The organism is Herbaspirillum chlorophenolicum, assembly GCF_001189955.1.
Classification (GTDB): domain Bacteria; phylum Pseudomonadota; class Gammaproteobacteria; order Burkholderiales; family Burkholderiaceae_D; genus Herbaspirillum; species Herbaspirillum chlorophenolicum.
In genome coordinates this window covers 1-42,429 of the sequence record NZ_LFLT01000037.1, presented here as the reverse complement: position 1 = coordinate 42,429, position 42,429 = coordinate 1, and the positions used below count along the sequence as shown (strand labels likewise).

Below are 42,429 nucleotides of genomic sequence, written 5' to 3'. Positions count from 1 at the left end.
GATCTTTACTCAACATCCACAACTACCGGCCAAACTCGCCGGCACAACGGCCTCTCTCCTCGCCAGGGATACACGTAGCTCCCGCTACTCCTCCTCGGCAGCACTTCTTCTCCATCTCAACATCTCAACAGCCTATTTATCTAGGTGCTACCTCCAGCCACCCGCAATAAAAAAGCCGGCTGATGCCGGCTTTTTATCTCAGCGAAGTATTAATACTTCGCACAAATTCTTTGCTAGAGACGACTCAGCAAGAAAACAGCACCTTCAGCTATCCATTGTTGACGCTCTGATGTTCTTCTTCACATCCTTGAGCCAGCGCTTCAACACCTTAAGGTCGGAAAACTTTCCCAGGTTACCTTCCATTGCATCGACACTCACTCTCACCTCTTCCATTTCGGCATGCAGCGAAGCGATAAGGTTATCCGGCGTCAGTCTCCGGGAAGATGCCAGGCCATAGCTGTGAACAAATTGCGCTTCAGTCTGCCGGATCTCACCTTCAAGCACCGTCAGCTGATCCCGCAACAAGCTGTTGTATTGTCTGAGCCGATCATCGCCAATGTCATGCAATGCATCCCGATCGATCTGTTGAAGTTCGATTTGCAGTTCCAACAGGCGCAGAAGATCTTGCGCGGCATAGGCCTGGTTCAATGACTGCATGAGTTCGGTCTTGCGTACCCGCAGTTCGGCATCAGGTTCACGATCCGGATGCAAGGCGCTGGCCAGTTTGCGATAGATCTCTCGCAGCGGTTGGGTCAACTCAGCCTGCAATTTTTCTTTCCGTAACGGGGATTCCGTTGATGTTCCGGCCTTCTTGCGGCCAGCTTTCGAAGCCTTTTCATCTTTCCTTCGCGCTCGCGCTTCTTCTTTAGCCGCCTCCCTGGCTTCATGCTGCGCCAGCTTGGCGCGCGCTCGTCGCATCAGTTCTTCCCGCGAATTCAGATCAAGATCTTCACCAAGCGACTCGCCGAACATCTGTTCAAGCTCAGCTTTCATCTCTGCCACTTCAAGCGCCACTTCCTGGTCATAGTCGGAAGAACCATGCCGGTTGTAGATTACCTTGAGTTCAGCATCCAATGCGTCGCTATCAAACTCCTGCAGCAGCTTGAGAACCAATGCCGATATCGTCTGCCGCTCCGAAGAGCTGAGCTCCTCATGGTTTTCATGCGCATCCAGCTTCAGTATCAGCTCACGCGTGAGACGGCCGGCCGTCAGGCGCAGTGGAAGCAACTCCGCGATATAGGTCTTCTGAAACAAGCCGCTTACCTGCTCCCAGGCGGCAAGCTGCTCACGCTGCCTTCCGATCTGCCGGACCAGCGTATTGAATACTTCCTGCTCCGCCGACAAGATGGAACGTGACGATGCGCTAAGCGTGACAGCTTTAATAGATGAGGCAGTCATGTGGAACTAAACAAAACGATTTCCGGTGATGTGCATCCCCATTCCTGAGCGATTAACAAAGGGACGGAGTGACTGGCTGGCCGCACAAGGCGGCCGCCGTTCAAGACAAGCCGGGCCTCAAGCCGCCAGCAGATAAGCACCTACAGCGGCAATACCTGCACCGCCGATGCGCACAACGCGGTCGGCCATCTTCCGACCTGCCACTACGCCCACGATCAATCCGGCCGCATGCAGCAGTGCGGTGGCCAGGATGAAGCCGGCGCCATACATCGCGGCCATTGATCCGTGCGGCAGTTCAGTGCCGTGCGCATAGCCATGGAACAGCGCGAACAGCGACACCACCAGTGTGCTGCCCCACAGCGGCATGCGCACCGCGAAAGCGATCAGCAAGCCCAGTACTGCCACCGACGCGGCAATGCCGGTTTCCACTGCCGGCACGTTCAGGCCTGCGATCGCCAACAGTGCGCCTACCACCATCATCAGCGGGAAGGCCAGCGGCAGCACCCATAGCGCACGCCGCTTGTTCTGCGCGGCCCACAGGCCGACGGCCAGCATGGCCAGCAGATGGTCGATGCCTGAAAACGGATGCTCGAAGCCGCTCATGAAGCTGGCCGAGGCATTCATCACCGAATCAGGATGGCCGGGGTGCGCCGCAGCCGAACTGGCGGCCAGTGCCGCCACGGCCAGTACGCCCAGGCGAGTGCGGTTCTTGGTCGAAAGTGCAAACATGTTTTTCTCCTTGTGCAGATCTGAAATCGTTGGATGGGACGGCGCAGTGCGGCACGTCAGTTCTTCGGTTTGTTGTCCAGCAGGCCTTGCTTGCGGATGTAGTCGATCACCTTTTCCACGCCGTCGCCGCTGCGCAGGTTGGTAAACACGAACGGCCGGTCGCCGCGCATGCGCTTGGCATCGGCCGCCATGACATCCAGGTTTGCGCCCACGTAAGGCGCCAGGTCGGTCTTGTTGATGATCAGCAGATCCGAACGCGTAATGCCGGGGCCGCCCTTGCGCGGGATCTTCTCGCCGCCGGCCACATCGATCACGTAGATGGTCAGGTCCGACAGTTCCGGGCTGAAGGTGGCAGCCAGGTTGTCGCCGCCGGATTCCACCAGGATCAGGTCGAGGTCGGGGAAGTCGGCGCTCATGCGCGCGATCGCTTCCAGGTTGATGGAGGCATCTTCGCGGATCGCCGTGTGCGGGCAGCCGCCGGTCTCCACACCCATCAGGCGCTCGGCCGGCAGTGCATCGGCGCGCAGCAGGATCTCCATGTCTTCCTTGGTGTAAATGTCATTGGTGATGACGGCCATGTCGTAGTGGTCGCGCATGCGCTTGCACAGCATTTCGCACAGCGCCGTCTTGCCGGAGCCGACCGGGCCGCCGATGCCCACGCGCAGCGGATTGGAAGTAGGGTTGCTCATAGGTTCTGTCTCTTGGTGGTGTTGAATGTTCGGGTTAGCGTCAGGATCGGTAGATGCGGCTGTACTGCACCTCGTGCTGCATCGACAGCAGCGACAGGCCGGGCGACCAGTTCGACAGTTCGTCGTCCTGCAGCGCTTGCGCCGTGGCCGCCGCCTGTTCCAGTTCCGGGCGCAGCGCCAGCAGCATGCGCTGGCCGGCGACCTGGCCCAGCGGCACGGTCTTCACGCATGCCAGCACCTGGTTCTCGGCCCAGGAAAACAGCATGCCCAGCACCGCTTCGGCCGGCGGTACCTCCAGTGCCACGGCAGCGAACGCCAATGCAGTGGGCAGCGGTATCTCGGGTTGCGCCTGCAGGATCGCCAACAGATCCGCGTCGCCCAGCTTGAGGTCGGCGGCCAGCTTGCCCAGCGAATAGCCCATCTGGATTGTCTCGGCGCGGAATTCCGAGGTATCGCGCGCGGCCGTGAAGCGCTCGGTCCACAGCGCGACCGCTGCGGCGTCGCGTGCCTGGAAGGCTTGCATCAGACGCACGAAGACCGGCGCCTCGAAGCGCGCCACCACGTCATGCAAAGCCTGCGCGATCCAGGCACGGGCGTCGGCCTCGTTCTTCACGCTGCCGTTTTCGATGGCCGCTTCCAGGCCCTGCGAATAGCTGTATGCGCCAATCGGCAGCGACGGGCTGGACAGCTGCAGCAGGTGGAGCAGGGCGGTGGCTTGCATGGCGCTCAGGATTCCTTCGGATCGCTGGGACGATGGATTTTCTGGCGCAGCGGAATTGGCGCCAGCGGATTGTGGTGGTCATCGCCATAATGGTGATGGCCGCCGCCATAGGCGCCCGCTTCCGGTTCGAACGCGGCCTGCTCTTCGGACACGCGTGCTCCCAGGCCTTCCAGCATTTCCTTGAGCACCGGATCCTTGCGAATGCGCAGGAAACCGGCGCCGCCCTCATGGCCGATGTGCGCCTGCGTGTGGCGGTTGCCGAGATGGAAGGCGCAGCGCAGCAGCAGGTGCGCGTCGGCCACGTCGACGCGGTAGGTAGGTTCCAGCGCGGCGGTGATCTTCACCACGCGGCCATCGTCGCCGCGCAGCAAGTCACCGTCGCGCAGCACCGTGCCGCGCAGCGTGAACACCGCCACATCTTCGCCGGAAACCATGGTGGCGCGCAGGCGGCTCTTCTCGCGCTGGTCATAGGGCAGCACCAGCTCGCCGTCGATCTTGTCGGACTGTTCGATTTTTGTATTGAGTGTCAGCATAAGCATTAAAACAGGAAATAGCGTTGTGCCAGCGGCAGCGACTTGGCCGGTTCGCATACCAGCAACTCGCCGTCGGCGCGCACTTCATAGGTTTCGGAATCGACTTCCATCTTCGGCGTGGCGCCGTTGTGGATCATGTCGCTCTTGCGCAGGTTGCGCATGTTCTTGACTGCCACCACAGGCTTGTTCAGTTTCAACTGTTCGCCGATGCCGGCATTGAAAGCCGCTTGCGAGACGAAGGTCATCGAGGTCTTCAAGCCGCCGCCATAGGCGCCGAACATCATGCGGTAGTGCACCGGTTGCGGGGTCGGGATGGAGGCGTTGGGATCGCCCATCTGCGCCGCTGCGATCATGCCGCTCTTCAGGATCATCGATGGCTTGGCGCCGAAGAAGGCCGGTTTCCACAGCACGATGTCGGCGATCTTGCCGATCTCCAGCGAACCCACCACATGCGAGACGCCGTGCGTGATGGCCGGGTTGATGGTGTACTTGGCGATGTAGCGCTTGATGCGGAAGTTGTCGTTGCGCGACGGGTCTTCCTTCAGCGAACCGCGCTGCACCTTCATCTTGTGCGCGGTCTGCCAGGTGCGCATGATCACCTCGCCTACGCGGCCCATGGCCTGCGAGTCGGACGACATCATCGAGATAGCGCCGATGTCGTGCAGGATGTCTTCCGCCGCAATCGTCTCGCGCCGGATGCGCGACTCGGCAAAGGCGATGTCTTCGGCGATCGCTGGGTCGAGGTGGTGGCACACCATCAGCATGTCGAGGTGTTCGTCCAGCGTGTTGACGGTGAACGGACGAGTGGGGTTGGTGGAAGAGGGCAGCACATTGCCCTGGCCCACCGCCGCGATGATGTCGGGCGCGTGTCCGCCGCCCGCACCTTCGGTGTGGAAGGTGTGGATGGTGCGGTCCCTGAAGGCCGCCAGCGTGTGTTCCAGGAAGCCGCCTTCGTTCAGCGTATCGGTGTGGATCGCCACCTGGATATCCATGCGGTCGGCCACCGTCAGGCAGTTGTCGATGGCGGCCGGGGTCGAGCCCCAGTCCTCATGGAGTTTCAGGCCGATGGCGCCGGCGCGGATCTGCTCTTCCAGCGGCAGCGGCAGGCTGACGTTGCCCTTGCCCAAAAAGCCCAGGTTCATCGGGAAGGCATCGGCTGCGGCCAGCATCGAATGGATATGCCACGGCCCCGGCGTGCAGGTGGTGGCCGCAGTGCCGACTGCCGGGCCGGTACCGCCGCCGATCATGGTGGTCACGCCGCTCATCAGCGCTTCCTCGATCTGCTGCGGGCAGATGAAATGGATGTGGCTATCGATGCCGCCGGCGGTCACGATCATGCCTTCGCCGGCGATGATCTCGGTGGCGCCGCCGATGGCCATGGTCACGCCCGGCTGGATGTCCGGATTGCCGGCCTTGCCGATGCCGGCGATCTTGCCCGACTTGATGCCGATGTCGGCCTTGACGATGCCCCAGTGGTCGACGATGAGCGCATTGGTGATGACGGTATCCATCACGTCGGCGTGCGCGCGCTGCGACTGGCCCATGCCGTCGCGGATCACCTTGCCGCCGCCGAACTTCACTTCCTCGCCGTAGATCGTGTAGTCCTTCTCCACTTCCAGGAACAGCTCGGTATCGGCCAGGCGCACGCGGTCGCCCGTGGTGGGGCCGAACATCTCGGCATAGGCCGAACGGGAAATCTTGCTCATCGTCTTACCCTTTCCGTTTCTTGAGGCCGTCCATCACCAGCGCGTTGAAACCATATACGCGGCGGTCGCCCGCCAGCGCCACCAGCTCGACCGTGCGCTGCTGGCCCGGCTCGAAGCGCACCGCGGTGCCGGCGGCGATGTTCAGGCGCATGCCGTAGGCCGTATCGCGCTCGAACAGCAGCGCCGGGTTGGTTTCGTAGAAGTGGAAGTGCGAACCGACCTGGATCGGGCGGTCGCCGCTGTTGGCCACGGTGACGGTCGCGGTGGCGCGGCCGACATTGAGTTCGATGTCGCCGGGTTCGACCAGCATTTCGCCTGGGATCATGGCGTGCTCCTGTTCAGGGAATCGGATGGTGGACGGTCACCAGTTTGCTGCCGTCCGGGAAGGTGGCTTCCACCTGGATATCGGGGATCATTTCCGGCACGCCCTCCATGACGTCGGCGCGCGTGAGGATGGTGGTGCCTTCCGACATCAGTTCGGCCACGGTCTTGCCGTCGCGCGCACCTTCCATGATGGCGGCGGTGATCAGCGCCACCGATTCCGGATAGTTGAGCTTCAGCCCGCGCGCCTTGCGGCGTTCGGCCAGCAGGGCTGCGGTGAAGATCAGCAGCTTGTCTTTTTCCCTTGGTGTCAGTTCCATGTTGGCTCCCGGCCGGCTTGCGGCCTTCAGGTTCTACGAATGTTCAGGATTGGTTTGTCAGGTCAGGTATTCCAGATGCGCGGTATGGCCGCATCACGCTGCATGAGCGGCGGGCGCAGCACATGCCACGCCGCGTGCAGCCATTGCCGCGCCACCTGGCTGGACTGCCCCATGTAGCGCGCCACCAGCACCTGCTTCATCAGCGTGGCGCCGCTGCGGCCTTCCAGCGCCAGCGCGCCGATGGTTTCGCGCAACTTGCCCAGCAAGGCATTGTCCATGCCATCGCCCACGGCGATCAGGGTGGCGCACACGGTCTGCGCATCCAGCGCCAGCGGGCTGTGCATGGCGCCGGCTTCGGCTTGCAGCTTGCCTTGTTCGAACCACACCAGCTTGCCGCCGCGGCGGATGCCGGTGCGCTGGCCGACGCTGCCGCTGTTGAAACTTTCGCCGGAGGCGGTGCGGCCGAAGCACAGGATCTCGGCGCCGAGATAAGCGGCATCTGCGGCCAGGTCGACCTCATGTTCCATGCGCACGTCGGCGGCGTCGAAGAAGATGGTTTCCTGCGGCAACCATTCCAGCGTCGCCCCGGCGCCGGCCCGCAGCGATACCGTCTGGCGCGAGATACCGCCATTGGCGCGATACCACTTGCCGGCGCCCGGTGTGGTCAGCAGCGCATGGGCGCCATCGCCAACCTCGGCCGCGATCGCCAGCTGGTCGCCGCCGACGATGCCGCCGGGCGGGTGCACGATGATGGCATGGCACACCGAAGGCGCTTCGGGATACAGCGGCTTTTGCACCCGCAGCGGGCCGAAATGCTCGCGCCGCGTCAGGCGCGTGGTGCCGGCGTCATCGGTGAATCCGAGCAGTAGGCGGGCGTGGTCCGGCGCGTGCTTTTTTTCAGCGTGCGCACCGGTTCCTCCTGCCGTGGCGACGGGAAGTTGCGGGGGCGTGCTGGCGGCGTCGGCTTGGCCGGGGATGCGTTTCATACAGGGACAACAATTCTGGAGTTCGGAACGGGCGGTAACGCCGCGCGCCGGGAAGTTGAACGCTCCCTGCGCGCACGGCATGAAGATGCGTTGTTATAGCAGACCTGCCGCAAAAACGCATGCCTTGCCAAAGCGGCATGCACAGTGGCAGGGCCGCCGGCTTTACACCGCCAGGTGTTTCTTGACGTTCTCGTCATCCATCTGGTCTTGCGTGCCGGCCGCCACGACTTCGCCGCGCGACATCACCACAAAGGTGTCGGCCAGCTCGCGCGCGAAATCGAAATACTGCTCGCACAGCAAAATGCCGATATCGCCGCGCTGGCGCAGCAGGCTGATGACGCGGCCGATATCCTTGATGATCGAGGGCTGGATGCCTTCGGTCGGTTCATCCAGGATGATCAGCTTGGGTTCGGCCAGCAAGGCGCGGGCGATCGCCAGCTGCTGCTGCTGGCCGCCGGAAAGGTCGCCGCCGCGCCGGTGCAGCATTTCCTTCAACACCGGGAACAGCTCGTAGACCTCGCCCTTGATCACCGAAGCCTTGCGGCCCGACTTGGTGGCCATGCCCATCAGCATGTTTTCTTCCACCGTCAGGCGCGCGAAGATCTCGCGGCCCTGCGGCACGTAGGCGATGCCAAGCTTGGCGCGCTGGTGCGGCTTGAGCCGGGTGATGTCGTGGCCTTCGAACGCGACGTTGCCCGCCGCCACCGGCAGCACGCCCATCAGGCATTTGAGCAGCGTGGTCTTGCCCACGCCGTTGCGCCCCAGCAGCGACAGGCACTTGCCCTTTTCGACATTGAGCGACACGCCGCGCAGCGTGTGCGCGGCGCCGTAGTACTGGTTGAGTTGGTTGACTTGCAGCATAGTGTTAACGCCCCAGATAGACTTCGATCACGCGCTCGTTGGACTGTACCTGCTGCATGTTGCCCTCGGCCAGTACCGAGCCTTCATGCAGCACCGTGACCTTGCCGCCCTGCGCGATCTCCTCGACGAAACCCATGTCGTGTTCCACCACCATGATCGAATGCTTGCCGCGCAGCTCGTTCAGCAGTTCGGCGGTGCGCACCGTCTCGGCGTCCGACATGCCGGCCACCGGCTCGTCCAGCAGCAGCAGTTGCGGTTCCTGCATCAGCAGCATGCCGATCTCCAGCCATTGCTTCTGGCCATGCGAGAGCAGGCCGGCCAGGCGGTTCTCCTGGCCGTTCAGGCGGATCAGTTTCAGGATCTCCTCGATCTTGCCGATCTGTTCCGACGACAGGCGCGCGAACAGCGTGGTCTTGACGCGCTTGTCCATCTTCATCGCCAGTTCCAGGTTCTCGAACACCGTGTGCTGTTCGAACACCGTGGGGCGCTGGAACTTGCGGCCGATGCCGGCGTGCGCGATCTCGTACTCGGTCATCCGGGTCAGGTCGATGGTCTGGCCGAAGAAGGCGGTGCCGGCAGTCGGCCGCGTCTTGCCGGTGATCACGTCCATCATGGTGGTCTTGCCGGCGCCGTTGGGGCCGATGATGCAGCGCAGTTCGCCCACCGAGATGTCGAGGTTGAGGTTGTTGATGGCGCGGAAACCGTCGAACACGACCGAGATGTTTTCCAGATAGAGGATCGCGCCGTGGCTGGTGTCCACGCCCTCGGGTTTGATGCGTTCGTAGGATGCGCCGTGGTCGGCGTGCGGCGTGTCGACGTTGCCGCCCAGGCCGCCGATGCCGGCCGGGGCGCTGGGCGCCTTGCCCGGTTCGATTGCGCTCATGCTGCCTCCTTGGTCGCGGGCTCGCCTTCGGCGGCAGGCGAGGATTGCGCGTCGCGCTTTTTCAGTTTCTGGATCAGGCCGACGATGCCCTGCGGCAGGAACAGCGTGACCAGGATGAAGATCAGGCCCAGCGCATACAGCCACAGGTCGGGGAAGGCCGCAGTGAACCAGCTCTTCAAGCCATTGACGGTGAACGCGCCGATGATCGGCCCCAGCAGCGTGCCGCGGCCGCCCACCGCCGCCCAGATCACCATCTCGATCGAGTTGGCCGGCGACATTTCCGACGGATTGATGATGCCCACCTGCGGCACGTAGAGGGCGCCAGCGATGCCGCAGATCACGGCCGACAGCGTCCACACGAACAGCTTGAACCACAGCGGGTTGTAGCCGATGAACATCAGGCGCGACTCGGAATCGCGTACGCCCTGCAACACTCGGCCCAGCTTGGACGTGACGATCATGCGGCACACGAACAGCGCGCCGAACAACAGCACCAGCGTCACCAGATAGATCGCCGCCTTGGTGCCCGGTGCGGTGATGGTGAAGCCGAGGATGCGCTTGAAGTCGGTGAAGCCATTGTTGCCGCCGAAGCCGGTGTCGTTGCGGAAGAACAGCAGCATGAAGGCGAAGGTCATCGCCTGCGTGATGATGGAGAAGTACACGCCCTTGATGCGCGAACGGAAGGCGAAGTAGCCGAACACGAACGCCAGCAGGCCCGGCACCAGCACCACCAGCAGCATGGCGAACCAGAAGTGCTCGGTCATCCACCAGTACCAGGGATAGGCCTTCCAGTTGAGGAACACCATGAAATCCGGCAGGTTGCTCTGGTACACGCCGTCGCGGCCGATGGCGCGCATCAGGTACATGCCGTGCGCATAGCCGCCCAGCGCGAAGAACACGCCGTGGCCCAGCGACAGGATGCCGGTATAGCCCCACACCAGATCCAGCGCCAGCGCCGCCATGGCATAGCACATGAACTTGCCGACCAGGGCGATGGTGTAGCTCGACACATGCAGCGCGCTGCCGTCGGGGAAGGCCAGGTTGCAGATCGGCAGCAGCGCGAGGATCACGGTGCAGACGACGATGCCGGTCCAGGCGGGCTTCGAAAATAAAGAGGGCCGCATGATCATGGTGTTCATTCCACGCTCCTTCCCTTGAGTGCGAAGAGGCCTTGCGGACGCTTCTGGATGAAGACGATGATGAACACCAGGATGGCGATCTTGGCCAGCACAGCACCCGCCACCGGCTCCAGGAACTTGTTCACTTCACCGAGGCCGAATGCCGCGATCACGGTACCGGCCAACTGGCCGACGCCGCCCAGCACCACCACCATGAAGGAGTCGACGATATAGCCCTGGCCAAGGTCGGGGCCGACGTTGCCCAGCTGCGAGAGCGCCACGCCGCCCAGTCCCGCAATGCCGCAGCCGAGGCCGAATGTCATCATGTCGATCTTGCCGGTGGACACGCCCACGCAGGAGGCCATGCGGCGGTTCTGCGTCACGGCGCGCACGAACAGGCCGAGACGCGTCTTGTTCAGGATCAGCCACACCGCGAACACCACGAACAGCGCGAAGAACACGATCACGATGCGGTTATAGGACAGCACCAGCGAACCCAGCACGGTGACGCCGCCCGACATCCAGCTCGGGTTGGCGACCTCGACGTTCTGCGCGCCGAAGATGGAGCGCACGCCCTGCATCAGCATCAGGCTGATGCCCCAGGTGCACAGCAGGGTTTCCAGCGGGCGGCCGTAGAGCCAACGGATCACCAGACGTTCCAGCGCGATGCCGACCGCGCCGGCGACGATGAAGGCCGCCGGCAGCGCCACCACGAGATAAGCGTCGATGGCACCGGGGAAATATTTGCGGAACACCAGCTGGCACACATAGGTGGTGTAGGCGCCGATCATCAGCAGCTCGCCGTGCGCCATGTTGATGATGCCCATCAGTCCGAAGGTGATGGCCAGGCCCAGCGCCGCCAGCAGCAGCACGCTGCCCAGCGAGATACCGTAGAACAGCTTGCCGGCGAAATCGACGATGGACAGGTGACGGTCCAGCGCCGCCAGCGTGCGCACGGCTTCCACCCGCACGCCTTCGTCAGGCTCGATGTAGCTGCCGTCGGGATTCCTGGCCAGCATCTGTTGCAGCGCGGGTTTGAGCGAAGCGTTAGTGGTGTCGCCCAGGGTTTTCACCGCGGCGCGCCGGGTGGCCGGATCGGGCGCATGCAGATTGGCGGTGGCCTGCACTTGCTGCAGCACGTCCTTGATCTGCGGGTCGGTTTCCTTGGCGAGCGCTTTTTCGATCAGCGACAGTTGCGCCGGATCGGCATTCTTGAGCAAGTCGGCGGCCGCCGCCAGACGGGTGTTGCGATCCTGGGACAGCAGTTTCAGGCCCGACATCGCACCTTCGACCACGCCGCGCAGGCGGTTGTTGACGGTGATGCCTTCGGCGTCATCCGGCGCCGGGCCGGTCTGGTCGGTGGCCGGATTGAAGGCGTTGCCGGCATCGTCGACGATCAGCACGTCGCCGGCCGGCGTGGCGTACAGCGCGTCGCTGTTCAAGGCATTGAGGATCTTCACCGCATCGTCATTGGCGAGCGCGGCGATCTTGTTGACCGCCTCGATGCGCGCATCGGGATCGTCTCCTCCCAGCGGCTTCAACAGCGCCGGGTCGATCGCCGCACTGGCGGAAAACGCATGCGCGCAAAGCCATAGCGCGAGCAAGGCGCGTAAGAACGGAATGGCTGTTTTCATTGTGATTGTGTGCCGTATCCCGAGCGCATGGTCGGACCTTGGGCAAGATGCCGGACGGCTGGCGCAGCGGGTTCTGGCTGTTGTGTCGTGGTGGGTGTTGCAACCCTTCGCGGCGGGCGGCGAGTACACCGCCATGCCGCGAAGGCTGGCCGGCATGCGCCGGCCACCAGGGCATTACATCTTCTGCTTGTCTTCGTTACCCGGGATGTACGGGCTCCAGGGCTGGGCACGAATCGTGGTCTTGGTCTTGTTGACCACGTTGAACTGGCCGTCGGCCTTGATTTCACCGATCATCACGGGCTTGTGCAGGTGATGGTTGGTCTTGTCCATTTCCAGCGTGTAGCCGGACGGCGCCTTGAAGGTCTGGCCGGCCATCGCTGCGATCACCTTGTCGGTATCGGTCGACTTGGCTTTTTCGACGGCCTGCTTCCACATGTAGATGCCGACGTAAGTCGCTTCCATCGGATCGTTGGTCACGACGGTATCGGCGTTGGGCAGACCCTTGGCCTTGGCATAGGCTTTCCACTTCTTGATGAAGGCGGCATTGACTGGGTTCTTCACCGATTCGAAGTAGTTCCAGGCCGCCAGGTGGCCGACCAGCGGCTTGGTGTCCACGCCGCGCAGTTCTTCTTCACCCACCGAGAATGCCACCACCGGCACGTCGGTCGCCTTCAGGCCGGCGTTGCCTAGTTCCTTGTAGAACGGCACGTTGGAGTCGCCGTTGATGGTCGAGATCACCGCGGTCTTGCCGCCGGCCGCAAACTTCTTGATGTTGGCGACGATGGTCTGGTAATCGGAGTGGCCGAACGGGGTGTAGACCTCGTCGATATCGGAATCCTTCACGCCCTTGCTGTGCAGGAAGGCGCGCAGGATCTTGTTGGTGGTGCGCGGGTACACATAGTCGGTGCCCAGCAGCACGAAGCGCTTGGCGCCACCGCCTTCTTTCGACATCAGGTATTCGGTGGCCGGGATCGCTTGCTGGTTCGGTGCGGCGCCGGTGTAGAACACGTTCTTCTCCAGCTCTTCGCCTTCATACTGCACCGGGTAGAACAGCAGGCTGTTCAATTCCTTGAACACCGGCAGTACCGACTTGCGCGAGACCGAGGTCCAGCAGCCGAACACTACCGACACCTTGTCCTGCGAGATCAACTGGCGGGCCTTTTCGGCGAACAGCGGCCAGTTGGACGCCGGGTCGACGATCACCGGTTCCAGCTTCTTGCCGTTGACGCCGCCGGCGGCGTTGATTTCATCGATGGTCATCAGCGCCACGTCCTTGAGCGAGGTTTCCGAGATCGCCATGGTGCCGGAGAGGGAGTGCAGGATGCCGACCTTGATGGTGTCCGCGGCGAAGGCGGACGGAAGCCAGGACGATGCGGCCAGTGCGAATGCGCCAAGTGCAGTTGCTTTCAGTACGGTACGACGTGACATGGTTGCTCCCTCAGAGAATAGAGTTGGAAGAGTTTTTCTGACTGCCTTGTCGCTTTAGCAGAATGCGTGCCAATGATGGGGAGCGGGTGGCCGCATGCATCAAAGCGGGGCGTGGGAGGGCGAGGGAGGGGCAACGATGTTGCCAATGCGCGTAAATTTCCGCACCAAATGCGGGACATTTTGTCGACAAGGCAAGGGCCTGACTGTCGGTTTCACCAAGCTGGCGCTGGCGTGTGCGCGAAGTTGGGGCGCGTGGCGGATCGGGGGCTTGTTGCCATGCAGGCGCCTGCTGCGTTCGGCCTGGGGTATCCGACAGGGGGATAAGCGAACCGGCACGGCGTGCAACAATCTTCACGCCATGCCGGTTTTGCGGGAGGAAGGTAGTTCAGCGCAGCAGCACGTGCTGCATGAACTGGCGGATCGGGAATTCGATCATGTTCTGCACCATGACAGGCAGTTCCAGCGGCCGCATGATCATCTTGATCGTCGTTTCCGGCTTCAGGTTGATGCGTACCGTACGGCTCATCTGGGATGTCAGTTCCTTCAGGCGCGCCGGGTCGGCGGCCAGGTCCGGGCGATGCACTTTCACCACGTGGCGGATGGCGCAATCGGCGTCTTCGTTCTTCAGTTCCAGCGTGCGCCGGCCGAGCGTGCCGAGCACACGCGAACGGCCGATTTTTTCCAGGGTGCGGTAGCGCCGGAAGTATTGGTAGAAGTGCTTGTAATGGTTCACTTCATCGTTGGCGATAAGGCCGGCCAGTTGTTTCAATACCGGTTCGTCGGTAGCGCGCGCCAGCGCCCGGTAGTAAGTCGCGGTGCCGGTCTCGACCACGCAGCGGGCGGCCAGCTCCTGCGCACGGGTGGGCTCCAGCAGTTCCACCTTGCAATATTGCGAATACTCATCAAGAAAGCTCTGGTAGGCGCGTTCCCAGTCGAACTCCGGCCACACGTATGCGACATAGGCGCGCAGCGCGGCGCCGTGTTGCAGTTCCTCGCGCTCCCATTGTTCGCGCAGCCAGCTTTCCACCTCGTCATCGCCGCGGTAATACTCGACCAGATTATGGGTATAGAGGTCGGAGCCGCTTTCGATGAAGGAAGCGCAGGCCACGAGGTAGAACAAATTCTCGTCCTTGCGTACGTGCGCGGTGTCGATGCGTGCGAAGTCGATGTCTTCAACGGCCCAGTGTTTTTTTTCTTCGTGGCGTGCGGTCATCTGCTTTTCCTCGGCGTGGTTGGCATGAAGGTATGATGCTGCAAGGTATCTTTGGTTCAGGGAATGGCCGTTGCCTTGCGTTTCTTTGCATGCCGGCCACGCATTCCGGCCGGTTGTCAGGCCGGTTGTCAGGCCGATGTCAGCGAGCCGCAGGCCGTGGCCGGTCGCCCCTTGCCTGAAGGAAAATGGCTGAGGATTTATAATGGCAGGCTCACTCCACCGGCCATCTGTGCGGCCGTCTTACCGAATTCCTCATGCCCGCCAAAGAAACCTCGCAAGATACATCGCTCTCGACGGGCAAATTTCCCCCATGGCTGGCGGTGCTTGCGGGCCTGACTGCGATGGGCGCGCTGGCCATCGATATGTACTTGCCCAGTTTCACCGCCATTGCCAGAGATCTCAACGTCGACACCAATCTGGTCCAGCTCACGCTGGCCACGTTCCTGGTCGGCCTGGCGCTGGGCCAGATGTTCTACGGTCCGCTGTCCGACCGCTTCGGCCGCAAGCCGCCGCTGTTCTTCGGCATCACGCTGTACTTCATCTGTTCGCTGCTGTGCGTCTTCGCGCAAAACATTGAGACGTTGATCCTGCTGCGCTTCTTCCAGGGCCTGGGCGGCAGCGCCGGCATGGTGATCCCGCGCGCGATGGTGCGCGACCGCATGGGCGCAGAAGGTTCGGCCAAGGCCTTCTCGATGCTGATGCTGGTGTTCGGCCTGGCGCCCATCCTGGCGCCGTTCATCGGCGGCATCATGCTAGTGGTGGCGAGCTGGCGCGGCATCTTCGTGGTGCTGACCATCTTCGGCCTGCTGTGCCTGGTCGGCACCCGCAAATACCTGACCGAGACCGTCGACGTGCATCGGGCCGAACCGTTGCACCTGGGCCGCACGCTGCGCCAGTACTGGGGACTGCTGCGCCACAAGCAATTCATGGCCTATGTGCTGTGCGGCGGCCTGGTGCAGGCCGGCATGTTTGCCTACATCTCCGGCGGCCCGTTCGTCATCATCGAGCTGCACGGCATCAAGCCGCAGTACTTCGGCTTCGTCTTCGCTTCCAATGCCATCGGCCTGATCGCTGCCTCGCAGGTCAATGCGCGCCTGGTGATGAAACGCTCGGCCGAGCGCGTGCTGGGCCGCGTGCTGTGGCTGCCGGCCGGTTTGTCGCTGTTCGTGGCGCTGATGGTGGCAGCCGGCCTGGAGAGCCTGCCGCTGCTGCTGGTCGGCTTCTTCGGCTTCCTTACCTCCTATGGTTTCACCGGCCCTAACGCAACGGCCATCGCCTTGAAGCACCAGGGCCGCCAGGCCGGCACCGCGGCGGCATTGATGGGGACGCTGCAGTTCGGCATGGGCGTGTTGTCGGGTGTGGTGATGAGTTTCTGGCATGACGGCACCGCCTTGCCGCTGGTGTCGGTCATGGCTGTTTGCGGCATATCGGCGTTCCTGCTGTATCACCTGGTCGCCAAGCACGAGACCTCGGTGGCGGCGCCGGCGCATTGAGCATCGTCACGGATAAGACAAAACGACCTAACTATAAGATTCCTGTTCCGCGATGCTCTACGCCATTTCCAGTTTCCTGCTGTGGGGGCTGTTCCCGCTTTACTTCAAGATGCTCAAGGAGATTCCCTCCTTCGATATCGTCATCCATCGCCTGTTCTGGTCCTTCATCTTTCTCACCGGCGTGCTGGTGTGGCGCCGCCAGTGGGCGTGGCTGAAACAGGCGGCGCAACAGCCGCGCGTGCTGCTGGGTTTCCTGTTCTCGGCGCTGCTGCTGTCGGGCAACTGGACCTTGTATGTCTGGGCGGTCAACGCCGGGCGCATCGTCGACACCAGCCTGGGCTATTTCATGAGCCCGCTGGTGAGCGTCTTGCTGGGCTACCTGATCCTGAAGGAACGCATGCGGCCGTTGCAGTGGCTGGCAGTGGTGCTGGCGCTGGGGGCGGTGCTGTGGCTGACCATCGCCAACGGCAGCCTGCCGTGGATCGGCCTGATCATCGCGGCGACCTTCGGGCTCTATGGCTTGCTGCGCAAGACCGCGCAACTGGGCGCGCTGGAAGGCTTGTCGCTGGAGACGCTGATGCTGCTGCCGCTGGTACTGGCCATCCTCGGCATCGATACCTGGCGCGGCAGCAACAGTTTCCTCAACGCCTCGCTGGGGGCGCAGGCCTTGCTGGTGCTGTCGGGGCCGGTGACGGCGGTGCCGCTGCTATTGTTCGCCCGGGCAGCGCGCCGCATTCCACTGTCGCTGTTGGGTTTGTTGCAATACATTTCGCCTACCATCCAGTTGCTGACCGGCGTGCTGATTTACGACGAGCCCTTCGCGGGCGATCGCGCGATCGGTTTTAGCGTGATCTGGCTGGCGCTCGCGGTATACTCCGCGGAAGGCTTGTGGCGCTTCTGGCGCACCCGTGCGCAAACTGCCTAGCACACCCATCATTTCTTTCTTTGGCATCGTAAACATGGCTCAATACGTATTCACTATGAACCGCGTCGGCAAGATCGTGCCGCCGAAGCGGCAGATCCTGAAGGACATCTCGCTGTCCTTCTTCCCCGGTGCCAAGATCGGCGTGCTGGGCCTGAACGGCTCCGGCAAGTCGACCCTGCTCAAGATCATGGCCGGCATCGACAAGGAGATCGAAGGCGAAGCGATCCCGATGCCCAATCTCAACATCGGCTACCTGCCGCAGGAACCGCAGCTGGATGCCGAGAAGACCGTGCGCCAGGAAGTCGAGAGCGCGCTGGGCGAAGTGTTCGAAGCCCAGGCCAAGCTGGATGCCGTCTACGCCGCCTATGCCGAGGAAGACGCCGATTTCGACGCGCTGGCCACCGAGCAGGCGCGCCTGGAGGCGATCATCGCCGCCGCCGACGGCAACAGCCTGAACCAGCAGCTGGAAATGGCCGCCGACGCGTTGCGCCTGCCGCCGTGGGATGCCAAGGTCGGTGTGCTGTCGGGTGGTGAAAAGCGCCGCGTGGCGCTGTGCAAGCTGCTGCTGTCCAAGCCCGACATGCTGTTGCTGGACGAGCCTACCAACCACCTGGACGCCGAATCGGTGGACTGGCTGGAGCAGTTCCTGCAACGCTTCCCCGGCACCGTCGTCGCCATCACCCACGATCGCTACTTCCTCGACAACGCCGCCGAGTGGATCCTGGAACTGGACCGCGGCCACGGCATTCCATGGAAGGGCAATTATTCGTCCTGGCTGGAGCAGAAAGAAGCGCGCCTGAAGCAGGAAGAGTCCAGCGAATCGGCACGCCAGAAAACCATCGCCAAGGAACTGGAATGGGTGCGCCAGAATCCGAAGGGCCGCCAGGCCAAGAGCAAGGCGCGCCTGGCCCGCTTCAACGAACTCTCCGAACACGAATACCAGAAGCGCAACGAGACCCAGGAAATCTTCATTCCAGTGGCCGAGCGCCTGGGCAATGAAGTCATCGAGTTCAAGAATGTCAGCAAGGGCTATGGCGATCGTTTGCTGATCGATAACCTCAACTTCAAGATCCCGGCCGGCGCGATTGTCGGCATCATCGGCCCCAACGGCGCCGGTAAATCGACCTTGTTCCGCATGCTGGCGGGCCGCGAACAGCCGGACAGCGGCGAACTGGTGCTCGGCCCTACCGTCAAGATTTCGCTGGTCGACCAGTCGCGCGAAGATCTGGAAAACAAGAAGACCGTGTTTGAAGACGTCGCCGGCGGCGCCGATATCCTGACCGTGGGCCGTTTCGAAATGCCATCGCGCGCCTATCTGGGCCGCTTCAACTTCAAGGGCGGCGACCAGCAGAAGATCGTCGGCAACCTGTCCGGCGGCGAACGCGGCCGCCTGCACCTGGCCAAGACCCTGCTGCAGGGTGGCAACGTGCTGCTGCTGGATGAACCGTCCAACGACCTCGACGTGGAAACCCTGCGCGCGCTGGAAGACGCGTTGCTGGAATTCGCCGGCACCGTGCTGGTGATCTCCCACGATCGCTGGTTCCTGGACCGTATCGCCACGCACATCATCGCGTTCGAAGGCGATTCGCAAGTCAGCTTCTTCGACGGCAACTATCAGGAGTACGAGGCGGACAAGAAGAAGCGCCTGGGCGAGGAAGCCGCCAAGCCCAAGCGCATCCGCTACAAGCCGGTGACGCGCTGATCCTGCTTTTGTGTTGATGAAACGCCGCTGATGTTCAGCGGCGTTTTTTTACGCCGTCATTTCCGCACGCATGATGCAGTACTGCCGATGTAAAGAGTTGTAGGGACACATGACGCCATCACCGCACGTCGCTAACATCGTCGCAAGATAAGAGCACCATGGGAGCGGCAATGAATCAGCGATATGGGATGGCGTGCATGATGGCAGCGCCACTGCTATTGGCGGCGTGCGCCTCGTCCGGACCCGTGACGCAACTGGACAAGGACACCTACATGCTCACCGCCAGCTCGCGCTGGCACGGCAATGATGGCGTGGCCATCCTGGGGTTGCAGCAGGCCGATACCTATTGCAAGAACCTCGGCGGGCGCATGCGCGTGGTCGGCAGCGAACGCTCCGAGGGTGTGGTCGGTTTCCTGCCGCCCAAGGCGCTGATCACGTTCAAGTGTGACAAGGTTTCCTGAGAATCAACGCCAAACGATTCCGTCCGGCGTGTTGCTGCCTCGGCAAGCAATCCCCGGCGCCGGCAGGATTTTCCGTGCGCGGGTAAAATCACGCCCTTGCGCCCACAAGGCGCCATAACGAGAAGAGGCCGCCACCGCATCGGGTGCGAGCCGAACCCACCTGTCTGTTGTCCGCGCAACCCGCGATCATTCTTATCACTACACGCGCCTCCCATGCCTTTTCACGAAGGACAGGGACAGTACTTACTCATCCGGATTCAATCATGCTTGCAACCATTACCCGCCTGTTCCCAGTGTGGGCGCTGCTGCTTTCTGCCGCAGCCTATTTCACCCCGCCGACCTTTACGCCGATCGGCAAATACGTCACCCAGCTGCTGACCCTGATCATGCTGACCATGGGCGTGACGCTGACGGTCGACGACTTCAAGCGCATCATCAAACGTCCGGCGCCAGTGGCCGCCGGCATCGTCCTGCATTACCTGGTCATGCCGCTGGCAGCGTGGGTCATCGCTAAGGTGCTGCGCATGCCGCCCGACCTCACCGCCGGCATGGTGCTGGTGGGCAGTGTCGCTTCCGGCACCGCTTCCAACGTGATGATCTATCTCTCGCGCGGCGACGTCGCACTGTCGGTCACCATTTCCACGCTGTCGGCGCTGGTATCGGTATTCGCCACGCCGATGCTGACCGAGCTGTATGTGGATGCATCGATCCACTTCGACGCACATGCGATGCTGATGTCCATCGTGCAGATCGTGGTGGTGCCGATTGTGGTCGGCCTGGTGCTCAATATCTTCGCCGGCGGCTTCATCCGCCGTATCGAACCTTACCTGTCGCTGGTGTCGATGGTGGCGATCCTGCTGATCATCGCGGCCGTGGTGGCCGGCAGCCAGGCCAGCATCGCTTCGGTCGGCCTGGTGGTGCTGGTAGGCGTGATCCTGCATAACGGCCTGGGTTTGCTGGGCGGTTATTGGGGCGGCCGTTTGCTGGGCTTCGACGAGGCCGTCTGCCGCACGCTGGCCATCGAGGTCGGCATGCAGAACTCCGGCCTGGCGGCGGCGCTGGGCAAGCTGTATTTCACGCCGGTGGCGGCGTTGCCGGGCGCATTGTTCTCGGTCTGGCACAACCTGTCGGGTTCGCTGCTGGCCGGCTACTGGCGCGGACGTCCTCCGCGCGATTGAGCGGTTGTCTTATTTTGGTCGCCCGTGTCGTGGGCTGACGTTGCAAAAACGGAGCTTCGGCTCCGTTTTTGTTTTCTGATGGCAATGTTTTTTTCGATCCAGTTCGATATTTTCAAAATATTTTTGCAAGGCGTATTCTTGCTGTTACCCAACGGCTACCTTTCTTGCTTTTCAGGTCGGTCCGCCACCCATCCCAAACTGCCAGGTGTGTGCTGTCGACCGGGTTTCGGAGATGTACATGTTCCGCGTTTATTCTTCCGCCAAGCGCATCGCATTCGTTGTGCTCGCCTTCCTGTTACCGTTGCCAGGCCTGGCTGCAGCGGATGCCGATGGCCAGGAGAAGACCGTGCTGATCGGATTTTCCGGAGCCTTGAGCGGCGTATCGGAGACCTTCGGCAAAAGCATGGCCAATGCCGCCGACATGGCGCTGGGCGAGATCAACCGCCAGCAAATCAGGATCGGCAACCAGCGCGTCTTTTTCCGCCTGCTGCGCCAGGATGACCGCAACGATCCCGAGACCGCGGTGGCGGTTGCCAGGCAATTGCTGCAGGCCGGCGTGGTGGCGGTGATCGGCACGTCCAACTCCACCACCACGCAAGCCGTTGCCAAGATCTATTCCGATGCCGGCGTGCCGATGATCACACCGGCGGCGAGTGCGGCTTTGTTGAGTGAGCAGGGCAGCACCGGTTTTTTCCGCATGGTCGGGCGCGACGACCATGCCGCTGCTTACCTGGTCGACTATGTCATGCGGAGCATGAACGTGCGCCGTCTCGGGGTGGTGGATAACGGCTCCATGTTTGGCGTTGGCCTTGCTGCCAGCGTCATCGAGCATGCAGGCCTGGCGGACGGGCTCAAGATCGTCGCGCATGAACGCGTCAGCTATACCAGCGACTTGCGGCAGATGATCCGCAATATGAAGCAGCGCGGCGCCGACGCATTGTTCTTCGGCGGCTATAGTGCACAGGCGGTATTGCTGGCCCAGCTCATCCAGCAGGAAGGCGGCGGCATGCGCCTCTTGCTGGCGTCCAGCGGCGTGGCTGGGGCCACTTACCTGATCGCCGCACGCTCGGCGGCCAACGGCGTGGTGGCGGTTGAATCCGGCATGCCGACCCAGGACATGCAAGGCTGGCAGCGTTTCGAGGAAGAGTACCACCAGCGTTTCGGCCTCAATATCTACGGCACGACGCCGTTCGCCTACGATGCCGCGCAGGTGGTGGTGGCGGCGATGCGCCAGGCCAACAGCACCAACCCGCGCACGCTGATCGGCACGCTGCACAAGATCGTCTTCAAGGGATTGACGGGCGTGGTGGCTTTTGAGCCGGATGGCGATCCGCGCACCCCCATCTTCACGGTCTACGAGGGGCAGGGGCAGCGCTGGATTCCGTTGAAGACGTATGAAGGCTACCCGGCCGTTATCGCCAAAAGGCCGGTGAAAGCAACGGAGGCGCCTGCCGCCAATCCCGGCCACAAAAAGCCCTACAATGCCGGTGCCGCATCAGATACGCTGGTCCCCTCGCCGCGCCATTGAGCGGAAGAACATGAAAAAGAGGGATCTCCCGTGCATTGCCCTCGCATCGCTTCAGACGTCGATGGCGCTGTCGGACTTCATGCGCTTGCGCAGTTCGAATTTCTGGATCTTGCCGGTGGAAGTCTTGGGCAGCGGGCCGAAGTAGATCGCCTTGGGTACCTTGAAGCCGGCCAGGTGGACCTTGCAGAAATCGATCAGGGCTTGCGCGTCGACTTGCGCGTCGTCCTTCAGCTCGACGAAGGCGCATGGCGTCTCGCCCCATTTCTCGTCCGGCTGCGCCACCACCGCCGCAGCCAGCACCGCCGGATGGCGGTACAGCACATCTTCCACCTCGACGCTGGAAATGTTCTCGCCGCCGGAGATGATGATGTCCTTGCTGCGATCCTTGATCTTGATGTAGCCGTCGGGATTGATCACGCCGAGGTCGCCGGTATGGAACCAGCCGCCGGCGAAGGCTTCCTGCGTGGCCTTGTCGTTCTTCAGGTAACCCTTCATGCAGATGTTGCCGCGAAACATGATCTCGCCGATTTCCTCGCCATCGGCCTTCACCGCTTCCATGGTCTCGGGCGACAGCACGGTCACGCCTGACTGCAGGTGGTAGCGCACGCCCTGGCGCGACTTCAGCACCGCACGTTCATCCACCGTCTTGCCGGCCCAGTCGTCCTGCTCGGCGCACACCGCCGCCGGGCCGTAGACTTCGGTCAGGCCATACACGTGCGCCAGGTCGAACTGCATGGCTTCCATCTTCGCCAGCACCGCGGCCGGCGGCGGCGCGCCCGCGACCATGCCGCGCACCGGGCCGCGGATGCCGTCGCGCCAGCTCTCGGGTGCGTTGGCCAGCGCGGCATGCACGATGGGCGCGGCGCAGTAGTGGCTGATGCCATGTTCGCGGATCAGGTCGAACACCAGCTTGGGCTCGAACTTGCGCAGGCACACGTTCACGCCCGCGCGCGCGGCTACCGTCCAGGGGAAGCACCAGCCGTTGCAGTGGAACATGGGCAGCGTCCACAGGTAGACCGGATGCTTGGGCATGTCCCATTCGAGGATATTGGAAATCGCATTGATGGCCGCGCCGCGATGGTGATAGACCACGCCTTTGGGATCGCCCGTGGTGCCCGAGGTGTAGTTCAGCGCGATCGCATCCCATTCGTCGGCCGGCAATTGCCAGGCGAAATTTTCATCGCCGCCGGCCAGCAGGGTCTCGTATTCGTAGTCGCCGAAGCGTTCGCCGGCCACCGGCGGCGGACCCAGTTCGTCATAGACTTCTACGATATTCAGCGCCGGCAATTGTTCCTTGAGCTGGTACGCCATCGCGGCGAATTCGCTGTCGATCAGCAGCACTCTGGCTTCGCCATGGCGCAGCATGAAGGCGATCGATTCGATGTCGAGCCGGATGTTGAGCGCGTTCAACACCGCGCCCGTCATCGGCACGCCGAAGTGGGCTTCCACCATGGCCGGCGTGTTGGGCAGCATCACCGCCACGGTGTCGTTCTTGCCCACGCCGAGCTTGTGCAAGGCGCTGGCCAGGCGACGCGTGCGGCGGTAGGTCTCGTCCCAGTTCTGGCGCAGCTTGCCGTGCGCGATAGCCAGGCGCTGCCCATATACCTCGGCGGTGCGCGCGATGAAATCGAGGGGAGTGAGTGCCGCATGATTGGCGGCGTTACGGCCGAGGCCGGTATCGAAATCTGCCATGGTGCTTGTCTCCTGATGGTGCGTTTTGCATTGTTCGTATGCCTGCCGTTCCATCTCTTTTTATGGATGTGCGGCTGCTGGCGAGCAGGGTAGCATCGACGGCGTTTGCGCTTTGTCATCAAGGCGACAGGGCGCTCGTGCGACAATCATTGCATATCGACAGGCAACGGCATCGGGGATGGAGCAACAATTATCGCAGCATGACTGGTTCTGTGCGCTGTCCGGCGAACACCGCAGGCTGGCGGCGGCGAGCGCCCAGCTGGTGCGCTTTGCGGCCGACTCGTTTATCGCCCGGCGTGGCGAAGCCTCCGGGTATTGGATTGGTGTGCAAGAGGGCCTGATCAAGCTCGCGGTCTACAGCGTGGATGGGCGCAGCAGCACGCTGTCCGGCGTGCCCGAAGGAGGCTGGTGCGGCGAGGGCAGCGTGATCAAGCGCGAGGCGCGCCGCTACGACGTGATTGCGGTACGCGCCTCGCAAATCATGCTGGTGCCTGCCGACACTTTCCACCGCCTGATGGCGGAGAGCCTGCCGTTCAACTCCTTCGTGATCCGCCAACTGAACGAGCGCATGGGCCAGTTCATCGCCACCGTGCAGAACGAGCGCTTGCTTAGCGTCGACGCGCGCGTGGCCCAAGCGATCGCCCAACTGTTCCATCCGATGCTGTATCCGCGCACCTCGCCCGTGCTGGAACTGTCGCAGGAAGAGATCGGCCTGCTGACGGGCTTGTCGCGCCAGCGCGTTAACCAGGCCATGCGGAAGCTGGCCGGGCAGGGGTTGGTGGAGATTTCCTACCAGAGCATCCGCGTGGTCGACCTCGACGGCTTGCGCGCGTTCGGCATGGCTTCGTTATGAGCCGTATCATGGTCGCTGCAATGACAGTCTGTTGCTGCTTGCTCGCTTAATATTCATCACCGATATTCCGCTTCCAACGCTCATGGCCATCGTCACCCACCACGCTTTGCTGCTGCGCGAACTGCGCTTCGCCGCGCCCGCGCGCGTGAAAATGTGGAAGGGTGCGGCCACGCTCAAGAGCGGCGGCGTGGCGATCGAGCTGCGAGAAGGGGAGAGTTTTACCGTGCCGCCTTTCGTGCGTTTCTCCTGCCTCGCACACCCGCGCCTGGCGCCGGGCAAGACGCGCCCCGCGGTATGGTCGCTGGCGCTGGAGGCGCACGCCAGCCCCGAGATGGAGCGTGCCGCCGACGCCAGCAAGCCGTGGGCGCGCAAACTGGCCGCAGCCATCTTCGACAACCCCGCCGCCGACTGGCGTGCTGCGCGCGTGGCCGGCATGTGGCAAGTCACGCCGGCGCGTTTGCGCTCCTTCCTGTTTGCCGAAGGCGAATCCTTGCGTGCACTGGTGCGTGAGCAGCGCGTGGCGAAGGTGCTGGCGCAACTGGCATGCATGGACGATGCCGGCGGCGGCTTCGCCGAAGCCGGGTTTGCTTCGGCGGCAAGCATGGAACAGGCTTGCCAGGATGTCATCGGGCTGCCGCCGGAGATTGCCCAGCGCGCCATCTCGCTGCTGAGTTCGGCGTCGCCCCAGCCGGCGGCCGGGCACCATGGCGATGCCTTGCGCCGCCCGCGCTACCGTCCCTATTTCTGAATCCTGCCGCAGCGGCTGCCGCCGGTAGCGCCAAGTTTGCTACCATCTGCGTTTCCTCTTCCATTTCCTATTGCCCTTCACGGGCCGATTTCCCCATGAGCAAGTTCTGGAGTCCCATCGTCAGCCGCCTGACGCCTTACACGCCGGGCGAGCAGCCCAAGATCGCCAATCTGGTCAAGCTCAATACCAACGAGAATCCCTATGGGCCGTCGCCGCGCGCGGTCGAGGCAATCGCGCGAGAAGTGGGCGACAGCTTGCGGCTTTATCCCAATCCCGATGCCGAGCCGCTCAAGCTGGCCATCGCCCGCCGCCATGCCGCCGATGGCATCACGGCGCGCGAAGTGTTCGTCGGCAACGGTTCCGACGAGGTGCTGGCGCATGCCTTCCACGCGCTGCTCCAGCATGGCAAGCCGATCCTGTTCCCGGATATCACCTACAGCTTCTATCCGACCTACTCCGGCCTGTACCAGGTCGAGTACCGCGCGGTGCCGCTGGCCGACGATTTCACGCTGCGCACCGATGATTATCTCGGCCACGGCGACGCCATCGGCGGCATCATCTTCCCCAATCCGAACGCCCCCACCGGCTGCCTGCTGCCGTTGGCCGAGGTCGAGCGCATCGTGCAGGGCAACCCGCAGCGCGTGGTGGTGGTGGATGAGGCCTACATCGATTTCGGCGGCGACAGCGCGATCCCGCTGGTGCAGCGTTATCCCAACCTGCTGGTGGTGCAGACCCTCTCCAAGTCGCGCTCGCTGGCCGGTATGCGCGTCGGGTTCGCCATCGGCCATGCCGACCTGATCGATGCGCTGGAACGGGTGAAGAACAGCTTCAATTCCTATCCGCTGGACCGCCCGGCGATCGCCGGCGCCACCGCCGCCATCGAGGATGAGGAATATTTCCGGAAGACTTGCGGCATGGTCATCGCCAGCCGCGAGAAGCTGGTCGCCTCGCTGGAACAGCTCGGTTTCGAGGTACTGCCGTCGGCAGCCAATTTTGTGTTCGCGCGCCATCCGCAGCACGACGCGGCGAAGCTGGCTACGTCCCTGCGCGGCGACGGCATCATCGTGCGCCACTTCACCAGCGCGCGCATCAACCAGTTCCTGCGCATCACCATCGGTACCGACGAGGCTTGCGGCACACTGGTGGATGCTTTAAAGCGACATTTAGCGTGAGTTAAGGGAGAGGTGCTTGCATCCCTTTGATATTGGTCAGGCTACCTCTTTTCAACCGTGATCCACGCGGGGATTAATTCGAGCCGGCAGTTGTCTTCCGTGCTTTTTTTGCTTTCTTTGTTGTCGGTGATCGCAGAGGTGCTGCGGCCGCGCCAGATGAAGGCTTCGTGGCGGTCGTGCGCCTCTTTTTTGTCTTTGTCGTGTTCTGTGCAGGAGATATTGCAGGCGTGAATGTGCTCCACGCATAGGGGCGGCAATATACACAAATGGGAACGGCCCCAAGTGTGTTCATACCTGTGTCCGGGAATGCCAGCAAGTCACGCTTGGGCAGGTTTTCCCGGTCGCGATCATACCAAGCGCGATGGATGCCATTTAGCAAATGCTGAAGGTAGGCGTTACGGCTCAGATCCCTGTTCCCGGCCCACGTATAGTTGCATTGCAACGGCGGTAGCTTTTCGCCCTTTGCGTTTTTTGCAGCCAGCTCCTTTTTGCGTGCAGTATCGTCACGATGCGAATGGCCGTTGGTACGCATGAGAAACTTGTCAAAAACGATCACGTAATCAACCAGCTCATTCCAGGAATGCAAGTATTGCTTGCCAGACGCAGCTGTCTTTGGCGAAAACGTGGCCTGGATTGCGGCGAACGTCGCGTCCACGCCTGCCTTGAAGTCATCCTTTTCATAGTCGAATGCGATCAGTGCCAGAAGTGGTTTTGGGTAATTCATCCCTGTCCCGCGAGCACCCACGGACGATAGCGATTCCAACTCGCCGGGTAGCTGGGCATCATACAAAGTCCGTTTGACAGACAAAGCGCCGATCACTGACTCGATCGGCACCACCAGGGCATCGCCGTATTTCAACAACGGCGCAAACCTGATCCTGTCGTACAGGATGATGTCAATTTGCTTCGATGCCCACCCACTATGTGCATCAACGATAAAGCCGCCACCTATACCGATCCCATCGGGCAACTTCTTGCGGAGATATTCCGCAAGCGCCATCTCGATAAACCGACCTTCTTCGCCCGAGTGTACTGATGCATCGTTTTTGTGGTGAGGCAACAATGTCCTGAAAAGATCGACGGCGGTGGTGAGCATATCGTGCTCCCCATTCAAGAAGTCCTGGAGTGTTTTCTTGTTCATCAGAGGTTTCCGTTTACTGGGAAGCTATAGAGGGGGACTTCGATTTTTAGAGGGTTACGAAGAATGCCCATTTCGCATTAGCTGCGATTATTCATTGGTTGGCGATGAGTTGAACATCGCCATATCTTCCTTCAGGAGTCTTTTAAATTGGCTGTCTTCAGATAATGCCGACAGGGTCGCTTGCAATTTATTCCGACGCTCAGGTTTCATATAATCGTCGCGCCACTGCCATTGTGAAAAAATCCGATCGGCCATAGCGACGATGTCCTTCGGAGCACTTGCTGCAGGATCATGAAGCAAGCAAAAAGGCTCCGTCGATGTCAGATCGTGCCAAGGTTCCAGCAAGTGGTCTGTTTGCCCTTTGAAGAATTCCTTCAGTTCGCCTATGAACAAGAAGGGCCCCAATTTGGCATATACGACATGACGCGAGAGTGCAAGTGCACCCCAGATCTGTGTAGATGTGATGCCTTGTGCAATTCCGTAACGCAGGTCTATTCGAGTCAAGTGCGCAGAGGATTGAATCTGGTCTTTAGTGAACTCTCGATCAAGTACCAAATAGCATTTGTGTGTGCCTACGTCTTTGTTCTTTCCTTCCAGATAGCCTCGCCACTGTTCTTCTGCTTGCAATAGATACGGAAACTTGTCGCTATACGAGTCTTGTGTGAGCGTATATGCCAATACCCGCCATAGAACTGACATGGCAAACAACAGTAGTAAAGATTGAGATTCGATAGTGATTTGATCATTGTCGAAGTAGGGATCTAGATATATGCGAGTGAAATCGTCTTCAAATCGGCCAAACTTCTTCTCGCAACAACGGCAGAAAAATGGGCCGACTAGAGTGCGTTCAACGCGTAACTTCATGGACGACATCTCGCGAAATCCGCGATCCTCAAGTTGCTTGCTGATTGCTGTGACAATCAGTTTTGGCAATATGTGACTATTTTCGATAGGGGGATTTCGATGACAAAGAAGGCATGTGGCGCGGCTTTTCATAGTGTTTTTTCACCGAGATGGGACGTGAATGATGAGGCAGGCAAGTCAGCTCGCCAATGCTCGCTGCCGTGTTGCCAGCAGCGCTCCCACCAGCAAGGTTAACGCCGAAAATACCAGCCCCTGGCGTAATCCACCCGCGCCATCGGCAATCCAGCCGACGATGGTCGGGCCGACGATCTGTCCCGCAGCGAAGATGATGGTGAAGGTGCTGATGCCGGCCGGCCAGTCGGCTTGCGGCAGGTTGTGCCGCACCATCGCCGTGGTGGATGCCACTGCCGACAGGAAGCAGGCGCCGAACAGGATGCCCGATGCGAACACCGCCGCCACCTGGCTGGTGAGTGCAGGGATCAGCGTGGCCACGCACAGCAGCGTGTTGAGGATCGCCAGCGACTGGCCGCCGCGGAAACGGTCCAGCATGCGCGCCCAGATGCGCGAGGAAGCGAAGGTGGCCACGCCCAGTAGCGTGAAGAACAGCGTGATGCGCTGCGGCGCCATGCCTTGTTCCTTTAGCAGCGCGATGACGAAGGTCATGTAGCCGATATAGCCGAGCCCGAAAAACAGATAGCCGGCCAGGCCGAAGATCAGGCTGCGCGGTTTGAAGCTGCCGCGTGTCGATGCCTGTGCGGCGGGCGAGGGGATATGGCGCACCGGCAGCGACATGAACACGCTGGCCACCAGCGCCAGCGTACCCAGCAGCAGCCAGGCCCATTGCCAGGGATGCGCCGCGCCGTGTTCGGCTGCGGCTTGCATGACCACCGGCACCGACAGCGAGGCCACGGCGATACCGATGCCGGTGCCGCCGTAATACAGTCCCAGCAGCAGTCCGGCGCGTTGTGCGTGCAACGCCGCCAGGCGGCTGACCAGCAAGCCGCCGGACACGAAGATGAAGGCGCTGGTGACGCCGGTGGCTACACGCAGCGTGAGTTGCACGGCAGTGTCGGTAGCGAAGCCGGGGAGGAAGGTCAGCAATGCGGTGCCGAAGGCGCCGCCGACCAGCACGCGATGCGCCATGTAGCGCCGCATCAGGAATGGCGTGATCAGCGCGCCCAGCAGGTACCCCAGCGCGTTGCCGGTGTTCATGCCGCCGGCGATCAGGTAAGGCCAGCCGAGGTCTGCGCGCATCGGCGCCAGCAGCAGCGCGTAGGAAAAGCGCGCCACGCCCAGGGCGATGGCGGTGCCCAGCGACAAGGCCAGTGCGGTCAGGATGGGATGGCGCAGGATGAAATCGTGCGGGGCGGGGGCAGTTGTGGCGGACATGGACGGGCGTCTCCGAAGCCTGGGGCTTCATTTTATGTGCGCCAAGTTTAGCCCAAATGGCGCCGGCACCGCTTTGCCGGCGCAGGTGCTTATGCGGTCGCGCCGCTGCTCTCGACGCCGCCTTCGGCGACTACGTGAAGGCAGGCCTCCACGACAAGCGGATCGAGGCGCGTTCCGCTCTGGCGGCGGATCTCGTCGAGCGCCACTTCCATGCCCAGCGATTTGCGGTAAGGGCGGTCGGCCGAGATCGATTCGACGATGTCGGACACCGTCAGGATGCGTGACTCCAGTGGAATGGACTCCGCCATGACGCCGCGTGGATAGCCGCTGCCGTCGAGGTACTCATGATGGCACCAGACAATCTCGGCGAGATTGAAGGGGAAGCCGATTTTCTTGAGGATGTCGTAGCCGATCTGCACATGCGTCTTGAGCAGGGTGTATTCCTCGTCGGTGATGCGGCCGGGTTTGTTGAGCAGTGCCAGCGGTATCTTGGCCTTGCCGATGTCGTGCACCTGCGCTGCCATGTGCAGGATGTCGATGCGCTCGCGCGGCAAGCCGAGATGTTCGGCGATCTTCACGCAAAGCGTGGCGGTGCGGTCTTCGTGGCCCGGCGTATAGCCGTCGGTGAGCCGATGCACGGCGATCAGCGCATCGACGATTTCCTGGTAGATCTGGTGTTGGTGTGAGTTTGAATCTGGCATCCCTGTTCCTGCGAAATTGCGGCGCGCGGTACTCAGAAGCGGGCGGATCGGAGGACTGTTCACATGTACGGTTTTTAACCGGCGTGCGAGCACACGGACGCCGGCCCACTTTCTGGGCATGGCGCATCTCGCAAATTGAATGTGAACGACCTTAAATCTGGCGGCAGGCTTGCGCTTGCCGTGGACCTCTGAGAAGAGTTGCTGTTTCAGGGCAACTTTCACCGCTGCTGCTCCGACATTTGGCCTTTTCTCAAGGCCTTCCCGGATGTCGGATAATAGTGGCTGTAATCCCGAAGCAGTTTACCTTCACGATGTATCAATGACAACCAAGCTTTCCACTTCACACACTGGCCTGATGACCGTCCGCAGCCGCCAGATCGCCATTTTGCTGTTCTTCCTGTTGCTGGGCATGGTGTACGCCAGTTGGGCTGCGCGCATCCCGTCCATCCGCGACATCCTGCATCTCGACGCCGCCACGCTGTCGCTGGTATTGCTGTGCGGCGGCATTGGCGCGGTAGGTTCGTTCCCGCTGGCAGCCTGGCTGACCGGCCATTACGGCGCGCGCCACAGTACGCTGTATGCGGGGCTGGCGCTGCTGGTCTCATTGCCGCTGCTGGCGCTGGCGCCCGGCCTGTGGACGCTGATGGCCGCCAGCGCGCTTTATGGCGCCGCTTCCAGTTGCTTCGACGTGGCCATCAATGCGCTGGGCGCGCAGGCCGAGAAGGAGGCAGGGCGTCCCATCATGTCCATGCTGCATGGCTGGTTTTGCGTGGGGACCTTCACCGGCGCGCTGGCCGCCAGCGGCATCGCGGGCATGGGCATCGCGCCCATCTGGCATTTCCTGCTGGTGTCGGCGCTGTTCCTTGCGCCGCTGTGCATGGCCTACAACGCGTTGCCGGACGACCGCCCCGAGCATGATCCGCACCGCAAGATCTTCGCCATCCCGCACGGCCATTTGGTGGTGCTGGGCGTGATCGGTTTTTGCGGCGCCATTGTCGAAGGTTCGATCGCCGACTGGAGCGGTATCTACATGAAGGACCACATCCACGCCAGCGATGGCGGCGCACCGCTGGCCTATGCGGGCTTCGCCGGCATGATGCTGGTCATGCGCATGGTGGGCGATCGTCTGAAGGAGCGCTACAACGCGCGTCGCGTGGTGGCAGTCGGTACATTGGCCGCCGCATTCGGCATGGGCATCGCGGTGATGGCAGAGGGCATGGCGCCTGCCATCCTCGGGTTCGCCATCGCCGGCGCAGGTGTGGCGGCGGTGTTCCCGTTTGTCTTCAGCGCCGCCGGCCGGCATGGTTCGACGGCACTGGCGGCGGTGGCCACGCTGGGCTACAGCGGCAGCCTGATCGGCCCGCCTGCGGTCGGTTTCCTGGCGCATGGCTGGGGCTTGCCGGCGGCCCTGGCGCTGATCGGCGTGCTGTGCCTGTCGATTGCCGTTTGCAGCAGCCGTGCGCAGTGGCTGGAATAAGCGCCTGTTCAAAAAGAAATAAAATGGCGGTTTTGCCGATGCCTGGCATCAACACCGCATCGGTCATGCAATAAGGGGAAACATCATGCGCAACCTGGTTCTGTTGCCGGGCTTCATGCTTAACCAGCACCTGTGGGACGACATGCATGGCGAGCTTGCCACGCTGGGGGCACTCACCTTCGGCGACATCGGGCAGGATATCGGCATCCAGGCCATGGCCGACGCGGTGCTGCGCCAGGCGCCGGAGAGGTTCGTGCTGTTCGGATTTTCGATGGGCGGTTTCGTGGCCCAGGCAATAGCGCTGAAAGCGCCGGAGCGCGTGCTTGGCCTGGCGCTGCTCAATACCTCGTCGCGTCCGCAGACCGAGCAGGAGTCGGCGTCCACCAAGGCGCAACTGGATATCGCCCAGCGTACGCCGTTCAAGGGCCTGACGTCGCGGGCGCTGGCTTCGTCGCTGCATCCTGCGCGCAGCACCGAGCGCGCGCTGCTCGATCGTCTGCAGGCGATGGCGCTGTCCAACGGCAAAGAGGTGTTCCTGCGCCAGTTGCAGACGCTGCGCGACAGCAATGCCGAACAGCTGCAGCAATTGCGCTGTCCGGTGCTGGTCGTTGCCAGCGACCAGGACAAGTTGCGCACGGTGGAAGAATCGGAAGAGATGGTGCGGCAGATCGCCCAGGCGCGTTTTGAGATCGTGGCCGATTGCGGCCATATGACGCCGATGGAAAAGCCGCATGAATTGTTCGCCCTCATCGAGGACTGGATCAAGCAATCGGGGTTGTGAGGCGGGGTTGATGGCGAGGTCCCGCGTCGGGGATGCCGCAGCAGCAGGGATGGAAAAAAGAAAGGCAGCCGGACCATGTGGTCGGCTGCCTTTCTTTTTTGCACAGGAGAGTGAGAACGAAACCGGTTTTGCAATCCTCAGGCGGTTCCGGTTCCGCCTTACCTCTTGCGCGGGACGCCGGCTGCACCGCGGCTAGGGGCCTTGTTCATCTCGTCCAGGCCACCGCTGCCGCGCAGGTCGGTATCGACCTTGCCTTCGCGGATGTCGTTGTAGGCATGGCGGATTTCCTGCCGTTCGACCTTGTGGCCACTGTCTGCCGGGTCCTGGCGGTCGAAGTTCTGGTCATGCTCGTTCGGCAGACGCGGTTTGTCGTGTTTTGGATGACGATCTTTTCGGGTTCTGAGAAAACTGGTCATGTTGTCCTCGCGTCAAAGGTTGGGCTGTCTTCCATTGTTGCGGGTTACCGTGGCGGAGCTTGCGGCAATGGCGCCGCGCGCAAAATGAGGAAGCGAGCAGATACGACCGGCTGCTCAGGAAGAAGTGCCGGACGTTACAAATTGTGCGAAAAGTAAAGGCATTGTCCGACGGACAATTCGGACAACGGGCGTAGGAATCGGGAAGGGATGTTGCGGAGCGAGGGTGGCCGTTATGCTGACTTGGAGCCCACGCCCGTCGATGCGTTCAATCGCGGAGGAGCCGGTTCGACATGGTGCCTGCGCTTTCGGGGCGGCGCCGTGACGAACCGGGCGATGCTGCGTTACAGCGCCAGGCGTACACGGGCAGCCAGGTATTCGGCTTCAAGGCGGTCGGTCATCTCGGCTACCGAGGGGATGTCATCCATCAGGCCCACGCCCTGGCCGGCGCCCCAGATGTCGCGCCAGGCCTTGGCCTTGCTGCCGCCGCCGGAACCGAAGTTCATCTTGGTCTTGTCCGCTTCCGGCAGGTTGTCCGGGTCGAGCCCGGCGTTGACGATGGACTTCTTCAGATAGTTGCCATGCACGCCGGTAAACAGGTTGGTGTACACCACATCGGCCGCGGTCGATTCCACAATGGCCTGGCGGTAAGCCTCGTCGACGTTGGATTCCTTGGTCGCCAGCCAGCGCGAGCCGATGTAGGCGAAGTCCGCCCCCATGGCCTGCGCGCCCAGCACGGCGTCGCCGGTGGCGATGGCGCCCGACAGCACCAGCGGCCCCTTGAACATCTTGCGCACTTCGCCCACCAGCGCGAACGGCGACAGCGGGCCGGCATGGCCGCCGGCGCCGGCGGCCACCAGGATCAGGCCATCCACGCCGGCTTCCAGCGCCTTCTCGGCATGGCGGATGGAAATCACATCGTGTAGCACGATGCCGCCGTAGCTGTGCACCGCATCGAGCATTTCCCTGGGCGGCGCGCGCAGGCTGGAGATGATGATCGGCACCTGGTGCCTCACGCAGACCTCGACGTCATGTGCCAGGCGGTCGTTGGACTGGTGCACGATCTGGTTGACCGCAATCGGCCCGACCTTGCGTTGCGGATGTTGCTGTTGCCACTCGGCCAGTTCGGCCTGCAGCTGGGTCAGCCACACATCCAATTGTTCGGCCGGACGGGCGTTCAGGGCAGGGAAAGCGCCGACCAGTCCGGCCTTGCATTGGGCCGCCACCAGGGCCGGGCCGCTGGCGATGAACATGGGCGAGCAGATGATGGGCAGGCGCAGATCTTGCAAGGCTTTCGGGTAAGCAGGCTGGGGCATGGCTGTCTCTCGGGTTGTCGTTATGGAAAGGCGCTGATCCTGAATTTGTTCGACGATTATAGGTGAAAATATTACGATCGTGCTTTTTGTTGCGAGAACGTGAATTTCATCTGGAAATTGCTAAATAATTTTCGAGATCCGCCAGCCTGCGTGTTATGTTTTTTTCGTACCTGCCGTAATGCATGCATGGATGGGCCGCGCTGGGGTGCGCGGCTGGTGTCCGGAGAATTTCCGGCACGGATGGCAGGATCCATAGTTGCAATGAAATCGCACGATCTGTTGTGGGGAAAATCATGGAAACCTTCGAGTTCACCAATATCGCCATCGTTGCCGCATTGGGCGTTGGACTGGTTCTGTGTGCGATGCTGCACCACCGTTTCCTGAAAAAGGCCGTTGTCACTGTCGACAAGCGACATGTGCGCGGTCTGCGCCGATACCGCCAGTGACCAGACTTTCCGCGCCGCTTGGTGCATCGCGGCTTGCCCTGCCGGCAGGCCAGGGCTGAGTATTGCCGGTAGCCATGCAAATATTTCGCTGAATTACAGTGGCCTGAAAAGAAAAACGCCGGGATTGCCCCGGCGTTTTTCTTTGGCGCATATGGGGTGTTCAGGCTGTGCGCTTGGCCGCGATGGCATTGCCGGCGCGGCTGACCGATTTGCGGCCCAGGTGCTGCGAAATGAACTGGCCGGCGTCGACCACCGCATTGAGGTCGATCCCGGTTTCTATGCCCAGGCCTTGCATCATGTACAGCACGTCCTCCGACGCTACATTGCCGGTCGCGCCCTTGGCATAGGGGCAGCCGCCCAGGCCCGCCACCGACGAGTGGTAGATCGTGATGCCGGCCTGCAGGCTGGCATAGATGTTGGCCAGCGCCTGGCCGTAGGTGTCATGGAAGTGGCCGGACAAGCCTTCGATATGGAATTCGCGGATGGCCGTTTCCATTACCGGCCTGACCTTGTCGGGCGTGGCCACGCCGATGGTGTCGGCGATGTCGATCTCATCGCAGCCCAGTTCGCGGAAGCGGCGCACCACATCGGCCACCGCGTCCAGCGGCACTTCGCCCTGGTAGGGGCAGCCGAAGGCGCAGCTGACGGCCGCGCGCAGGCGCTTGCGGTGCTGCTTGGCGGCCGTGGCGACTTCGCGGAAGCGCTCGATGGATTCGGCGATCGAGCAGTTGATGTTTTTCTGCGAGAACGCCTCGGAGGCGGCGCCGAAGATCACCACCTCGTCCACACCGGCTTCCAGCGCCGCCTCGAAGCCCTTCATGTTGGGCACCAGCGCCGAGTACACCACGCCGGGTTTGCGGGTAATGCCGTGCATCACTTCGCTGGAGGTCGCCATCTGCGGCACCCATTTGGGCGAGACGAACGATGCCGCCTCGACATTGAGGAAGCCGGCCGCGGTGAGCCGGTTCACCAGCTCGATCTTCACCTCGGCGGAGATGGTTTCCTTCTCGTTTTGCAAGCCGTCGCGCGGGCCGACTTCGACGATTTTGACTTTCTTTGGCAGGCTCATTTTGTGCGTCTCCTTATAGGTTGCCGACAATGCCGGTGGTATCAGGCGGCGTTAGGTGCGGGGTCCAGTTTCACGTCGGCCACCATGCCGCCGGTCATCTTTTCCAGCTGGGCGGCGGTCAGGTTGAACACCGCGTGCGGATGGCCGGCTGCGGCCCACACGCTGTCGAAATTGAACAGGTCGCGGTCGATCAGCATCACCGGCTTGACCACGTGGCCGACCGGGCACACGCCGCCGATGGCATAGCCGGTGCTGTCGCGCACGAACCTGGCATCGGCCTTGCCGAGGGGACCCACCAGCGCGGTCACCTTGGATTCGTCGACACGGTTGCTGCCGCTGGCGATCACCAGTACCGGCGCATCGTCGGCCACGCGGCGGAAGATGATCGACTTGGCGATTTCCGACACGCTGCAGCCCAGGCCGGCGGCGGCTTCGGCCGAAGTGCGGCCGGTCGCCGGCAGCATCACTACCGGCTTGTCATGCCCGATCTGGGCGAGCAGGTCGGATACGCGTTGGGCGGAAGAAGGCAGGGCGGCGGTATCGGTGGTCTGGGTCATGGCGTCGGTAAAGAATGGGAGACTGGATAAACGGATCCGACATGATAGCAGCGGCAGGGATGCCCGTTTTTTGTCTGCTCAGGCGTCCAGCAGGAACATCCCGTCGTTGCGTGCCGCACCCGCGCGTCCCAGTTGCGCGGCGACCCAGTGCGCCAGCTCATGGTCGGCCATGTGCATGAAGCGTTCGTTGGCGATGCGCAGCAGCGGGATGTCGCGCATCATCGCCGGCAGGTGTTCCAGCGCAATGCGTTGCCTTTCCAGCAGCAGGAATTTCACCAGCACCTTGATGCCGTTCTGGGCGTTGCGCAGCGGATCGGCTTCCAGGTAATCGAGGCGGGAGAATGCCTTCTCCAGTGCATCGTCCACCTCGCAAAAAGGCGCGCCGTGTCCGGGAATCACCAGCTTTACATCCAGCGTGCGGATTAGCTCCAGCGTGGCGCGCGCCTCGGCGAAACCCGATTCGCCATCCAGCTCGGGAAAGATGATGCCGAAGCCGTTGCGCCACAATGCATCGGCCGAGATCAGGATGCCCTCCTGGGCACAATAAAAAACCAGCGAGTGCGGATCATGGCCGGGCGCAGCCAGCGCCTGCCAGTCGAGGTCGCCCAGATGCAGCACGTCGCCGGCGCGGATCACATCATTGAAACCGAAGCGCGCACAGTGCTGGCCGGTGGCGCGGTAGCTCAATGCCTCTTCATCCCAGGCGCCGACTTTTTGCGCCTCTGCCGCCGGGATGGCGGTGCGGCAGCCATAGGCCGCCTGCAAGGCGGCGTTGCCGCCGCAATGGTCGGAATGCAGGTGGGTGTTGAGCAGCAGGTCGAGCTTGCCGCGGCCGCGCTGGTGCAGCACATGGCGCACCAGTGTCAGCGTCTGTTCCGAGTGCGAGACATAACCGCTGTCGATCAGCGCCACCTCATCCCGCCCGAACAGCAGCACATTGTTGGACGACAGCCAGCCGCGTTCCAGTACGTGGATCGACGGTGGCACATGCAGGGCCGGTGCATTCATCGCCGGAGCCTATGCTGCTTTGAATTCGAGCAGTTGCGCGCCCTCGGCGACCTGGTCGCCCACCGCGTACAGCATGTCTTCGACGGTGCCGCCGGCGGGAGCTGTGATGGTGTGTTCCATCTTCATCGCCTCCATGATCAGCAGCGGCGCCCCCTTTTCGACGCTGCTGCCTTTCTGCGCCAGGATCGCCACGATCTTGCCCGGCATGGGCGCGGTCAGGCGGCCGCCTTCCGTTTCGCTGTGCCCGGCGTGCGCCATCGGGTCGGCATAGCGCAGGCTGTATTGCATGCGGCCGTCGAACACATGCAGCAGTTCGCCTTCGCGCACCACGTCGGCTTGCAGCACGCGGCCATCGAGTGACAGGCGCAGGGTGCTGCCGTCGGCGGATTCGATGCGCATGGCGTGGTCGATGCCATTGGCCAGCAGGCGCCAGCTGCTGCCGTCTCCCGCGTATTCCAGTTGCAGTGCCGCCGGGCCGGCCTGGTCGCTGAATTCCAGCGTGCGCAGCAACTTGCCGTTGAGCCGCCAGCCATGTGTCGACGACCATGGGTCTGCATCGCCGGCCGCTTGCGCTTCGCCTTGCAGCAGCGCTGCGGCGGCCAGCGCCAACGTGTCGATGGATGCCGGTGCGGGTGCCGGGAACAGCGCGTCGTGATGACGTTCGATCAGGCCGGTATCGAGGTCGGCTTGCGAGAAGGCGGCGCCGGAAACCAGGCGCTGCAGGAAGCCGATGTTGGTCGCCAGACCAACCACCTGGTACTGCGCCAGCGCGCGCGACATGTTGCGCAGAGCGGCTTCGCGGTCGGCGCCCCAGACGATGAGCTTGGCGATCATCGGATCGTAGAAGGGCGAGATGGCGTCGCCTTCGCGCACGCCGGAGTCGATGCGCACGGCAGCGGGTTGCGTCGCGCCCGCCTCATGCAAGCGGAATTCGACGGCGCTCGCCGTGCGCATGCGCGCCAGCGTGCCGATCGAGGGCAGGAAACCCTTCTCCGGATTTTCGGCATAGATGCGCGCCTCGATCGCATGGCCGTTGATGCGCAACTGCTCCTGCTCCAGTGGCAGCGCTTCGCCGGACGCCACGCGCAATTGCCATTCGACCAGATCCTGGCCGGTGATCATTTCGGTGACCGGGTGCTCCACTTGCAGCCGCGTATTCATCTCCATGAAATAGAAGCTGCCATCCTGGTTGGCGATGAATTCCACCGTGCCCGCGCCCACATAGCCGACCGCACGCGCGGCAGCGACAGCCGCATCGCCCATCGCGGCGCGGCGTTCGGCCGTCATGCCGGGCGCCGGCGCTTCTTCCAGCACTTTCTGGTGACGCCGCTGCACCGAGCAGTCGCGCTCGAACAGGTAGACGCAGTTGCCGTGCGTATCGGCGAACACCTGGATCTCGATATGGCGCGGCCGCGTCAGGTATTTCTCGACCAGCACGCGGTCGTCGCCAAAGCTGGAAATCGCTTCGCGCTTGCATGAGGCCAGCGCAGCTTCAAAGTCTTCGGAGCGTTCGACCACGCGCATGCCCTTGCCGCCGCCGCCGGCACTGGCTTTCAACAGCACCGGGTAACCGATGCGGTCGGCCTCGGCGCGCAGGAAACCGCTTTCCTGGCGCTCACCGTGGTAGCCCGGCACCAGCGGCACCGCAGCCTTTTCCATCAGCGCCTTGGCGGCCGACTTGGAACCCATTGCACGGATCGCCGAAGCCGGCGGGCCGATGAAGACGAGGCCGGCATCGGCGCAGGCTTGCGCGAATTCCGCGTTTTCCGACAAGAAGCCGTAGCCGGGATGGATGGCCTGCGCACCGGTGGCCAGCGCAGCGGCGATGATCTTGTCGCCGCACAGGTAGCTTTCCTTGGCCGGCGCCGGGCCCAGGCGCACGCTTTCGTCGCAGCTTTGCACGTGCTTGGCGTGCGCGTCGGCGTCCGAGTACACCGCTACCGTGGCGATGCCAAGGCGGCGTGCGGTGGCCGCCACGCGGCAGGCGATTTCGCCGCGGTTGGCGATCAGGATCTTGTTGAGCATCAGTTGTCTCCTTGATTGTGTCGGCCGTTGCGGAGCCATGTGGTCTTCTTGTTTCCCGCTCCGGCCATTCTCATTTGTTCTCTGTGGAAGCCCAGACCGTACTTTGGTTCACAGCGTACAAATGGCATGGAACCTGGGAATGGGACTGGCAATTTTGCAGCGCGCGTTCGGTGTAGTTGCCGCCGATGGCGGAACCCCATGCGCCCGATTCCGATATCGCGAAAGCGCGCGGCAGTTTCGCGTTCAGGAAGCGGGCATAACCTTCGCGGCCATTCTGTTTCACATAGGGCACGACGTCGGCATTGCTTGCCGGGGCGGTGACCGGCAGTTCACCGTAGTCGGTAGCGACGAACAGCCGCTTGGTCGGCAGGCCGACCCGTTGCAGCAGCGCCTCGGTTTCCGGCCACCAGATCGGCAGGCCGTCGATGCTGGAACTCATGCCGTGCGAGTCCTGCTTGAACGGTCCGTAGGCAATGAGCTTGGCATCCGCATGGTGACGGGTATAGGCCGCATACAGCTGTTGCACCACTTCCGGCGCGAAGTAGCTATCGTTAGCGCCGTAGAACCAGAGGCTGGGTATCTTGGTGGCGGCGCCGTAACTTTCGAACGCATCGATGAGCGAATATTGCCACTGGCAACTGAATGCGTCCTTGCGCAGCCCACCGGCAAAATTGACCAGCGCCTTCACATGGGCAGGATTGCGCGCACCGTATGCCAGTGTGGTCAGGCCGCCGTGCGACTGGCCCATCACCACCACGTTGTCGCGGTCCGCCCACGGCTGTTTCTGGGCATAGTCGAGCGCTGCCTGGACGTCGTCGGCCTGCGCGTTGCCATTCGATTCGATATTGCAGCCGCCATCGATATAGAGGCCGCCGGACGCAGAAAACCCCTGGCGCATCGGAATGATGACGGCATAACCACGCTCCAGGAATTCGCGGGCAATCACCAGGTAACGGGAGCGCGGCTGGAATGCCGAATTCCCCGGTGCTTTGCCATGGTTCATGACCACGATCGGAAAGGGGCCGGCGCCATTGGGTTTGAATATCGTCGTCTCAAGCCGCACGCCCGCATGGGTCGATGGAATCATGACGACTTCTTCGTGCATGGCCTTGTCCAGGACGATGTCTTCCGCCGCGCAGGCGCCGCCCGACAGCGCCATGCCCAATGCAAGCAAACGTAAGGTTCCCGACAACCCCTTCTTCATTTCTTTTCCCCCATGCGTGCCGATCATTCCCACGGATGGCGCGTTCAGATCCTGAACACGCCGAATTTGGTCTCTTCGATGGGCGCATTGAGCGCCGCCGACAGACCGAGTGCCAGCACCGTGCGCGTGTCGGCCGGATCGATCACGCCGTCGTCCCACAGCCGCGCCGAGGCATAGTAGGGATGGCCTTGCGTTTCGTATTGCGCGCGGATCGGTTCCTTGAATGCGGCTTCCTCTTCCGCGCTCCAGCTGCCGCCGCGCGCTTCAATGCCGTCGCGCTTGACGGTGGCCAGTACGCTGGCGGCCTGTTCGCCGCCCATCACCGAGATGCGCGCATTGGGCCACATCCACAGGAAGCGCGGCGAGAAGGCGCGTCCGCACATGCCGTAATTGCCGGCGCCGAAACTGCCGCCGATGATCACCGTCAGCTTGGGCACGGCGGCGGTCGATACCGCCGTCACCATCTTGGCGCCATGGCGCGCGATGCCTTCGTTCTCGACTTTCTTGCCGACCATGAAGCCGGTGATGTTCTGCAAGAAGATCAACGGGATCTTGCGCTGGCAGCACAGCTCGATGAAGTGCGTGCCCTTCTCGGCCGATTCGGAAAACAGGATGCCGTTGTTGGCGATGATGCCCACCGGCATGCCATGCAAATGGGCGAAGCCGCACACCAGCGTGGTGCCGTAACGGGCCTTGAACTCGTCGAACTCGCTGCCGTCGACGATGCGTGCGATCACTTCGCGCACGTCGAAGGGTTTGCGGGTGTCGGTGGGGATCACGCCGTACAGTTCATGCGCCGGATACTTAGGTTCGACACTCGCGCGCAGCGCCAGCTGCTGCGGCTTCTTGCGGTTGAAGTTGCCGACGATGCCGCGCGCGATCGACAGCGCATGCAGGTCGTCTTGCGCCAGGTGGTCGGCCACGCCGGACAGGCGCGTGTGCACGTCGCCGCCGCCCAGCTCTTCTGCCGTGACCACTTCGCCGGTGGCGGCCTTTACCAGCGGCGGCCCGGCCAGGAAGATGGTGGCCTGTTCCTTGACGATGATCGATTCATCGCTCATGGCCGGCACGTAGGCGCCGCCTGCGGTGCAGGAACCCATCACCACCGCGACCTGCGGAATGCCGCTGGCCGACATGTTGGCCTGGTTGAAGAAGATGCGGCCGAAGTGGTCGCGGTCGGGAAAGACTTCATCCTGGTTGGGCAGGTTGGCGCCGCCGCTGTCGACCAGGTAGATGCAGGGAAGATGGTTGAATTCGGCGATCTCCTGCGCGCGCAAATGCTTCTTGGCGGTCATTGGGTAATAAGTGCCGCCCTTGACCGTGGCGTCGTTGCAGACGATCAGGCATTCCTGCCCGGCCACGCGGCCGATGCCGGTGATGATGCCGGCCGAGGGCGCGGCGTCTTTCAGGTTGCCGTCGCGATCCTTTTCACGGTACATGCCGTAGGCGGCCAACTGCGAGAATTCAAGGAAAGGCGTGCCGGGATCGAGCAGCATCTGCACACGGTCGCGCGGCAGCAGCTTGCCGCGCGCCAAGTGCTTGTCGCGCGCGGCCTGGCCGCCGCCTTCGGCGATCGCCGCGATCTTTTGTTTCAGGTCGTCCACGATGCGTTGCATGGCATCGCGGTTGGTCTGGAAGTCCTCGCTGCGCGGGTTGAGCTTGCTTTCGATCTGCGGCATGGTCGTGTCTCTCTCTTCTGTTTCTTTTATCTGCCGATGGCGGGCCTAGAACCTGTTCACGATCTCG

At 62.4% G+C, this 42,429-nt stretch carries 40 protein-coding genes; 11 read left to right on the top strand and 29 right to left on the bottom strand.

All coding sequences use genetic code 11. The features are described 5' to 3' along the window. Positions 1-264 precede the first annotated feature (264 nt). The 15 genes from AKL28_RS18640 to AKL28_RS18570 all read right to left on the bottom strand — a co-directional run bounded on the left by AKL28_RS18640 (position 265) and on the right by AKL28_RS18570 (position 14,540). Positions 265-1,398 (bottom strand): J domain-containing protein, encoded by a 1,134-nt coding sequence (locus AKL28_RS18640; protein ID WP_050469661.1) that lies wholly within the window; start codon positions 1,396-1,398, stop codon positions 265-267. A gap of 117 nt (positions 1,399-1,515) precedes the next feature. Further along, positions 1,516-2,127: a HupE/UreJ family protein gene (locus AKL28_RS18635; protein ID WP_050469660.1), complete on the bottom strand. Its 612-nt coding sequence runs from the start codon at positions 2,125-2,127 to the stop codon at positions 1,516-1,518. Between the two features lie 56 nt (positions 2,128-2,183). After that, the gene (ureG, locus tag AKL28_RS18630) at positions 2,184-2,816 is read right to left on the bottom strand and encodes an urease accessory protein UreG (RefSeq protein WP_050469659.1); all 633 of its coding nucleotides are present in this window, start codon (positions 2,814-2,816) and stop codon (positions 2,184-2,186) included. A gap of 40 nt (positions 2,817-2,856) precedes the next feature. Beyond that, positions 2,857-3,537, bottom strand: a complete 681-nt coding sequence (locus tag AKL28_RS18625; RefSeq protein ID WP_050469658.1) for an urease accessory protein UreF — start codon at positions 3,535-3,537, stop codon at positions 2,857-2,859. Between the two features lie 5 nt (positions 3,538-3,542). Then, positions 3,543-4,070: an urease accessory protein UreE gene (gene ureE / locus AKL28_RS18620; RefSeq protein WP_050469657.1), complete on the bottom strand. Its 528-nt coding sequence runs from the start codon at positions 4,068-4,070 to the stop codon at positions 3,543-3,545. Between the two features lie 5 nt (positions 4,071-4,075). Further along, a complete protein-coding gene (gene ureC, locus AKL28_RS18615) occupies positions 4,076-5,776 on the bottom strand; it encodes an urease subunit alpha (RefSeq protein WP_050469656.1) in 1,701 nt (566 codons plus the stop codon). Positions 5,777-5,780: 4 nt separating this feature from the next. Next, complete coding sequence (locus tag AKL28_RS18610) at positions 5,781-6,101, bottom strand: urease subunit beta (protein WP_050469655.1); 321 nt, start codon at positions 6,099-6,101, stop codon at positions 5,781-5,783. A 13-nt stretch (positions 6,102-6,114) separates the two neighbouring features. Beyond that, a complete protein-coding gene (locus AKL28_RS18605; RefSeq protein ID WP_050469654.1) occupies positions 6,115-6,417 on the bottom strand; it encodes an urease subunit gamma in 303 nt (100 codons plus the stop codon). A 62-nt stretch (positions 6,418-6,479) separates the two neighbouring features. Next, the gene (locus tag AKL28_RS18600) at positions 6,480-7,403 is read right to left on the bottom strand and encodes an urease accessory protein UreD (protein WP_050469653.1); all 924 of its coding nucleotides are present in this window, start codon (positions 7,401-7,403) and stop codon (positions 6,480-6,482) included. A 162-nt stretch (positions 7,404-7,565) separates the two neighbouring features. Beyond that, complete coding sequence (gene urtE, locus AKL28_RS18595) at positions 7,566-8,264, bottom strand: urea ABC transporter ATP-binding subunit UrtE (protein ID WP_050469652.1); 699 nt, start codon at positions 8,262-8,264, stop codon at positions 7,566-7,568. A 4-nt stretch (positions 8,265-8,268) separates the two neighbouring features. Then, positions 8,269-9,147, bottom strand: coding sequence for an urea ABC transporter ATP-binding protein UrtD (gene urtD / locus AKL28_RS18590; RefSeq protein ID WP_050469651.1), 879 nt, complete (start codon positions 9,145-9,147; stop codon positions 8,269-8,271). Beyond that, a complete protein-coding gene (gene urtC, locus AKL28_RS18585; RefSeq protein WP_050469650.1) occupies positions 9,144-10,286 on the bottom strand; it encodes an urea ABC transporter permease subunit UrtC in 1,143 nt (380 codons plus the stop codon). The genes urtD and urtC overlap by 4 nt, the downstream gene beginning before the upstream one ends. Beyond that, on the bottom strand, positions 10,283-11,899 hold the full coding sequence (gene urtB, locus AKL28_RS18580) for an urea ABC transporter permease subunit UrtB (protein WP_050469649.1): 1,617 nt from the start codon (positions 11,897-11,899) through the stop codon (positions 10,283-10,285). Before urtB ends, urtC begins: the two co-directional genes overlap by 4 nt. Before the next feature lie 174 nt (positions 11,900-12,073). Continuing rightward, positions 12,074-13,327 (bottom strand): urea ABC transporter substrate-binding protein, encoded by a 1,254-nt coding sequence (urtA, locus tag AKL28_RS18575; protein ID WP_050469648.1) that lies wholly within the window; start codon positions 13,325-13,327, stop codon positions 12,074-12,076. Between the two features lie 385 nt (positions 13,328-13,712). Then, positions 13,713-14,540 carry a ferritin-like domain-containing protein gene (locus AKL28_RS18570; protein ID WP_050469647.1) on the bottom strand — a complete coding sequence of 276 codons (828 nt, stop codon included), beginning with the start codon at positions 14,538-14,540 and terminating at the stop codon, positions 13,713-13,715. 254 nt (positions 14,541-14,794) lie between these two features. On the opposite strand from AKL28_RS18570, the gene AKL28_RS18565 reads away from it, so the two are divergent. The 6 genes from AKL28_RS18565 (at position 14,795) to AKL28_RS18540 (ending at position 21,827) form a co-directional block, all read left to right on the top strand. Then, on the top strand, positions 14,795-16,033 hold the full coding sequence (locus AKL28_RS18565; protein ID WP_050469646.1) for a Bcr/CflA family multidrug efflux MFS transporter: 1,239 nt from the start codon (positions 14,795-14,797) through the stop codon (positions 16,031-16,033). 52 nt (positions 16,034-16,085) lie between these two features. Then, positions 16,086-16,958 carry an EamA family transporter RarD gene (rarD, locus tag AKL28_RS18560; protein WP_050469645.1) on the top strand — a complete coding sequence of 291 codons (873 nt, stop codon included), beginning with the start codon at positions 16,086-16,088 and terminating at the stop codon, positions 16,956-16,958. A gap of 34 nt (positions 16,959-16,992) precedes the next feature. Beyond that, a complete protein-coding gene (ettA, locus tag AKL28_RS18555; protein WP_050469644.1) occupies positions 16,993-18,660 on the top strand; it encodes an energy-dependent translational throttle protein EttA in 1,668 nt (555 codons plus the stop codon). A gap of 197 nt (positions 18,661-18,857) precedes the next feature. Further along, on the top strand, positions 18,858-19,121 hold the full coding sequence (locus AKL28_RS18550) for a hypothetical protein (protein ID WP_231602502.1): 264 nt from the start codon (positions 18,858-18,860) through the stop codon (positions 19,119-19,121). 263 nt (positions 19,122-19,384) lie between these two features. Then, positions 19,385-20,299 (top strand): ketopantoate/pantoate/pantothenate transporter PanS, encoded by a 915-nt coding sequence (gene panS, locus AKL28_RS18545; protein ID WP_050469642.1) that lies wholly within the window; start codon positions 19,385-19,387, stop codon positions 20,297-20,299. 238 nt (positions 20,300-20,537) lie between these two features. Next, positions 20,538-21,827: a branched-chain amino acid ABC transporter substrate-binding protein gene (locus AKL28_RS18540; RefSeq protein WP_231602499.1), complete on the top strand. Its 1,290-nt coding sequence runs from the start codon at positions 20,538-20,540 to the stop codon at positions 21,825-21,827. Positions 21,828-21,878: 51 nt separating this feature from the next. Here AKL28_RS18540 and AKL28_RS18535 read toward each other — a convergent pair whose 3' ends face one another. Further along, entirely contained in the window at positions 21,879-23,519 is a 1,641-nt protein-coding gene (locus AKL28_RS18535; protein ID WP_050469641.1) for an acyl-CoA synthetase, read from the bottom strand. A gap of 178 nt (positions 23,520-23,697) precedes the next feature. On the opposite strand from AKL28_RS18535, the gene AKL28_RS18530 reads away from it, so the two are divergent. The 3 genes from AKL28_RS18530 (at position 23,698) to hisC (ending at position 26,292) form a co-directional block, all read left to right on the top strand. After that, on the top strand, positions 23,698-24,372 hold the full coding sequence (locus tag AKL28_RS18530; protein WP_050469640.1) for a Crp/Fnr family transcriptional regulator: 675 nt from the start codon (positions 23,698-23,700) through the stop codon (positions 24,370-24,372). Between the two features lie 82 nt (positions 24,373-24,454). Further along, complete coding sequence (locus AKL28_RS18525; protein WP_050469639.1) at positions 24,455-25,120, top strand: hypothetical protein; 666 nt, start codon at positions 24,455-24,457, stop codon at positions 25,118-25,120. Positions 25,121-25,215: 95 nt separating this feature from the next. Next, complete coding sequence (gene hisC / locus AKL28_RS18520; protein ID WP_050469638.1) at positions 25,216-26,292, top strand: histidinol-phosphate transaminase; 1,077 nt, start codon at positions 25,216-25,218, stop codon at positions 26,290-26,292. Between the two features lie 73 nt (positions 26,293-26,365). On the opposite strand, the gene AKL28_RS18515 is transcribed toward hisC, so the two are convergent. The 4 genes from AKL28_RS18515 to AKL28_RS18500 all read right to left on the bottom strand — a co-directional run bounded on the left by AKL28_RS18515 (position 26,366) and on the right by AKL28_RS18500 (position 30,387). Then, a complete protein-coding gene (locus AKL28_RS18515; RefSeq protein WP_050469637.1) occupies positions 26,366-27,433 on the bottom strand; it encodes a DUF6602 domain-containing protein in 1,068 nt (355 codons plus the stop codon). An 87-nt stretch (positions 27,434-27,520) separates the two neighbouring features. Beyond that, positions 27,521-28,429 carry a hypothetical protein gene (locus AKL28_RS18510; protein WP_156226404.1) on the bottom strand — a complete coding sequence of 303 codons (909 nt, stop codon included), beginning with the start codon at positions 28,427-28,429 and terminating at the stop codon, positions 27,521-27,523. A gap of 45 nt (positions 28,430-28,474) precedes the next feature. Beyond that, positions 28,475-29,686, bottom strand: a complete 1,212-nt coding sequence (locus tag AKL28_RS18505; RefSeq protein ID WP_050469635.1) for a YbfB/YjiJ family MFS transporter — start codon at positions 29,684-29,686, stop codon at positions 28,475-28,477. Positions 29,687-29,775: 89 nt separating this feature from the next. Further along, the gene (locus tag AKL28_RS18500) at positions 29,776-30,387 is read right to left on the bottom strand and encodes an HD-GYP domain-containing protein (protein ID WP_050469634.1); all 612 of its coding nucleotides are present in this window, start codon (positions 30,385-30,387) and stop codon (positions 29,776-29,778) included. 319 nt (positions 30,388-30,706) lie between these two features. On the opposite strand from AKL28_RS18500, the gene AKL28_RS18495 reads away from it, so the two are divergent. After that, positions 30,707-31,864, top strand: coding sequence for an MFS transporter (locus AKL28_RS18495; protein WP_050469633.1), 1,158 nt, complete (start codon positions 30,707-30,709; stop codon positions 31,862-31,864). A gap of 85 nt (positions 31,865-31,949) precedes the next feature. After that, on the top strand, positions 31,950-32,645 hold the full coding sequence (locus AKL28_RS18490; RefSeq protein ID WP_050469632.1) for an alpha/beta fold hydrolase: 696 nt from the start codon (positions 31,950-31,952) through the stop codon (positions 32,643-32,645). Between the two features lie 158 nt (positions 32,646-32,803). On the opposite strand, the gene AKL28_RS18485 is transcribed toward AKL28_RS18490, so the two are convergent. The 9 genes from AKL28_RS18485 to AKL28_RS25115 form a co-directional block, all read right to left on the bottom strand. After that, on the bottom strand, positions 32,804-33,061 hold the full coding sequence (locus AKL28_RS18485) for a hypothetical protein (protein WP_050469631.1): 258 nt from the start codon (positions 33,059-33,061) through the stop codon (positions 32,804-32,806). Positions 33,062-33,402: 341 nt separating this feature from the next. Then, positions 33,403-34,374 (bottom strand): NAD(P)H-dependent flavin oxidoreductase, encoded by a 972-nt coding sequence (locus AKL28_RS18480; protein ID WP_050469630.1) that lies wholly within the window; start codon positions 34,372-34,374, stop codon positions 33,403-33,405. 71 nt (positions 34,375-34,445) lie between these two features. Then, a complete protein-coding gene (locus AKL28_RS24585) occupies positions 34,446-34,790 on the bottom strand; it encodes a hypothetical protein (RefSeq protein WP_156226403.1) in 345 nt (114 codons plus the stop codon). A gap of 190 nt (positions 34,791-34,980) precedes the next feature. Beyond that, positions 34,981-35,889 carry a hydroxymethylglutaryl-CoA lyase gene (locus tag AKL28_RS18475; RefSeq protein ID WP_050469629.1) on the bottom strand — a complete coding sequence of 303 codons (909 nt, stop codon included), beginning with the start codon at positions 35,887-35,889 and terminating at the stop codon, positions 34,981-34,983. Positions 35,890-35,930: 41 nt separating this feature from the next. Then, complete coding sequence (locus AKL28_RS18470; protein WP_050469628.1) at positions 35,931-36,446, bottom strand: YbaK/EbsC family protein; 516 nt, start codon at positions 36,444-36,446, stop codon at positions 35,931-35,933. A gap of 78 nt (positions 36,447-36,524) precedes the next feature. Then, a complete protein-coding gene (locus tag AKL28_RS18465; RefSeq protein ID WP_050469627.1) occupies positions 36,525-37,454 on the bottom strand; it encodes an MBL fold metallo-hydrolase in 930 nt (309 codons plus the stop codon). A gap of 9 nt (positions 37,455-37,463) precedes the next feature. Beyond that, positions 37,464-39,479: an acetyl-CoA carboxylase biotin carboxylase subunit gene (locus tag AKL28_RS18460; RefSeq protein WP_050469626.1), complete on the bottom strand. Its 2,016-nt coding sequence runs from the start codon at positions 39,477-39,479 to the stop codon at positions 37,464-37,466. Positions 39,480-39,549: 70 nt separating this feature from the next. Beyond that, positions 39,550-40,683, bottom strand: coding sequence for a dienelactone hydrolase family protein (locus AKL28_RS18455; protein ID WP_231602497.1), 1,134 nt, complete (start codon positions 40,681-40,683; stop codon positions 39,550-39,552). A gap of 44 nt (positions 40,684-40,727) precedes the next feature. After that, complete coding sequence (locus AKL28_RS25115; RefSeq protein WP_050469624.1) at positions 40,728-42,362, bottom strand: carboxyl transferase domain-containing protein; 1,635 nt, start codon at positions 42,360-42,362, stop codon at positions 40,728-40,730. Positions 42,363-42,429: the final 67 nt, after the last annotated feature.

Excerpts from the sequence above, each read along its gene's own strand:
- AKL28_RS18600 (WP_050469653.1), bottom strand. The coding sequence starts at position 7,403 with ATGAAACGCATCCCCGGCCAAGCCGACGCCGCCAGCACGCCCCCGCAA.
- AKL28_RS18605 (WP_050469654.1), bottom strand. The coding sequence starts at position 6,417 with ATGGAACTGACACCAAGGGAAAAAGACAAGCTGCTGATCTTCACCGCA.
- AKL28_RS18640 (WP_050469661.1), bottom strand. The coding sequence starts at position 1,398 with ATGACTGCCTCATCTATTAAAGCTGTCACGCTTAGCGCATCGTCACGT.
- AKL28_RS18635 (WP_050469660.1), bottom strand. The coding sequence starts at position 2,127 with ATGTTTGCACTTTCGACCAAGAACCGCACTCGCCTGGGCGTACTGGCC.
- AKL28_RS18455 (WP_231602497.1), bottom strand. The coding sequence starts at position 40,683 with ATGAAGAAGGGGTTGTCGGGAACCTTACGTTTGCTTGCATTGGGCATG.
- urtD (WP_050469651.1), bottom strand. The coding sequence starts at position 9,147 with ATGAGCGCAATCGAACCGGGCAAGGCGCCCAGCGCCCCGGCCGGCATC.
- AKL28_RS18500 (WP_050469634.1), bottom strand. The coding sequence starts at position 30,387 with ATGCCAGATTCAAACTCACACCAACACCAGATCTACCAGGAAATCGTC.
- AKL28_RS18565 (WP_050469646.1), top strand. The coding sequence starts at position 14,795 with ATGCCCGCCAAAGAAACCTCGCAAGATACATCGCTCTCGACGGGCAAA.
- AKL28_RS18465 (WP_050469627.1), bottom strand. The coding sequence starts at position 37,454 with ATGAATGCACCGGCCCTGCATGTGCCACCGTCGATCCACGTACTGGAA.
- AKL28_RS18490 (WP_050469632.1), top strand. The coding sequence starts at position 31,950 with ATGCGCAACCTGGTTCTGTTGCCGGGCTTCATGCTTAACCAGCACCTG.
- rarD (WP_050469645.1), top strand. The coding sequence starts at position 16,086 with ATGCTCTACGCCATTTCCAGTTTCCTGCTGTGGGGGCTGTTCCCGCTT.
- AKL28_RS18550 (WP_231602502.1), top strand. The coding sequence starts at position 18,858 with ATGATGGCAGCGCCACTGCTATTGGCGGCGTGCGCCTCGTCCGGACCC.
- urtA (WP_050469648.1), bottom strand. The coding sequence starts at position 13,327 with ATGTCACGTCGTACCGTACTGAAAGCAACTGCACTTGGCGCATTCGCA.
- AKL28_RS18495 (WP_050469633.1), top strand. The coding sequence starts at position 30,707 with ATGACAACCAAGCTTTCCACTTCACACACTGGCCTGATGACCGTCCGC.
- AKL28_RS24585 (WP_156226403.1), bottom strand. The coding sequence starts at position 34,790 with ATGTCGCTTGTCGACAGTGACAACGGCCTTTTTCAGGAAACGGTGGTG.
- ettA (WP_050469644.1), top strand. The coding sequence starts at position 16,993 with ATGGCTCAATACGTATTCACTATGAACCGCGTCGGCAAGATCGTGCCG.
- AKL28_RS18460 (WP_050469626.1), bottom strand. The coding sequence starts at position 39,479 with ATGCTCAACAAGATCCTGATCGCCAACCGCGGCGAAATCGCCTGCCGC.
- AKL28_RS18570 (WP_050469647.1), bottom strand. The coding sequence starts at position 14,540 with ATGACCGCACGCCACGAAGAAAAAAAACACTGGGCCGTTGAAGACATC.
- AKL28_RS18475 (WP_050469629.1), bottom strand. The coding sequence starts at position 35,889 with ATGAGCCTGCCAAAGAAAGTCAAAATCGTCGAAGTCGGCCCGCGCGAC.
- ureE (WP_050469657.1), bottom strand. The coding sequence starts at position 4,070 with ATGCTGACACTCAATACAAAAATCGAACAGTCCGACAAGATCGACGGC.
- AKL28_RS18625 (WP_050469658.1), bottom strand. The coding sequence starts at position 3,537 with ATGCAAGCCACCGCCCTGCTCCACCTGCTGCAGCTGTCCAGCCCGTCG.
- urtC (WP_050469650.1), bottom strand. The coding sequence starts at position 10,286 with ATGAACACCATGATCATGCGGCCCTCTTTATTTTCGAAGCCCGCCTGG.
- AKL28_RS18485 (WP_050469631.1), bottom strand. The coding sequence starts at position 33,061 with ATGACCAGTTTTCTCAGAACCCGAAAAGATCGTCATCCAAAACACGAC.
- AKL28_RS18530 (WP_050469640.1), top strand. The coding sequence starts at position 23,698 with ATGGAGCAACAATTATCGCAGCATGACTGGTTCTGTGCGCTGTCCGGC.
- AKL28_RS18540 (WP_231602499.1), top strand. The coding sequence starts at position 20,538 with ATGTTCCGCGTTTATTCTTCCGCCAAGCGCATCGCATTCGTTGTGCTC.
- ureG (WP_050469659.1), bottom strand. The coding sequence starts at position 2,816 with ATGAGCAACCCTACTTCCAATCCGCTGCGCGTGGGCATCGGCGGCCCG.
- AKL28_RS18470 (WP_050469628.1), bottom strand. The coding sequence starts at position 36,446 with ATGACCCAGACCACCGATACCGCCGCCCTGCCTTCTTCCGCCCAACGC.
- urtE (WP_050469652.1), bottom strand. The coding sequence starts at position 8,264 with ATGCTGCAAGTCAACCAACTCAACCAGTACTACGGCGCCGCGCACACG.
- AKL28_RS18480 (WP_050469630.1), bottom strand. The coding sequence starts at position 34,374 with ATGCCCCAGCCTGCTTACCCGAAAGCCTTGCAAGATCTGCGCCTGCCC.
- hisC (WP_050469638.1), top strand. The coding sequence starts at position 25,216 with ATGAGCAAGTTCTGGAGTCCCATCGTCAGCCGCCTGACGCCTTACACG.
- urtB (WP_050469649.1), bottom strand. The coding sequence starts at position 11,899 with ATGAAAACAGCCATTCCGTTCTTACGCGCCTTGCTCGCGCTATGGCTT.
- AKL28_RS18525 (WP_050469639.1), top strand. The coding sequence starts at position 24,455 with ATGGCCATCGTCACCCACCACGCTTTGCTGCTGCGCGAACTGCGCTTC.
- AKL28_RS18610 (WP_050469655.1), bottom strand. The coding sequence starts at position 6,101 with ATGATCCCAGGCGAAATGCTGGTCGAACCCGGCGACATCGAACTCAAT.
- AKL28_RS25115 (WP_050469624.1), bottom strand. The coding sequence starts at position 42,362 with ATGCCGCAGATCGAAAGCAAGCTCAACCCGCGCAGCGAGGACTTCCAG.
- panS (WP_050469642.1), top strand. The coding sequence starts at position 19,385 with ATGCTTGCAACCATTACCCGCCTGTTCCCAGTGTGGGCGCTGCTGCTT.
- AKL28_RS18505 (WP_050469635.1), bottom strand. The coding sequence starts at position 29,686 with ATGTCCGCCACAACTGCCCCCGCCCCGCACGATTTCATCCTGCGCCAT.
- AKL28_RS18510 (WP_156226404.1), bottom strand. The coding sequence starts at position 28,429 with ATGAAAAGCCGCGCCACATGCCTTCTTTGTCATCGAAATCCCCCTATC.
- ureC (WP_050469656.1), bottom strand. The coding sequence starts at position 5,776 with ATGAGCAAGATTTCCCGTTCGGCCTATGCCGAGATGTTCGGCCCCACC.
- AKL28_RS18515 (WP_050469637.1), bottom strand. The coding sequence starts at position 27,433 with ATGAACAAGAAAACACTCCAGGACTTCTTGAATGGGGAGCACGATATG.
- AKL28_RS18535 (WP_050469641.1), bottom strand. The coding sequence starts at position 23,519 with ATGGCAGATTTCGATACCGGCCTCGGCCGTAACGCCGCCAATCATGCG.